This is a genomic window from Streptomyces sp. NPDC048751 (genome assembly GCF_043198595.1).
GTDB lineage: Bacteria > Actinomycetota > Actinomycetes > Streptomycetales > Streptomycetaceae > Streptomyces.
Genome location: NZ_JBICUX010000012.1, coordinates 226422 through 281606 on the forward strand (window position 1 = coordinate 226422; position 55185 = coordinate 281606).

General features: G+C 71.6%; 56 protein-coding genes, 4 tRNA genes and 1 other RNA gene (2 of these 61 running past the window's edge). 29 read left to right on the top strand and 32 right to left on the bottom strand.

The genetic code is table 11. The annotated features are described in order from the left end of the window. Together ACGFNV_RS33440 and ACGFNV_RS33445 are read right to left on the bottom strand one after the other, a co-directional pair. Window positions 1-2896, bottom strand: partial view of a PAS domain-containing protein gene (locus ACGFNV_RS33440; RefSeq protein WP_393627660.1) — the 5' portion only. The gene continues 1814 nt to the left of window position 1, outside the view; only the first 2896 of its 4710 coding nucleotides appear in the window; its start codon is at window positions 2894-2896; the stop codon falls past the left edge of the window. Window positions 2897-3207: 311 nt separating this feature from the next. Continuing rightward, a complete protein-coding gene (locus ACGFNV_RS33445) occupies window positions 3208-3717 on the bottom strand; it encodes an SSI family serine proteinase inhibitor (protein WP_393627662.1) in 510 nt (169 codons plus the stop codon). A gap of 169 nt (window positions 3718-3886) precedes the next feature. On the opposite strand from ACGFNV_RS33445, the gene ACGFNV_RS33450 reads away from it, so the two are divergent. Together ACGFNV_RS33450 and ACGFNV_RS33455 are read left to right on the top strand one after the other, a co-directional pair. Beyond that, window positions 3887-3977: transfer RNA gene (locus ACGFNV_RS33450), tRNA-Ser, on the top strand. Between the two features lie 205 nt (window positions 3978-4182). Next, window positions 4183-4255: transfer RNA gene (locus tag ACGFNV_RS33455), tRNA-Arg, on the top strand. 971 nt (window positions 4256-5226) lie between these two features. Here ACGFNV_RS33455 and ACGFNV_RS33460 read toward each other — a convergent pair. Next, window positions 5227-5586 (bottom strand): hypothetical protein, encoded by a 360-nt coding sequence (locus tag ACGFNV_RS33460; RefSeq protein WP_393627784.1) that lies wholly within the window; start codon window positions 5584-5586, stop codon window positions 5227-5229. 279 nt (window positions 5587-5865) lie between these two features. Between ACGFNV_RS33460 and ACGFNV_RS33465 the strand changes: the two genes are divergently transcribed. From ACGFNV_RS33465 to ACGFNV_RS33475, 3 genes are all read left to right on the top strand, one after another. Then, window positions 5866-6549 (top strand): ankyrin repeat domain-containing protein, encoded by a 684-nt coding sequence (locus ACGFNV_RS33465; protein WP_393627785.1) that lies wholly within the window; start codon window positions 5866-5868, stop codon window positions 6547-6549. Between the two features lie 238 nt (window positions 6550-6787). After that, window positions 6788-7435: a hypothetical protein gene (locus ACGFNV_RS33470; RefSeq protein WP_393627664.1), complete on the top strand. Its 648-nt coding sequence runs from the start codon at window positions 6788-6790 to the stop codon at window positions 7433-7435. A gap of 15 nt (window positions 7436-7450) precedes the next feature. Then, window positions 7451-7951: a hypothetical protein gene (locus ACGFNV_RS33475; protein WP_393627666.1), complete on the top strand. Its 501-nt coding sequence runs from the start codon at window positions 7451-7453 to the stop codon at window positions 7949-7951. Window positions 7952-8250: 299 nt separating this feature from the next. Here ACGFNV_RS33475 and ACGFNV_RS33480 read toward each other — a convergent pair whose 3' ends face one another. Both ACGFNV_RS33480 and ACGFNV_RS33485 read right to left on the bottom strand, forming a co-directional pair. Continuing rightward, complete coding sequence (locus tag ACGFNV_RS33480; protein WP_393627667.1) at window positions 8251-9183, bottom strand: DMT family transporter; 933 nt, start codon at window positions 9181-9183, stop codon at window positions 8251-8253. A gap of 263 nt (window positions 9184-9446) precedes the next feature. Further along, window positions 9447-9932 carry a MarR family winged helix-turn-helix transcriptional regulator gene (locus tag ACGFNV_RS33485; protein WP_393627669.1) on the bottom strand — a complete coding sequence of 162 codons (486 nt, stop codon included), beginning with the start codon at window positions 9930-9932 and terminating at the stop codon, window positions 9447-9449. Between the two features lie 80 nt (window positions 9933-10012). On the opposite strand from ACGFNV_RS33485, the gene ACGFNV_RS33490 reads away from it, so the two are divergent. The 8 genes from ACGFNV_RS33490 to ACGFNV_RS33525 all read left to right on the top strand — a co-directional run bounded on the left by ACGFNV_RS33490 (window position 10013) and on the right by ACGFNV_RS33525 (window position 20033). Then, entirely contained in the window at window positions 10013-10411 is a 399-nt protein-coding gene (locus ACGFNV_RS33490; protein ID WP_393627671.1) for an HGxxPAAW family protein, read from the top strand. Between the two features lie 48 nt (window positions 10412-10459). Next, the gene (locus ACGFNV_RS33495; RefSeq protein WP_393627673.1) at window positions 10460-11341 is read left to right on the top strand and encodes a DUF2797 domain-containing protein; all 882 of its coding nucleotides are present in this window, start codon (window positions 10460-10462) and stop codon (window positions 11339-11341) included. Window positions 11342-11491: 150 nt separating this feature from the next. Next, window positions 11492-12232, top strand: a complete 741-nt coding sequence (locus ACGFNV_RS33500; RefSeq protein ID WP_208299010.1) for a response regulator transcription factor — start codon at window positions 11492-11494, stop codon at window positions 12230-12232. Next, a complete protein-coding gene (locus tag ACGFNV_RS33505; protein ID WP_393627675.1) occupies window positions 12229-13824 on the top strand; it encodes an ATP-binding protein in 1596 nt (531 codons plus the stop codon). Before ACGFNV_RS33500 ends, ACGFNV_RS33505 begins: the two co-directional genes overlap by 4 nt. 14 nt (window positions 13825-13838) lie before the next feature. Beyond that, entirely contained in the window at window positions 13839-15344 is a 1506-nt protein-coding gene (locus tag ACGFNV_RS33510; RefSeq protein WP_393627677.1) for a glycosyltransferase, read from the top strand. Next, window positions 15341-17515: an ArnT family glycosyltransferase gene (locus ACGFNV_RS33515; protein WP_393627679.1), complete on the top strand. Its 2175-nt coding sequence runs from the start codon at window positions 15341-15343 to the stop codon at window positions 17513-17515. Before ACGFNV_RS33510 ends, ACGFNV_RS33515 begins: the two co-directional genes overlap by 4 nt. 120 nt (window positions 17516-17635) lie before the next feature. After that, complete coding sequence (locus ACGFNV_RS33520; protein ID WP_393627680.1) at window positions 17636-19144, top strand: MFS transporter; 1509 nt, start codon at window positions 17636-17638, stop codon at window positions 19142-19144. A gap of 127 nt (window positions 19145-19271) precedes the next feature. After that, window positions 19272-20033 carry a TetR/AcrR family transcriptional regulator gene (locus ACGFNV_RS33525; protein ID WP_393627681.1) on the top strand — a complete coding sequence of 254 codons (762 nt, stop codon included), beginning with the start codon at window positions 19272-19274 and terminating at the stop codon, window positions 20031-20033. A gap of 1 nt (window position 20034) precedes the next feature. Here ACGFNV_RS33525 and ACGFNV_RS33530 read toward each other — a convergent pair whose 3' ends face one another. From ACGFNV_RS33530 to ACGFNV_RS33545, 4 genes are all read right to left on the bottom strand, one after another. Next, window positions 20035-20505, bottom strand: a complete 471-nt coding sequence (locus tag ACGFNV_RS33530) for a PPOX class F420-dependent oxidoreductase (protein WP_393627683.1) — start codon at window positions 20503-20505, stop codon at window positions 20035-20037. Between the two features lie 88 nt (window positions 20506-20593). Continuing rightward, the gene (locus ACGFNV_RS33535) at window positions 20594-21451 is read right to left on the bottom strand and encodes a YceI family protein (RefSeq protein WP_393627685.1); all 858 of its coding nucleotides are present in this window, start codon (window positions 21449-21451) and stop codon (window positions 20594-20596) included. Between the two features lie 115 nt (window positions 21452-21566). After that, window positions 21567-24107: an MFS transporter gene (locus tag ACGFNV_RS33540; protein ID WP_393627687.1), complete on the bottom strand. Its 2541-nt coding sequence runs from the start codon at window positions 24105-24107 to the stop codon at window positions 21567-21569. 13 nt (window positions 24108-24120) lie between these two features. Next, window positions 24121-24663, bottom strand: a complete 543-nt coding sequence (locus ACGFNV_RS33545; protein WP_393627688.1) for a MarR family winged helix-turn-helix transcriptional regulator — start codon at window positions 24661-24663, stop codon at window positions 24121-24123. Window positions 24664-24859: 196 nt separating this feature from the next. Between ACGFNV_RS33545 and ACGFNV_RS33550 the strand changes: the two genes are divergently transcribed. Continuing rightward, window positions 24860-25051, top strand: a complete 192-nt coding sequence (locus ACGFNV_RS33550) for a hypothetical protein (protein ID WP_393627690.1) — start codon at window positions 24860-24862, stop codon at window positions 25049-25051. Between the two features lie 60 nt (window positions 25052-25111). On the opposite strand, the gene ACGFNV_RS33555 is transcribed toward ACGFNV_RS33550, so the two are convergent. The 5 genes from ACGFNV_RS33555 to ACGFNV_RS33575 form a co-directional block, all read right to left on the bottom strand. Continuing rightward, the gene (locus ACGFNV_RS33555) at window positions 25112-26029 is read right to left on the bottom strand and encodes a hypothetical protein (protein WP_393627692.1); all 918 of its coding nucleotides are present in this window, start codon (window positions 26027-26029) and stop codon (window positions 25112-25114) included. Window positions 26030-26092: 63 nt separating this feature from the next. Continuing rightward, window positions 26093-26980 carry an RNA polymerase sigma factor SigF gene (locus ACGFNV_RS33560; protein ID WP_393627694.1) on the bottom strand — a complete coding sequence of 296 codons (888 nt, stop codon included), beginning with the start codon at window positions 26978-26980 and terminating at the stop codon, window positions 26093-26095. A gap of 245 nt (window positions 26981-27225) precedes the next feature. Further along, window positions 27226-28173 (bottom strand): RNA polymerase sigma factor SigF, encoded by a 948-nt coding sequence (locus tag ACGFNV_RS33565; protein WP_393627787.1) that lies wholly within the window; start codon window positions 28171-28173, stop codon window positions 27226-27228. Window positions 28174-28362: 189 nt separating this feature from the next. Then, complete coding sequence (locus ACGFNV_RS33570) at window positions 28363-28656, bottom strand: Dabb family protein (RefSeq protein ID WP_393627695.1); 294 nt, start codon at window positions 28654-28656, stop codon at window positions 28363-28365. A 31-nt stretch (window positions 28657-28687) separates the two neighbouring features. Then, window positions 28688-28864, bottom strand: coding sequence for a hypothetical protein (locus ACGFNV_RS33575; RefSeq protein ID WP_166662320.1), 177 nt, complete (start codon window positions 28862-28864; stop codon window positions 28688-28690). Window positions 28865-29062: 198 nt separating this feature from the next. Between ACGFNV_RS33575 and ACGFNV_RS33580 the strand changes: the two genes are divergently transcribed. Beyond that, window positions 29063-29320 carry a hypothetical protein gene (locus tag ACGFNV_RS33580; RefSeq protein WP_393627696.1) on the top strand — a complete coding sequence of 86 codons (258 nt, stop codon included), beginning with the start codon at window positions 29063-29065 and terminating at the stop codon, window positions 29318-29320. Here ACGFNV_RS33580 and ACGFNV_RS33585 read toward each other — a convergent pair. The 4 genes from ACGFNV_RS33585 to ACGFNV_RS33600 all read right to left on the bottom strand — a co-directional run bounded on the left by ACGFNV_RS33585 (window position 29302) and on the right by ACGFNV_RS33600 (window position 30975). Next, window positions 29302-29386: transfer RNA gene (locus tag ACGFNV_RS33585), tRNA-Ser, on the bottom strand. The two genes, ACGFNV_RS33580 and ACGFNV_RS33585, sit on opposite strands and share 19 nt — an antisense overlap. Window positions 29387-29454: 68 nt before the next feature. Further along, complete coding sequence (gene tadA / locus ACGFNV_RS33590; protein WP_393627698.1) at window positions 29455-29886, bottom strand: tRNA adenosine(34) deaminase TadA; 432 nt, start codon at window positions 29884-29886, stop codon at window positions 29455-29457. 56 nt (window positions 29887-29942) lie between these two features. After that, on the bottom strand, window positions 29943-30476 hold the full coding sequence (locus ACGFNV_RS33595) for a hypothetical protein (RefSeq protein ID WP_393627788.1): 534 nt from the start codon (window positions 30474-30476) through the stop codon (window positions 29943-29945). A gap of 301 nt (window positions 30477-30777) precedes the next feature. Then, a complete protein-coding gene (locus tag ACGFNV_RS33600; protein WP_133927912.1) occupies window positions 30778-30975 on the bottom strand; it encodes a hypothetical protein in 198 nt (65 codons plus the stop codon). 147 nt (window positions 30976-31122) lie between these two features. On the opposite strand from ACGFNV_RS33600, the gene upp reads away from it, so the two are divergent. Then, on the top strand, window positions 31123-31758 hold the full coding sequence (upp, locus tag ACGFNV_RS33605; RefSeq protein ID WP_393627700.1) for a uracil phosphoribosyltransferase: 636 nt from the start codon (window positions 31123-31125) through the stop codon (window positions 31756-31758). A 17-nt stretch (window positions 31759-31775) separates the two neighbouring features. Here upp and ACGFNV_RS33610 read toward each other — a convergent pair whose 3' ends face one another. The 7 genes from ACGFNV_RS33610 to ACGFNV_RS33640 form a co-directional block, all read right to left on the bottom strand. Continuing rightward, complete coding sequence (locus tag ACGFNV_RS33610; protein WP_393627789.1) at window positions 31776-32402, bottom strand: LytR C-terminal domain-containing protein; 627 nt, start codon at window positions 32400-32402, stop codon at window positions 31776-31778. A 138-nt stretch (window positions 32403-32540) separates the two neighbouring features. Then, window positions 32541-32837 carry a type II toxin-antitoxin system VapB family antitoxin gene (locus ACGFNV_RS33615; protein WP_004943146.1) on the bottom strand — a complete coding sequence of 99 codons (297 nt, stop codon included), beginning with the start codon at window positions 32835-32837 and terminating at the stop codon, window positions 32541-32543. A gap of 231 nt (window positions 32838-33068) precedes the next feature. Beyond that, entirely contained in the window at window positions 33069-33197 is a 129-nt protein-coding gene (locus ACGFNV_RS33620) for a hypothetical protein (RefSeq protein WP_393627701.1), read from the bottom strand. 68 nt (window positions 33198-33265) lie between these two features. Further along, complete coding sequence (locus tag ACGFNV_RS33625; RefSeq protein WP_393627702.1) at window positions 33266-33598, bottom strand: hypothetical protein; 333 nt, start codon at window positions 33596-33598, stop codon at window positions 33266-33268. 105 nt (window positions 33599-33703) lie between these two features. Further along, entirely contained in the window at window positions 33704-34366 is a 663-nt protein-coding gene (locus tag ACGFNV_RS33630) for an HdeD family acid-resistance protein (RefSeq protein ID WP_393627703.1), read from the bottom strand. A 151-nt stretch (window positions 34367-34517) separates the two neighbouring features. After that, window positions 34518-35108 (bottom strand): HhH-GPD-type base excision DNA repair protein, encoded by a 591-nt coding sequence (locus tag ACGFNV_RS33635; RefSeq protein WP_393627704.1) that lies wholly within the window; start codon window positions 35106-35108, stop codon window positions 34518-34520. Between the two features lie 24 nt (window positions 35109-35132). Continuing rightward, a complete protein-coding gene (locus ACGFNV_RS33640; RefSeq protein WP_393627706.1) occupies window positions 35133-35852 on the bottom strand; it encodes a siderophore-interacting protein in 720 nt (239 codons plus the stop codon). 81 nt (window positions 35853-35933) lie between these two features. Here ACGFNV_RS33640 and ACGFNV_RS33645 point away from each other — a divergent pair, with 81 nt between their 5' ends. From ACGFNV_RS33645 to ACGFNV_RS33685, 9 genes are all read left to right on the top strand, one after another. Beyond that, complete coding sequence (locus ACGFNV_RS33645) at window positions 35934-38000, top strand: penicillin acylase family protein (protein WP_393627708.1); 2067 nt, start codon at window positions 35934-35936, stop codon at window positions 37998-38000. Then, on the top strand, window positions 37993-38592 hold the full coding sequence (locus ACGFNV_RS33650; protein ID WP_393627710.1) for a GNAT family N-acetyltransferase: 600 nt from the start codon (window positions 37993-37995) through the stop codon (window positions 38590-38592). The genes ACGFNV_RS33645 and ACGFNV_RS33650 overlap by 8 nt, the downstream gene beginning before the upstream one ends. Continuing rightward, window positions 38589-39062: a cupin domain-containing protein gene (locus ACGFNV_RS33655; RefSeq protein WP_393627711.1), complete on the top strand. Its 474-nt coding sequence runs from the start codon at window positions 38589-38591 to the stop codon at window positions 39060-39062. Before ACGFNV_RS33650 ends, ACGFNV_RS33655 begins: the two co-directional genes overlap by 4 nt. After that, on the top strand, window positions 39059-39211 hold the full coding sequence (locus ACGFNV_RS33660; protein ID WP_393627713.1) for a hypothetical protein: 153 nt from the start codon (window positions 39059-39061) through the stop codon (window positions 39209-39211). Before ACGFNV_RS33655 ends, ACGFNV_RS33660 begins: the two co-directional genes overlap by 4 nt. 145 nt (window positions 39212-39356) lie before the next feature. Then, the gene (locus tag ACGFNV_RS33665; RefSeq protein ID WP_393627790.1) at window positions 39357-41153 is read left to right on the top strand and encodes a copper resistance CopC/CopD family protein; all 1797 of its coding nucleotides are present in this window, start codon (window positions 39357-39359) and stop codon (window positions 41151-41153) included. Between the two features lie 190 nt (window positions 41154-41343). Next, window positions 41344-41766: a sortase-dependent protein gene (locus ACGFNV_RS33670; RefSeq protein ID WP_393627715.1), complete on the top strand. Its 423-nt coding sequence runs from the start codon at window positions 41344-41346 to the stop codon at window positions 41764-41766. Next, window positions 41763-42377, top strand: coding sequence for a class F sortase (locus ACGFNV_RS33675; RefSeq protein WP_393627716.1), 615 nt, complete (start codon window positions 41763-41765; stop codon window positions 42375-42377). Before ACGFNV_RS33670 ends, ACGFNV_RS33675 begins: the two co-directional genes overlap by 4 nt. 56 nt (window positions 42378-42433) lie before the next feature. Continuing rightward, window positions 42434-42925, top strand: coding sequence for an RNA polymerase sigma factor (locus ACGFNV_RS33680; protein ID WP_393627718.1), 492 nt, complete (start codon window positions 42434-42436; stop codon window positions 42923-42925). After that, the gene (locus tag ACGFNV_RS33685) at window positions 42909-43451 is read left to right on the top strand and encodes a hypothetical protein (RefSeq protein WP_393627720.1); all 543 of its coding nucleotides are present in this window, start codon (window positions 42909-42911) and stop codon (window positions 43449-43451) included. The genes ACGFNV_RS33680 and ACGFNV_RS33685 overlap by 17 nt, the downstream gene beginning before the upstream one ends. Window positions 43452-43602: 151 nt before the next feature. On the opposite strand, the gene ACGFNV_RS33690 is transcribed toward ACGFNV_RS33685, so the two are convergent. The 7 genes from ACGFNV_RS33690 to ACGFNV_RS33720 all read right to left on the bottom strand — a co-directional run bounded on the left by ACGFNV_RS33690 (window position 43603) and on the right by ACGFNV_RS33720 (window position 49629). Then, complete coding sequence (locus tag ACGFNV_RS33690) at window positions 43603-44130, bottom strand: Pycsar system effector family protein (protein WP_393627722.1); 528 nt, start codon at window positions 44128-44130, stop codon at window positions 43603-43605. Continuing rightward, window positions 44127-45038, bottom strand: a complete 912-nt coding sequence (locus ACGFNV_RS33695) for a hypothetical protein (protein ID WP_393627724.1) — start codon at window positions 45036-45038, stop codon at window positions 44127-44129. The genes ACGFNV_RS33690 and ACGFNV_RS33695 overlap by 4 nt, the downstream gene beginning before the upstream one ends. Beyond that, entirely contained in the window at window positions 45035-47137 is a 2103-nt protein-coding gene (locus tag ACGFNV_RS33700; protein WP_393627726.1) for a hypothetical protein, read from the bottom strand. The genes ACGFNV_RS33695 and ACGFNV_RS33700 overlap by 4 nt, the downstream gene beginning before the upstream one ends. Continuing rightward, window positions 47134-48057 carry a hypothetical protein gene (locus ACGFNV_RS33705; RefSeq protein ID WP_393627728.1) on the bottom strand — a complete coding sequence of 308 codons (924 nt, stop codon included), beginning with the start codon at window positions 48055-48057 and terminating at the stop codon, window positions 47134-47136. Before ACGFNV_RS33705 ends, ACGFNV_RS33700 begins: the two co-directional genes overlap by 4 nt. A 205-nt stretch (window positions 48058-48262) precedes the next feature. Continuing rightward, window positions 48263-48943 carry a Crp/Fnr family transcriptional regulator gene (locus ACGFNV_RS33710; RefSeq protein ID WP_393627729.1) on the bottom strand — a complete coding sequence of 227 codons (681 nt, stop codon included), beginning with the start codon at window positions 48941-48943 and terminating at the stop codon, window positions 48263-48265. Between the two features lie 190 nt (window positions 48944-49133). Further along, on the bottom strand, window positions 49134-49355 hold the full coding sequence (locus tag ACGFNV_RS33715) for a hypothetical protein (RefSeq protein WP_393627731.1): 222 nt from the start codon (window positions 49353-49355) through the stop codon (window positions 49134-49136). A 186-nt stretch (window positions 49356-49541) separates the two neighbouring features. Next, window positions 49542-49629 (bottom strand) — tRNA-Ser (locus ACGFNV_RS33720). A 72-nt stretch (window positions 49630-49701) separates the two neighbouring features. Here ACGFNV_RS33720 and ffs point away from each other — a divergent pair. The 4 genes from ffs to ACGFNV_RS33740 form a co-directional block, all read left to right on the top strand. Then, an RNA gene (ffs, locus tag ACGFNV_RS33725) (signal recognition particle sRNA small type) lies at window positions 49702-49798 on the top strand. A gap of 43 nt (window positions 49799-49841) precedes the next feature. Further along, a complete protein-coding gene (locus tag ACGFNV_RS33730) occupies window positions 49842-52340 on the top strand; it encodes a DNA polymerase III subunit gamma and tau (protein WP_393627733.1) in 2499 nt (832 codons plus the stop codon). Window positions 52341-52463: 123 nt separating this feature from the next. After that, window positions 52464-53717 carry a phosphoribosylamine--glycine ligase gene (purD, locus tag ACGFNV_RS33735; protein WP_393627735.1) on the top strand — a complete coding sequence of 418 codons (1254 nt, stop codon included), beginning with the start codon at window positions 52464-52466 and terminating at the stop codon, window positions 53715-53717. Between the two features lie 344 nt (window positions 53718-54061). Further along, window positions 54062-55185 carry the 5' portion of a hypothetical protein gene (locus ACGFNV_RS33740; RefSeq protein WP_393627737.1) on the top strand. 1243 nt of this gene lie beyond the right edge of the window, so 1124 of the gene's 2367 nt are visible here — the first part of the coding sequence; its start codon is at window positions 54062-54064; the stop codon falls past the right edge of the window.

A 55185-nucleotide genomic window follows, 5' to 3' on the forward strand; every position in this document is an offset into this window, starting at 1 on the left:
CGGGGGCCTCCTGCCCGGGCGTACCGGCGCCCTCCGCCGGCCGGGCCACGGCGCGTCGACGACGGCCCGTCGGAGCGCTCGTGGGGTGCGGCTGCGGCGGAGTGTGATCGTCGGACTGGTCATGCGGGACGGCGTCGTGCCGACCCTGGTCGGCCAGGGCGTCGGCGGGGACACCGGGAGCGGAGATCGGCATCTGCTGGGGGATCTGGACAGATGCCTGCGGTGCGACCGGCTGCGCGGCCTGTGCGGCCTGTGCGGCCTGCGGGGCAGCCTGCTGCGGAATCTGCTGCGCCATCTGCGGGGGAACCGGCTGCGGCACGGCACCCTGAGCCGGGGCCTGCGCCTGCGCGGGAACCTGCCCCGGCGCGATGGCCGTACCCGGCACACCGGCGGCACCAGGCGCACCACCCGGCGCACCTGCCGTACCGGGCGCGCCCTCCGTGCCCTCCGCGGCCTCCGCCGTCCGGTCCGCCTCCGCCGGCGGCAGGGCGAACACCGCGCGGGGCCCGGCCTGCTGTGCGGCGGCACGTTCCGTCGCCGCGGCCAGGGCACGCCGACGGCGCCCGGTCGGCTGGGGGTTCTCCCCGTTCGCGCCGTCCTCGGAGCCACCCGCGCCGGAAGCGGCGGGCAGCGCCGGCGGCAGCGCGTGCTGTTCGTCGTCGGCACGCCGGGCGCGCCGCCCGCCGGCCACGGGCACGCCCTGCGGCGGAACGGTGCCGCCCAGTCCCGTGTTCGAGGCGGCGGTACCCGCGGCATGCTCGGCGGCCGTCATGACGGCACCCTCGGAGACGCCCGGTGCGGTCCCCTGAGGCAGCGCGTGGACCAGCCCCGGAGGCAGCGCCTGGGCCGCACCCGCGGCTGCCGCGCCGGCGGCGTCCTCGGCCGGCCGTCCACGCCGCCGCCCGGTACCGCCGGAGACCTCGCCACCGTCGCCCGGCGCCGGGGTGGGCGCCTCCACCTCGGCGGCCGCACGTCGGCGCCGCCGACCGGTGGGCACGGCGACCTCGGCGCCCGAGCCACCAGAGCCGTCACCGGCGCCGTCCGCGGTGTCCGTACCGCCGCCCTCGGAGCCCTCGCCGCCCGGAACCCCGATCTCCAGGAACGCGTCCGTGGAGCCCCGCCGCCCACGCCGACGCCCACCACCGGACGTCTGCCCGGCTGCGGTGCCGCCGTCGTCGACGCCGCCCGCGGCTCCGGCCCCGAGCGCGGCCGGTGCCTGGGCCGCGACGGCCCCCGCCCCTTCCCCGAGCGGGACTTCGAGGACGTACGCGCTGCCGCTCATGCCCGGCACCTCGTGCGTCTGCAGCACGCCGCCGTGCGCCCGGACGATCCCGCGCACGATCGGCTCGTGCACCGGGTCTCCCCCGGCGTACGGCCCGCGCACCTCGATCCGTACGACCTCGCCGCGCTGCGCCGCCGCCACGACGACGGTGTTGTCCATGTAACCGCCCGCCGAGACGGGCGAGTTCCCGGTCGCGTCCACGCCGGCCACGTCCGCGACGAGATGCGCGAGCGCGGTGGCGAGGAGCCGCGAGTCGACCTGGGCCTCGATGGGCGGCGCGTGCACCGCGAACTGCACCCGCCCGGGCCCGATGAGCTCGACGGCCCCGTCGACACCGGCGGCGACGACGGAGTCGAGCATCACGTTCGTACGGGTGATCGACTGGTCGCCGGTGTCGATCAGCTGGTAGCCGAGGACGTTGTCGATCAGGGTCGTGATCCGGGAGTAGCCGGCCGACAGGTGGTGCAGCACCTGGTTGGCCTCGGGCCACAACTGCCCGGCGTCGTCCGCGGCGAGCGTGGCGAGCTCGCGGCGCAGCTCGTCCAGGGGCCCGCGCAGCGAGCGCCCCAGCAGCGTCAGCAGCTGCTCGTGCCGGGCGGCGAGGGCCTCGTACCGGTCCTTCTCGCGCTCGGCGAGGGCGGCGTACCGGTCGTCGCCGGCCGCCAGCTCCTCCTCGTGCTGCTCGCGCAGCTCCTCCACCTCGGTGACGTGCTGCTGGCGCAGCGCGGTGAGGTCGGAGGCGTGTTCCTCGGAGAGCCGCTCCAACTCGTCCTCGTGCCGCTTCTCGACGGCCGCCTTCTCCTCGGCGAGGGTGTCGTAGGGGCGCCGGTCGGTGAAGGTCATGACGGCACCGACGAGCTGGTCGCCGTCGCGCACCGGGGCGGTGGTCAGGTCGACCGAGACCTTGTCCCCGCTCTTGGACCACAGCACCTGCCCGCGCACCCGGTGCTTGCGCCCGGAGCGCAGGGTGTCGGCGAGCGGGGACTCCTCGTACGGGAAGGACGTGCCGTCGGCGCGCGAGTGCAGGACGAGGTCGTGCAGCTCCTTGCCGCCGAGATCACTGGCGCGGTAGCCCAGGATCTGCGCGGCGGCCGGATTGACGAGGACGATCCGCCCGTCGGTGTCGGTCCCGACGACTCCCTCGGACGCGGCCCGCAGGATCATCTCGGTCTGCCGCTGCGAGCGCGCCAGCTCGGCCTCGGTGTCGATGGTGCCGGACAGGTCGCGTACGACCAGCATCAGCAGTTCGTCGCCGGTGTAGCCGTAACCGTCGTAGGCCTGCTGCCCGTTCTCGAGGTTCGCGCTGGTGACCTCGACCGGGAACTCGGTGCCGTCCGTCCGCCGCGCGACCATCCGCGTCGGCTTGGTGCGGCCGCGCGGGTCCATGTGGTCGGGCCGGCGCATCGACCCCGGGATGAGCCGCGAGTCGAACTGCGGCAGCAGATCGAGCAGCCCGCGCCCGACGAGGGCGGTGCCCGGCGTCTCGAAGGCCTCCAGGGCGATGGTGTTGGCGTTGACGACGGTCCCGTTGGCGTTGACCAGCACCAACGCGTCCGGCAGCGCGTCCAGTATGGCTGCGAGGCGAGCAGCGCCTCGGGATGGCCTGCTGCTCACGAGTCGCTTCCTCCCTGTTACCGCACCTTGCCGACCGCTCGGGCCATCTTGCCAACCGGCCCGCGGCGTGTCACGCGAGGGAGTCTAAGGCTTGCGGTTGCGGTCGCGGCGCCGGATGAGAGGGAGCTCGCACCATGAAGTGACGTAGAACGTGTGACCGGTAACCCGTGACCGGCCACGACAGCGCCCCACCGGGAACTCCCCGCCGGTGTCCCGCGCCCCCACCCCCGCAGGACCTTCGCGTGACCTTTACGCATCGGTCGGCACACGCCTGCGCACGCGGCACCCGTACGTCACTCACGCGCCGCCACTCATGACCCCAGGTCGGGCAGCAGCGGCACGAACCGGTCCCAGCGCGCGATCTGACATCCGTTGCTGCGGTCGTACGTCGCGTCGACCGGCCGCCCGGCCCAGACCCCGGTGACGTGCGCGGTGGCCGGCCCGCCGTACAGCATGGTGCAGATCTCCCCCTCCGGCACGGGCGCGAAGGTCTCCTGCCCCCACCGGGTGTTCCGCTCGACCGCCCGACAGGCCCCCTCCACCTGCGGATGGCTGCCCCCGCCGGGATGGCAGCGCAGCTCGTACGTCCCGTCCTTGCCGCCGCCCGCGTGCCGGACGGTGACGGTGAGGTGATCCCCGGAGCGCGAGGCCGTGGGAGCAGCCGACGCCGGCACAGCCGAGGCGGAACCGGCGGGTACCGAGGTGACGGCGGCGAGGGAGGCGGCGGCGGTGACGACGAGCCGACGAAGCCCGCCGGAGGCACCCTGCGCGATGCCCCTCGACGCGACCTTCCGCGCGACCTGCGGCATGACCTTCGACATGCCCTGACTAACGCCCCACCCCAGAGGACGTTGCGCCCGCGCCCCACCAGGGCGAAACGCTTTGCCCTTCGCGCCACCTGCCTAGTACCGTGGATGTCGATTGGTGACAGGCCGCTCGACTGTGTCATCATCTGCACGCACCACTCGCGCTCGCGTGAGCGGTTGTGCTGGAGGCGTCGCCTAGTCCGGTCTATGGCGCCGCACTGCTAATGCGGTTTGGGTCTTAAAGCCCATCGAGGGTTCAAATCCCTCCGCCTCCGCGCGATCACCCGAAGCCCCGGTCACCCCGACCGGGGCTTCGTCGTTCCCAAGATCGCCCGCCAGGCCCCTGAACCACGTTTCCGCAGGTCACAAGGGGTGCGCCAAACGGATTTCACATGTCGACGGCAGTCATGTAATGTTCTTCCTGTCGCCGAGAGCGGGCCGCAAGGGCCGGGACCGGCGGCAAAACTAAACAAAAAACAAGCACTCGTAGCTTAACGGATAGAGCATCTGACTACGGATCAGAAGGTTGCAGGTTCGAATCCTGCCGAGTGCACAACCGACCAGAGGCCCTGTGGAGTGATCCACAGGGCCTCTGGCTTTTGCGTTGACGGCAGTGTTTTGACGGCAAGGCAACCGTCCTTGTGAGCCGATCAGATGGCTACCGGAACACCTTCCGGACCGTCGTCGTCGTCCGGATCCTTGCCGTCACCCCTCATGGTCACTCGGATCAAGGCGGCCCGCCTACGGCGGCCCGCTCGCTGGCGGCCACGGGCCGCCGCCGCTCCATGTCTCCGCCACCGCTGGCGGCCCCCAGCCACTCAGGGCGCAACATCGCCAAGGCGGACAGCCAGAGCAGGAAGCAAGCCGATCAGCACCGAGCGCCAGGACTCGGCCGATGCGAGTCAGCGGCGACCACGCCGTGTCAGCGGTTGCTGTTCCGCTTATGACTATCAAGCGTTTGGAATGGCGACACGCGCCGAACGGGTGAGCGAGGTGCGTATGTCACACGCCTCTGCGCCCCCTTTTGCCGCACGTGCGCCGTCGGCTGAACGGAGGGCACACCCAAGCAGCCTGGACCCCGCGCGTGCATGGTGCGGAAGTGATCGGTGGTCCCGCCCCCACGGAAGGACCCTGACCAGACTCAAGTGACAACACCGACGACCACCTTCGAACGAGCGCGGACGCTCTCGGGACGAAGAAGTCACTCAGTTAGGGTGCGCCCCATGACCGACGAAGCCCCGGCCTGTCCAGAGTGCCGCCGGCCTATGGAGTCTGGCGGCCTGGTGCTCTCTGAGCGAGAGGACGGCGGCCGGCGGACCTGTCGGTCGCTTTGGAGGTGTGCCGATGGGCATGTCTGGTGGAGCTGGGCAGACCGACCGGACGAACCGTTGGAGATCTGCCCGGTACCAGGGATGTTCCGCTGACATTGACATCAACGAGCACGGACGGCGGCGACAAGCGGCGGCCACGTAGGACACCAGTGCACGAGGTGAGCCCCGACCAGGCCGGGCCGGGATCGAACGACTAAAGCGGTGGCTTCCTGGCAACCAGCGGCAGCGGCCAGCCGGCGCAGGCCACTAGTGCGCTGCCGTCCTCGGTGAGGAAGAGCAGGGTGGTCCAGGTTCGATCGGCAGCATCGATAAACCCTGTGCGCACGGGCTGGCCATGTTCCCGGATGAGCTGCACTGCTCGTTCCAGCCCAAGAGGTTCGAGTCCGTGCATCCGCATGCGCTGAAGACGGTGCTTGAAGACTCCGGCATGCTGGCCTGCGGGTTGTGCCCGATCCGCCACCCAGTAGGTGGCGCCGCTGCGGAGGGTGGCCAGAGCAGTCACGGACGCCTCGTCATCACCCGCCAACAGCGATTCCAGCGCATGCCGTTCCATGGTCACCCCCCGTTTGGATCCTGCAGTACAGCAACCAGATACAGCAACCCCAGCAACCGCCCCCGGCCACCAACTCCCCTCAGACACACCCGAGCAACCGGTATGACCGTCAGCGACCGATCTCTGTAGTGCTACGGATCAGAAGGTTGCAGGTTCCAATCCTGCCGAGTGCGCACAGCGCAGACCCCGGATCACTCCGGGGCTGCTGGCATTTCGGGGCGTACCGCAGCGAAATCGAGTGCTCCCGACGGGGTCGGTTAGCGTGCAGATGTGATCACCATGAACTGGGACGGCATCACCGACCGCGAGCGTTTCAACGGCTGGTACCTGGACGAGCGGGACCGATGGGCGGACATGGCCCGGGACGCCGACTGGAACGGCCTCTTCCAGATGCTGGGCAAGAATCCGGGGTGGGTCAACCTCCCCAGGCCCGGCAACCGCAGCGGCTTCACCGCGCTGCATCAGGCGGCCTGGCACGGCGCGGACTTCTCCGTCGTCTCCCGGCTGGTGGCGCACGGCGCCTGGCGGACGCAGTGCACGCGGGACGGACGGCGCGCCGTCGACGTCGCGCGGGAGCGAGGGCACACGCATCTGCTGGAGCTGCTGGAACCGGTCGCGGTCCGGGAGCTTCCCTCTCCTTCGGACGCGCTGGAGCACCACTTCCACTCGCTGCTCCGGGAGACGACCGGACGCTGCTTCGAGGAGATCGAGCACCTGCTGCCGCCGCTGTCCCCCCTCACGGAGGGGCCGTCAGTGAAGATCTTCTTCCAGGTGATCGGCATGATGGGCGGCTTCTTCTACCACCTTGAGCACGACCACGTGCAGGTGAACGCCAGCTCGCGGATGGACTCGGACGGCGGCGAGCATTACCGGGTGACCCCTCATGGGCGTTCCAAGATCGACAACACGCGCGTGCCCCCGCCGCCCTCTCTGGGCATGGGGCCGGGTGACCGCGGGGCTTGAGCGGTTCCCTCGGGGGGACGGTCATGAAACATCGATGCCAAGTTCAAGGATCAAGTCTTGGGATTCCCTCGATTTAATAAAGAGAGTATGTAATAAGCAATGTCTTCGCGCTTGTGTGGTCCATTCATAGCAAGCTCAAGTCTCGCTCAGATTGCTCGAATTTCCTTGACGATCACTCAGGCATTCCGTGATTGTTCTGTCCATGCCGCTCCCGGAGGGGGGCGAATGGGAGGGAACCATGAATGCCACGCTTGCTCGCGCATGCACGGCCGCTGCGCTGGCCGCTTTTCTCGCTATAGGGGCCGGGGGAGCGGGCACTGCTTTTGCGGACGACGCCCCGACGGCGGTCAACGCCGACCAGGACGGGAACCCGATCCCGCAGGCGCCGGACGACGCCGATGTCGCGGTGCAGCAGCCGGGGAACTCGGCCGCTCAGGCGCCGGACGCCGCTGACGGCCCGGTGCACCCGGACGGCTGCCCGCCCGACCCGGGCTTCCGCTTCTACAACGTCAAGAGCACGTTCGTCGGCGACAAGAGCAAGACCGTCTATGGGCAGTCCGGCATCACGCTCTCGGTCTCGGTGGCCAAGGGGCACACCTGGACCGGCACCTTCACCTATGCGGCCAAGCTGAGCGAGTCGATCCTCGTCGCTTCAGCCGAGGAGACCATCAGCGGTTCCATCTCCTACGCCAAGACCACCACCGTCACCCTCAGTGGGTCGTGGAAGGTCCCGGCGAGCCAGCAGGACGGATGGCTCGCCCTCGGCTCGAAGGGATACTCCTTCAAGTGGGAACGGGGTTCGACGAACGGCGGCTGCAAGTGGATCGTCTCCAACCACGGGACCGCCAAGCTCCCGGCGCTCTCGCCCTACATCGCCCACTCCTGAGTCGAGGACGATTTGATGAAGCTGCCCCTGCTGGCCGCCGTCGGCCTGTCGGCCCTGGTGCTCGTGTCGGCCTGTTCCGGCGGCGATGACTCCCGGGCGACCGCCACCCACGGGGCGACGCCGCCTCCGGCGAGTGCGACGACGGGAACCGGCGCGGCCCCCTCTCCGGTGGGGACCCCGACGAGCCCGGACCGCCTTCCCGATCCGGTCCAGTCTCCGCTCCCCGTCGGGTCGAAGACGCTGTACAAGGGGTCGGGTCACGGTGCGGGCGGCGTCACGCTTCCCGCGTCGGCGGGGAAAGCCTCATCCATCACGGTGATGTGGACATGCGCCGGGCCCTCCAAGTTCAACATCACCGCCGCCGGAAAGCCCCTCGCCGGGTCTGAGTGCGGTGACGGGAGCGGTGTGTTCACCGCGAAGATACCGCACGCCAATATGCGCGAACTGGCGTGGAAGTTCGCGGCGGACAATTCGGTGATCTGGCGCGTCGTCGTCACCCAACCACCCGCGAACTAAAAGCGAACGCACCGACGCCTGGAATCCCCGGGGAATTCCGGCCGAGCTCGCCATGCCTACTCGAGCACCGCCATATCAGTAGGGGCGCCGTCCCGGTGAGGACGGCGCCCCGCTGTTGAGATGGCGCCCGGCGCGGCTACGCCGTCGGAAGCTCCTCGGGGATCGCGAAGGCGCAGGACGACACGCTCATTCACGCTGTGCTCTTTCCCGCTTCGTTTTCCCCGCTTCGTTCCTCACGGGGGCCGGTGTGGTGCCGTGGTCATGACCCCGTACTTGATGATCTTGCTATCACCTGGATGTCATCCGTCAACTTGGGAGTCGTCGGCTCTGGGACTCGTCTGTTGGAGGGCGATGGAGGTCAGGACCAGGGCCGCGCCCAGGGACTGGAGGGCGGTCAGAGGGTCGTGTCGGAGGAGGACCGACAAGGCCGTGGCCGTCACGGGTTCCAGTAGGACGGCGATGACTCCGGCGGTGGGGGTGGTGCGGTGGAGACCGGCGAAGTAGGTGGTGTAGGCGATGGCCGTGGGGAAGGCGGCGAGGAAGGCCAGTGCCGCCAGGGTGTCCGGGCGGGGGGTGAGGGCCATGCCGGTCGTCAGGCCCACGGGGAGCAGGAGGACGCCTCCCGTCAGGAAACCGAGGCCTGTGGTCGCGGTCCGGTCCTGGGCGGGGAGCTCGGTGCGGTGGGTCAGGGTGAGCGTGGCGAAGCCGGCCGCGGCCAGGAGGGACAGGGCTGTTCCTGTGGTGAGGTTGGCCGTGGAAGTGGCGGGAGAGTCGAGGAGCAGGGCCAGGCCGCCCACCGCGATCAGGATCGATGCCGTCGCGCGAGGGGTCGGCAGGCGGCGGTCCAGTACTGCCGAACCCGTCGTCACCAGGACCGGGACGGCGACCATGGTCGTGAGTGCCGCCAGGCCGACCGAAGTGGCCTGTACGGCTGCGAAGTAGGCCGCCTGGAAGAGGGCCAGGAGGGCGCCGGACGTGGCGATACGAGTCGCCGTGCGGCGGGTGCGGGGCAGGGAGCGCAGGCGGCCCGTGGCCACGGCGTAGGCCGTGATGAGCGCTCCGCCCGTCAACAGGCGGTACGCGGCCACGGCGGCCGGTTCGAGGTCCGCCGAGGCGGCGAGCAGTGAGCCGGCCAGGCCGCCGGTGCCCCAGAGGACTCCGGCCAGGACGAGCAGGGCGGTGCCGCCCGACCGCTGGGAGCGGGCAGGCGTGAGTGAGCTGTGCGTGAGCATACGAGGGCTCCGACTTCGACGTGGATGAAGGCAACGTCGGAGCGGGGCGCCAACAGGTGGCTCAGCGGCGGAAGGATCCTCCACGCACGCCGAACTGAGGCCGCGGCCGCGGTGATGCGGCGACCGGGCCCGTCAACACCCCGCTCAGGAGCGGGGCGGTGGGCAGATGACGCGGAGCCGGTTCGGGTGCATGGCCGACACAGTAGGCGGGCCGGGGAGCGCTGAGCAGCTCCTTTTCGGCCCGGGGCCTGCGGCCACGGGGCTCAGGGCTCACCTCTCCCGCCGCGCAGTTCCTCCAACGACTGCCGCGAGAGTGCGAGCGTGCGGGTGAACCAGTCGGTCAGGAGGGCGAGTTCCTCGGGGGAGTACTCGGCGAACAGGGCGGTCATGCGGGCGTAGTGAGGCTCGTAGAGCTCGTACACGCGGGCCACCGCGTCCGGCTCGGCGGCCACGCGGACGCGGCGCCGGTCCGTGGGGTCGGGGCGGCGGGTGACGTAACCCGCGCGTTCCAGGCGGTTGAGGATGCCGGTCACCGCGCCCGTCGTGACGTTGGCCCGTTCCGCGAGGTCGCCGGCGGTGAGGAGGTTCTCGCCCGCCTCCAGGACGAAGGCGAAGCAGGTGAGGTCGGTGACGTTCAGGCCCAACCGCTGGGCGATCTCCTGTTGGGCGATCAGGTGGGTGGCGATGAGGTGGTCCATAGCCGTCATCGCCGCTGCGGGGGTGGCGGGCGGGCGCGGCTCGGCGTGCATTGCTGTTTCCCTTAGTTCGTGAGATATTCGGCTTGCTAAATTCTTAGATGGTGAGAGGAATCGCGGAGAGGAGCGGGAGCGTGAGCGCAGAGTACGACGAGGGGCACACGATCGCGGGATGGACCGGGGTCGGCATCGCGACCGTCGGGTCCAGTGTGGCCGGGGTGGGGGTGTGCATGGTCTCCGCTCCGCTCGTGAGCGGTGGGCTGGCGATCGTGGTCCTCGCCCTCCTGGTCACCTGGGGCCTCCATCTCGCCGGGTGGGGCAAGCCGCCGGGGGTTCGGCCCAGGGAGCAGTGGGGGATGCGGGTACGGGACACCCGGGCCCGGGGCGGCCACGGGGAGTGCCTCGGATGCCGACTGGCGGGGCGGGGGCGCCGTACGGTTGATGCGGCGGTGGCTGTTCCCAGGGCCGCAGGTGCGTCGGGCCCGTCGAGCCCGTCGAGCCCCGAGGCCGCCGTCGCCGAAACGCTGCGCTGAGGCTCACGCCCGTCCCCTTGTCAGTGGCGGCCTCTACTCTCGACAGCGATGGGACAGGTGTGGAAGTGCTCGGGACTGAGGTGGGCCGCTGAGGGTCCCGTGCTGGTGTGGGACGGGGGCCGGGGCAGTCCGCTGTCCTGGGGGAAGCGGGTGGCCTTCGGGGTCGTCGAGGGGGGTGCGCGTACGTGTGTGGGTGCGCGGGGGAATCCGTGTCCGGTGCGGGCGGTGGTGCCGGGGCGGAGTACGGGGGCGCGGTGCGAGGAGTGTGCGCGGCTGGACCGGGCGCACTCCGTGGCCGCCGACACGATCGCGGACGATCCGCGGACCTACCGGGTCTACCTGGCCTGGTTCGGGCCCGGCATGGTCAAGGTCGGGATCACGGGCCAGGAGCGCGGCTCGGCGCGGCTGCTCGAACAGGGCGCCGTCTGTTTCAGCTGGCTCGGCACCGGGCCCCTGATGGCCGCCCGGCGCACCGAGGAACTGCTCCGTGCGGCGCTGCGCGTGCCGGACAGGATCCCGTACGCGGAGAAGCGGGCGGTGCGGTCCGCGTTGCCGCCGACGGAGGAAGAACGGGCCGCCGAGATCGCCGAGTTGCACGCGCGGGCGGTGGCTCTCGGAGGCTGGCCGGAATCGCTCGCCCGGGAGCCCTTCCAGGCGGTGGACCACGTGAAGGTGTTCGGGCTCGGTGAGGTGGCTCCGGCCGTGGGCGAGGTGAGTGAGCTGGTCGCCGGTGGCATGGTCAGCGGTGAACTGGTCGCGGCCGCCGGGCCCGATCTGCATCTCGGCACGCAAGCCCCCGGGGGCGGGACGGTCGTGCTCGACACGCGGTTGATGCGGGGGTGGGAGCTGGTTCCGGCCGCCGAAGGCCAAGTCGGCGTGCCGGTGAAGGAGTTCCGGGGCGCCGGGCATCTTCAGGACGGGCTGTTCTGACACCGACGGCCCACGACACGGCCCGGAAGGCGAAGATCAACGTGGTGTGAGGAGTTCCCAGGCATTCCCTGAGAGGTGCCTGTGTGTTTCTCAGGAAAATCACAGACTCCGGAAAGGGTGCTCTCAGAGGACCCCGACAAGGTGTCCACCATGACCACGACCTCGCCCCAGGGGCGCACCGAACTGCTCAGGCCGGACGGGAGCCCCGTCCGCGTGCTTGTGGTGGACGACGAGCTGTCGATCACCGAACTGCTGTCCATGGCCCTGCGCTACGAGGGATGGCAGATCCGGAGCGCGGGTGACGGGACGGGCGCGATCCAGAGCGCGCGCGAGTTCCGGCCCGACGCCGTCGTCCTGGACATGATGCTGCCCGACATGGACGGGCTGGCCGTCCTGGGGCGGCTGCGGCGCGAGCTGCCGGACGTGCCGGTGCTGTTCCTGACCGCCAAGGACGCGGTGGAGGACCGGATCGCGGGCCTGACGGCCGGCGGTGACGACTACGTCACCAAGCCGTTCTCCCTCGAAGAGGTCGTGGCCCGACTGCGCGGACTCATCCGCCGCTCCGGTGCCGCCGACCGCCGTTCCGACTCCATGCTGGTCGTCGGTGACCTCACCCTCGACGAGGACAGCCACGAGGTGTCGCGGGCCGGGGAGAACATCCACCTCACCGCCACCGAGTTCGAGCTGCTGCGCTTCCTCATGCGCAACCCGCGGCGCGTGCTCAGCAAGGCGCAGATCCTGGACCGCGTGTGGTCGTACGACTTCGGCGGGCAGGCGAACGTGGTCGAGCTCTACATCTCGTACCTGCGGCGGAAGATCGACGCGGGACGCGAGCCGATGATCCACACCCGGCGCGGCGCCGGCTACCTGATCAAGCCAGCCGTCTCATGAGCGGGCGACGACGGCCGCGCGCGCAGAGGCGAGGAGCCAAGCCGCGCACTCTGCGGTCCCGGCTCGTCGTCGCATCCGTGGTGCTGATCGCGGTGGTCTGCGCGGTGATCGGTACGGTGACGACGCTCGCGCTGCGGTCGCATCTGTACGAGCAGTTGGACGAGAAGGTCAAGGACACCGGCAAGCGTCTGTCGGGACCCATGAAACCCGGGGGCGCAAACGACTCGGGCTCGACGGACAGGATCACAGGCTTCGCCCAGGGGCCGGCGCAGCCCAAGACCATCGCCGCCGAGGTCGGCACCGACGGCACGGTCACCCGGGCGGTCATCGCCGTGGAGGACTCCACCGAGAAGGGCCCCTTCCAGCGCAACACGCCCGTCAGCCTCACCGACGCGCAGAAGGCCGCCCTCGCCAAGGTGCCGACCACGGGTCTGCACACGGTCGACATACCCGGCCTCGGCGAGTACCGCGTGCAGTACGTCCCCGGACAGGACGGAGGCACTTACTACGTCGCCCTGCCCACCGAGTCGGTCAACACCACCATCAACACCCTGATCATCGTTGAGGTGAGCGTCACCGGTGCCGGCCTGGTCGCCGCTGCCATCGCGGGCTCCGTCCTCATCGGCGTCGCCACCCGCCCCCTCCGCAAGGTCGCCGCCACCGCCACCCGCGTCTCCGAACTCCCCCTGCACACCGGCGAGGTGAACCTCAGCGAGCGGGTGCCGGAGTCCGAGACCGACCCGCACACCGAGGTGGGCCAGGTCGGTGCCGCGCTCAACCGGATGCTGGACCACGTCCACGGCGCGCTGCACGCCCGTCAGCAGAGCGAGACGCGGGTACGGCAGTTCGTCGCGGACGCCAGCCATGAGCTGCGCACGCCCCTCGCCTCCATCCGCGGGTACGCCGAGCTGACCCGGCGCGGCAGGGAACAGGTCGGGCCCGACACCCGGCACGCGCTCGGGCGCATCGAGTCCGAGGCCGGCCGGATGACCTTCCTCGTCGAGGACCTCCTGCTGCTCGCCCGGCTCGACGCCGGGCGCCCGTTGCAGTTCGAGCAGACCGACCTGGTACCGCTCGTCGTCGACACCATCAGCGACGCACGCGCGGCCGGCCGGGATCACGTATGGCGTCTCGAACTGCCCGACGAGCCCGCGCTGGTGTCCGCGGACGCGGCACGCCTGCAGCAGGTGCTCGTCAACCTGCTGGCGAACGCCCGCACGCACACGCCACCCGGTACGACCGTCACCGCGCGCGTGCAACGGCGTGGGCCATGGCTGTGTGTGGACGTCCAGGACAACGGCCAGGGCATCCCGCCCGATCTGCTCCCGCACGTCTTCGAACGGTTCGCGCGCGGCGACTCCGCACGCTCGCGCGCCACCGGCTCGACCGGCCTGGGCCTCGCGATCGTGCAGGCCGTGGCGGCCGCGCACGGCGGTGCCGTGACCGTGGACAGCGTGCCCGGGCAGACCGTGTTCACCGTGCACCTGCCCGCGCTGGGTCCCGCCGTGCCGCAGCCGTCGCCGGAAACGAACTGGCAGACGGACTCACAGGCACAGCACAGCACCACCACATGGGTGGAACAGGGCGCCTGACGAGAGTCGTTCGCATGCGAACCGACTCTTCTCCCGGCACCCTGCCGGCGCGGGAGCACCTCCCGGCCGCGGCAGCCGGTACGCCTGTCCTGGACGTAGTGATCCCCGTCTACAACGAGGAGAAGGACCTCGAGCCGTGCGTCCTCAGACTGCACGACCACCTGAAGCGGACCTTCCCGTACCCGTTCCGCATCACGGTCGCGGACAACGCGTCGACGGACACCACGCCCCAGGTGGCGGCACGGCTCGAGGCACAGCACGCGGAGGTGAGGTCCTTCCGCCTGGAGCAGAAGGGCCGCGGCCGGGCCCTGCGGACCGTCTGGTCCGCCTCGGACGCCCCGATCCTCGCCTACATGGACGTGGACCTGTCCACCGATCTCAACGCGCTGCTGCCGCTGGTGGCGCCGCTGATCTCCGGCCACTCCGACCTGGCGATCGGCTCCCGGCTCGCCCGTAGCTCGCGGGTGGTCCGCGGGCCGAAGCGGGAGTTCATCAGCCGGGCCTACAACCTGATCCTGCGCGGCTCGCTCCAGGCCCGCTTCTCGGACGCGCAGTGCGGCTTCAAGGCGATCCGCCGGGACGTCGCGCAGGTGCTGCTGCCGCTCGTCGAGGACACCGGCTGGTTCTTCGACACCGAGATGCTGGTCCTCGCCGAGCGCGCGGGGCTGCGGATCCACGAGGTGCCGGTCGACTGGGTCGACGACCCGGCCTCCACCGTGCACATCGTGAAGACGGCGACCGACGACCTCAAGGGCGTGTGGCGGGTGGGCAAGGCCCTCGCCTCCGGTTCGCTGCCGCTGGACCGGCTCACCCGCCCGTTCGGCGACGACCCCCGCGACCGGGACATCCAGGACGTGCCGAAGGGCCTCGCCCGTCAGCTCGTCGGGTTCTGTGTCGTCGGTGGCCTGTCCACCCTCTTCTACCTGCTTCTCTACAGCGTCTTCCGGCAGTTCGGCGGCTCGCAGATCGCCAACGCGCTCGCGCTGCTCGTCTCCGCCGTCGCCAACACGGCTGCCAACCGGCGCCTGACCTTCGGGGTGCGCGGTCGCGGCGGCGCCGTACGCCACCAGGCCCAGGGCCTGGTCGTCTTCGGCATCGGCCTCGCTCTGACCAGCGGCTCGCTCGCCGCCCTCAACGCGGCCACGTCCGAACCCGCGCACTCCACCGAACTCGCGGTCCTCATCGCCGCCAACCTCGCGGCGACGGTCCTGCGCTTCCTGCTCTTCCGCGCCTGGGTGTTCCCGGACCGGCGGGAGAGCGGCACCGAGTCCTCGACCGCGGCCGACGCCCACCACCTGTCGCACCCGTCCTCACCGACGTACCCCACGCTGGGCGCGGTCCCGCAGCAGGGCGGCTACGCGCCGCTGCCGCAGCGTCCGGTGACGCACACCGCGTACGGCACCACCTATGACACGACCGAGTTCCGCGCCGGTGAAGCCGCGGACGGCTCCTGGAGGGACGCCACCATGCGGTTGCAGCCGATGCGTCCCCACGACACCGACACGGGGGACTCCCGATGACCATCCACTACAACCGGACGACCGAGGTGGCGACTGTTTCACGTGAAACAGCTCCCCCGCCGGCCCCCGACTCCGGTGAGCCCCAGCAGCCCCTCGCTCGCAGACTGTGGCGGGGCCGGCCCGAGGACCCCCGCTGGGTGCGCCCCGCCTTCCTCGGCCTGCTCTTGGCGACCTGCCTGCTCTACCTCTACAACCTGAGCGCCTCCGGCTACGCCAACTCCTTCTACTCCGCGGCCGTCCAGGCCGGCAGCAAGAGCTGGAAGGCCTTCTTCTTCGGCTCGCTGGACGCGGCCAACGCCATCACCGTCGACAAGCCCCCGGCCTCGCTGTGGCCGATGGAGCTGTCGGTGAGGATCTTCGGCCTGAACTCGTGGGCGATCCTCGCCCCCGAGGTCCTCATGGGCGTCGGCGCGGTGGCCGTGGTGTACGCGTCCGTGCGGCGCCGGTTCAGCCCCGGGGCCGGTCTGATCGCGGGTGCGGTGCTCGCGCTCACCCCGGTCGCGGCGCTGATGTTCCGCTTCAACAACCCGGACGCGATGCTGGCGCTGCTGATGGCAGTCGCCTGCTGCTTCGTCGTCCGCGCCCTGGAGGACGGCCGCACGAAGTGGCTGGTGTGGGCCGGTGTCGCGATCGGTTTCGCCTTCCTCGCGAAGACGCTCCAGGCCTTCCTGATCCTGCCGCCGCTGGCGATCGTGTACGCGGTCTGCGCCCCGGTGAAGCTGAAGAAGCGCCTCGGGCAGCTGGCCCTGGCGACCGTCGCGCTGGTCGTCTCCGGCGGCTGGTGGGTCGCGATCGTCGAGCTCTGGCCCGCGTCGTCCCGTCCATACATCGGCGGCTCACAGAACAACTCCTTCCTGGAGCTGACCTTCGGCTACAACGGGCTCGGCCGGCTCAACGGCGAGGAGACCGGCAGCGTCGGCGGCGGCGGTGGCGGTGGTGGCAACACCGGGCAGTGGGGCGAGACCGGCTGGGACCGGATGTTCAACTCCGAGATCGGCGGCCAGATCTCCTGGCTGCTGCCGGCCGCACTGGTCCTGCTCGTGGCGGGCCTGGTGGCCACCCGAAAGGCCCGCCGCACGTCGGTCACCCGTGGTTCGTTCCTGGTCTGGGGCGGCTCGCTGCTGATGACCATGGTCGTCTTCAGCTACATGGCGGGCATCTTCCACCAGTACTACACGGTGGCCCTCGCCCCCTACATGGCGGCCGTGATCGGCATGGGCGCCGGGATCCTGTGGGAGAAGCGCACCGAGCTGTGGGCGTCGATCACCCTCGCGGCCTCGGTCGTGGCGGCCGTGTCCTGGAGCTACGTCCTGCTCAACCGCACCCCCGACTACCTGCCCTGGCTGAAGTGGCTGGTCCTGATCGGCGGCCTGGTCGGCGCCCTCGGCCTGATCTTCGCGGGCCGCGTGACCCGGCAACTCGCCCTCGCGGCGGCGTCCGTGAGCGTCCTGGCGGCGCTGGCGGGACCGACCACGTACACCCTCAGCACGCTGCAAGAGGGACACACCGGCTCCATCGTCACGGCCGGTCCGGCGGGCGCGAGCATGATGGGCGGCGGCCGGGGCGGTCCCGGCGGCGGTGGCGGCATGCGGGGCGGCTTCGGCGGCGGGATGCCGGGCCAGCAGGGTCAGAACCAGCAGGGCAACGGCTTCCCCGGCGGCGGCATGCCGGGCCAGAACCAGCGGAACGGCAACGGCAGCACGCAGGGGCAGGGGCAGGGCCAGAACCAGCAGGGTGGCGGCATGCCCGGCGGCGACGGTGGCGGCATGGGCGGCGGGGGCGGTGCCGGTGGCCTGCTCAACGGCGCCTCCGTCACCTCCGAGGCGAAGAAGCTGCTGGAGACCGACTCCGACCAGTACACCTGGGTCGCCGCGGCCATCGGCGCGCAGAACGCCGCGAGCTACCAACTGTCCACCGGTGACCCGGTGATGGCCATCGGCGGCTTCAACGGCACGGATCCGTCGCCGACGCTGGCCGAGTTCAAGAAGCTCGTCGAGGCAGGCAAGATCCACTACTTCATCGCGGGCGGCGGTATGGGCGGCGGTGGCATGGGCGGCGGCAACAGCACCTCCAGCACCTCCTCGCAGATCACCTCGTGGGTGGAGGAGAACTTCAAGCAGGTCACGGTCGGTTCGGCCACGTTCTACGACCTGACACAGAAGGCGAGCTGAGGCTCGACACGAGCAACGACCGGGAGAGGGCGGTGGCCGCGGCCACCGCCCTCTGTCGTACAGGCGCACGGCGAGAAACTGAATTGTACGGTGTATAGGAATTGTTCTACGGTGTACAGCATGACAACGTCCCCCCAGGCACAGGAACAGGCCCGGACGCACACCCAGGGCCACCCCCAGCGCTGGCTGATCCTCGGCGTCATCTGTCTCGCGCAGCTCACCGTGCTGCTCGACAACACGATCCTGAACGTGGCGATCCCCTCGCTCACCCGCGAGATGGACGCGTCGACCGCCGATGTCCAGTGGATGATGAACGCGTACTCACTGGTGCAGTCCGGCCTGCTGCTCACCGCGGGCAACGCCGCCGACCGCTACGGCCGCAAGCTGATGCTGATGTCCGGCCTCGCCATCTTCGGCGTCGGCTCGCTGGCGGCCGGCCTGTCCCAGAGCCCGGCCCAGCTGATCGCGGCCCGTGCGGGCATGGGCGTCGGCGGTGCGCTGCTGATGACCACGACCCTCGCCGTCGTCGTGCAGATATTCGACGACAAGGAGCGGGTGAAGGCCATCGCGCTGTGGTCGACGGTCAGTTCGCTCGGGTTCGCGGCCGGGCCGCTGATCGGCGGTGCGATGCTGAACCACTTCTGGTGGGGCGCGATCTTCCTGATCAACATCCCGGTCGCCGTGTTCGGCCTGGTCGCGGTCGCCGCGCTCGTACCGGAGTCCAAGCACAAGGCGGGCGACCGGCCCGACCTGGTCGGCGCGGTGCTGTCGACCATCGGCATGACGGCCGTCGTGTACGCGATCATCACCGGGCCCGAGCACGGCTGGACCTCCGGGCAGGTGCTGGTCTCGGCCCTGATCGGCGTGGTCGTACTCGGCCTCTTCGTGACGTGGGAGCTGCGCACCGAGCACCCGATGCTCGACATGCACTTCTTCCGCGACCAGAAGTTCGTGGGCGCCGTCGCGGGCGCGATCCTCGTGGCGTTCGGCATGACGGGATCGCTGTTCCTGCTCACCCAGCACCTGCAGTTCGTCCTCGGTTACGAGCCGCTGGACGCGGGGCTGCGGACGGCGCCGCTGGCGCTGACCGTCGTCGTCCTCAACTTCACGGGGGTCGGGGCGCGGCTGGTGCTCAAGGTGGGGACGCCGGGGGCCATCGCGCTCGGCATGACGCTGGTGTCGGCAGGGCTGGCGGCGATCGCGCTGCTCGGGGGGCACGGGTACGGCGGGATGCTGCTCGGGCTGGTCGTGATGGGTGCGGGGGTGGCGTTGTCCATGCCGGCCATGGCCAACGCGATCATGGGGGCGATTCCGCCGGAGAAGGCGGGTGTGGGTGCGGGGATCAACGGGACGCTCGCGGAGTTCGGGAACGGACTGGGTGTCGCGGTCCTCGGCGCCGTGCTCAACTCCCGGTTCGCGTCGCTCGTCGCCGTCTCCGCGTCGTCGTTGCCGGCGGCGCTCGCGGCGGCGCGGGGTGCCGAGGAGAAGGCGCGGATCGCCGACGCGTTCGCCTCCGGCCTGGAGACCAGTCAGTTGGTGGGTGCGGTGGCCGTGCTGCTGGGCGGGCTGGTGGCGGCGGTGCTGCTGCGCAGGGCGGAGCGGGGGGAGGCGTCGGCTCCGGTCGCGTGAGAGCGCGGGTTGCGAGCTGGTCGCGCGGCCGCGGGTCCTGTGTGGCTGATCGCGCCGTCCGCCGTGCCGCTTCGGGGCGTTGCCCACCTAGCATCTTGAGAAGTGACCGTATGGAGGAAGGTGCGCCATGGCGAAGGCTGCCGAGGAGGCCGCGCGGGGCAGTGTGTGGCTGGAGGACAAGGCGCGCCGACGGGGTCGTAAGGGCGGGCAGCCGTCGGGGCTCGACCGGGAGCGCATCACCGAGGTCACCGTGCGGCTGCTGGACGCGGAGGGGCTCGACAAGTTCTCCATGCGCCGGCTGGCCGGGGAGCTGAACGTGACGGCCATGTCCGTCTACTGGTACGTCGACACCAAGGACGAACTCCTGGAACTCGCCCTGGACGCGGTCTTCGGCGAGCTGAGCCTGCCGGATCCGCAGGCGCGGGACGAGGACTGGCGCGACCAGCTGCGCACGCTGGCCGCGGCCTACCGCACGCAGCTGGTCCGGCACCCCTGGGTGTCACCGCTCGCCGGGCGGTACCTCAACATCGGGCCGAACGCGCTCGCCTTCTCCCGCACGGTCCAGCGCGTCATCCGCCGCACCGGGCTCCCCGCGCACCGGGTGACGGGCGCCATCTCCGCCGTCTTCCAGTTCGTGTACGGCTACGGCACGATCGAGGGCCACTTCTTCGCCCGCGTCGAGGACGCCGGCATGACCCCGGACGACTACTTCCAGCACACCATGGCATCGGTGACCGAGGCGCCCGCGGCCGCCGAGGTCGTCGAGGAGGCCAAGGACATCATGGCGGCCCGCGGCGGCGACACGGTCGAGGAGATGCTGAACCGCGACTTCACCTTCGCCCTGGACCTGCTGATCGCGGGCATCGAGGCGATGGTCGAACGCGGCTGACCTACTCCCCTTCGACCAGCCGCGCCGGGAACCCGCCGGTGGCCACCGGTCCCCACTTCTCCGGCGTGATCCGGATGATGGACTTGCCCTGCTTGAGCATGGCGGCCCGATACTCGTCCCAGTCCGGGTGCTCGCCGGCGATGTTGCGGTAGTACTCGACGAGCGGCTCGACGGAGTCCGGTGTGTCGACGACCTCGGCGGTGCCGTCGATCTGGACCCAGGGGCCGTTCCAGTCGTCGCTCAGGATGACGACGCTGGCGCGGGGGTCGCGCTTGGCGTTGCGGGTCTTGGCGCGCTCGGGGTAGGTGGATACGACGATCCGCCCGGAGTCGTCGACGCCGCAGGTCAGCGGGGACGCCTGGGGGCTGCCGTCGGCGCGGCGGGTCAGCAGGAGGGCGCGGTGGCGAGGGCGTACGAAGTCGAGCAACTCGTCCAGGGAGACGCGCGTGTTGGTCGCGATGTTCGGTGCCATGGCGCCAGCCTAAGGGCTGTCCCGTCATCCCTGGTGGACCCCTCAGGCGCTGCGGGCGTCGCCCTGGCTGACCCTGCCGTGCGTACGCTCAGGCCTGCGGCAGTGACTCCCCCTGAACCGCCTGGACGTCCAGCTCCACCTTCAGCGTCGTACCGATCGTGGCGATGCCCGCCTGTACGACCTGGTTGTAGTTCATGGCGAAGTCCTCGCGCCGCAGCTCCGTGGTCGCCCGGAACGCGGCACGTGTCCCGCCCCAGGGGTCGGAGCCGGTGCCGAGGTAGGCGAGGTCCAGGTCGACGGGTCGTACGACGCCGTGCAGGGTCAGCTCGCCGTGCACGGTCCAGCGGTCCTGGCCCGCGGCGGTCAGGCCGGTCGAGCGGTAGGTGATCTCGGGGTACTTCTCGACGTCCAGGAAGTCCTCGGACCTCAGGTGGTTGTCGCGCATGCCGTTGCCCGTGTCGATGGAGGCGGCGCGGATGACGGCCTCCACCCGGGACTTGGTGACGTCGTCCGGGGCGATCTCGATCGCGGCGGTGAAGTCCGTGAACCGCCCGTGCACGCTGGAGATCCCCAGGTGCTGGGCGACGGCGCCGACCGTGGAGTGCGCCGGGTCGACGGTCCACGGTCCGGGCGGCGGCAGCTCGGTGCCGCCCTGCCGCGCCAGCGTGACCGTGCCGACCTCGGCCCGTCCTCCCCCACTCTCGGCTTCGCTCGAGCGGGAGGTACCCCCACCGGTGACGATCGCGCTGGAGGCGACGGGCGCGTACCCGATGGCCGTGACGATCACGGTGTACGCCCCCGGCGCGAGCTCCGTCGCATCCCGTACGACGCCGTCCGTGTCGGCCTCGGCGCGCAGCACCTGCGTGCCCGTCATGTCGGTCACGGTGACGACCGCGTGCGACACCGCCCATCCGTCACGGGTCTGAATCCTCGCGGTCAGTCCCATCTCAGCAACTCCTCACAGGGAACACGTGGAACAACAAAGGCAAGACATGGAACCGGCCCGCGGCGGGGCGCGCCCGAAGCTCGGGACGCGCCGCCCGCCACGGGCCGGGGTCGGTCTACTCGCCGGGGTGGGCGAGCTCGATGTCGTGGTCGTCGACTCCGGTGCCGTTCACCGTCAGCGCGGTGGCGACGGGCGGGTAACCGGTCGCGATGACCGTGTAGTCACCGCCGTCGAGGTCGGCGAAGGCGTACGCCCCGTCCTCCCCCGTCGTCGCCGTGCCGATCACGTTGCCCGCCGCGTCGACGAGGGTCACGCGTGCGTCGGCCAGCGGTCCGTGCGGTGCCCGTACGACGCCCTGGAGCTGGGCCCCGGCGTCCAGGTCGACCTCGACGCGGGTGACTCCGGTGCCGCCCACCTCGACGGGCAGGGCGCGCGGCCGGAACCCGGCGGCGTTGACGGCGACGGTCACGGCACCCGGCACCAGCTCGGCGAAGCCGAACTCGCCCTGCTCACCGGTGGTCCCGGTGGCCAGCAGGTCACCGCGCACATCGGTCACGATCACCATCGCGTCCTTGACCGGCAGCCCGCTCCCCGCGGCCCGCACGGTGCCGTTCAGCCCGCTGGTGCCGCTGAGCAGGATGTCGTACGCGACCGGCTCGTCACCGTTCACGACGATCGTGGACGCCTGCGGCTGGAAGCCGTCGGCGGAGGCGATCAGGACGTACGATCCCGTGCCCGGCGCGTCCAGGGTGTAGGCGCCGTCGGCCTGGGCGACCGAGCGGCCCAGCTGGCGGCCGGCGAGCGAGATCAGGGTGACGGCGGCCCGCGGGACGGGCGCGCTCTCGGCGCCGCGGACGTGACCGCGGACCGGGATGCCGCCGGGGCCGCCGGAGCCCTGGGACTCCTTCGTGGCCACCGCGACGGCGGCGGCGAGCCGCTGCGTGCCCTCGGGGCCGGTCTCGGCGGCGGTGGGGGCGTCGGTCCGGCCGGTGACCTTCTGGTCGGTCTCGGCCGTGGCCGCGACGGTGACCTCGGCGTCGGCCGGGGCCTCCTCCGCGGCGGTCTGCGCCAGCGCGCCCTTGGTCTTCAGCGGGACCTCCTTGATGAACAGCGTGATGAGGAAGGCGAGCAGCGCCAGACCCGAGGCGATCAGGAAGACGTCCGCGATGCCGTGTCCGTACGCGCTCTCCATCACCGTGCGCAGCGGCGCGGGCAGCTTGTCCATGTCCGGGATCTCGCCCGTGGAGCTCGAGCCGTTCGCCAGGGAGGCGTACTTGGGGCCGAGGTCGGCGATGCCGTCCTGGGCGTAGTCGCTGATCCGGTGGGCCATGACGGCGCCCAGCGCGGAGACGCCGACCGCACCGCCGAGGGAACGGAAGAAGGTGACCGTGGAGCTGGCGGCACCCAGGTCGGACGGGGCCACCTGGTTCTGGGTGGAGAGCACCAGGTTCTGCATCATCATGCCGATGCCGAGACCCAGCAGCGCCATGAAGACGGCCATCTTCCAGTAGTCCGTGTCGTACCGGATGGTGCCCAGCAGGCCCAGGCCGGCCGTCACCAGCACACCGCCGCTGACCAGCCAGGCCTTCCAGCGACCGGTCCGGGTGATCAACTGACCGGAGACCGTGGAGGAGACGAAGAGCCCGCCGATCATCGGGATCGTCATGACACCCGACATGGTCGGGGACTTGTCCCGCGCCAGCTGGAAGTACTGGCTGAAGAAGACGGTGCCGGTGAACATCGCGACGCCCACGAACAGCGAGGCGAGCGACGACAGGGTGATGGTGCGGTTGCGGAACAGCCGCAGCGGGATGATCGGCTCGCTGGCCTTCGACTCGACGAGCACGAACAGCAGACCGAGGACGACCGAGCCGCCGACCATGGCGTACGTCTGCCACGACAGCCAGTCGTACTTGTCACCGGCGAAGGTGACCCAGACCAGCAGCAGCGAGACCGCGGCGGAGATGAGGAACGCGCCGCCCCAGTCCACCTTCACGTCCCGCTTCACGACCGGCAGGTGCAGGGTCTTCTGCAGCACGATCAGCGCGAGGACGGCGAAGGGGACACCGACGTAGAAGCACCAGCGCCAGCCGAGCCAGCTCGTGTCGGTGATGACACCGCCGAGCAGCGGGCCGCCGACGGTGGCGACGGCGAAGGTCGCGCCGAGGTATCCGGAGTAGCGCCCGCGCTCACGCGGGGAGATCATCGCGGCCATCACGATCTGGGCGAGGGCGGAGAGGCCGCCGACGCCTATGCCCTGCACCACTCGGCAGGCGATGAGCATGCCGGGGTTCTGTGAAAGGCCCGCGGCGGCGGATCCCAGCACATAGATGACGAGGGCGATCTGGACGAGGGCCTTCTTGCTGTACAGGTCGGCGAGCTTGCCCCACAGGGGAGTGGCCGCGGTCATGGACAGCAGTGCGGCGGTGACGACCCAGGTGTAGGCGGACTGGCCGCCGCCGAGGTCGCCGATGATCTCGGGGAGGGCGTTGGTGACGATCGTGGACGACAGGATCGCCACGAACATGCCGAGCAGCAGCCCGGAGAGCGCCTCCATGATCTGCCGGTGCGTCATCTGCGCGCCGTCGGAGGCCCCGTGGGAACCTCCCCCGTGCTTGGCGTGAGCCCGCACACCGGCTGGTGTGGTCGTTGCCATGGGCTTCCTTTTCTTACGTGCTTGCGGGTGTACGGGTGGTTGTGTCGAGTACGGCGGGTGTGGTGCCCGTCGGCGGTACGGGCGGGCGGGGTGCCGGTGACCGCGGTGTGGCCGACCGGGGCGCCGAGCGGCAGTCGCCGAAGCTGGCCCGTAGCCGGGACAGGATCCGGATGAGCTGCTCGACCTCGTCGTCGGTCCAGTCGCTCAGGCGGTCGGCCAGCAGCTCGGTGCTCCGCCGGGACAGCTCGTCCAGCTGCGCGCTGCCCGCCGGGGTCAGGCGCAGGATGCGTGAGCGCTTGTCCGCGGGGTCGGGGCAGCGCTGGATCCAGCCCCGTTCCGCGACGTGCGCGACATGGCGGCTGGTGACCGACATGTCCACCGCGAGCAGCTCGGCGAGCTTGCTCATGCGCATGTCTCCGTTCCGCCCGAGCAGCGTCAGTACGGCTGCCGAGCCGGCCGGGCAGTCCGGCGGCATGATCCGCGCGAGGTCCCGCTTCACGGCCCCGACGGCGCTGAGCTGACGCGCGAGCTCCTCGTACTGCGCCTGCTCGGCCATCACACCTCCCGGTTATCGTTGCTTAGGGCAACCATAGAACCGCTTGGTTGCTACAGGCAAATAAAACCGGGGTGCTGTGGAACAAAAACTTGGCAAAGGCAAGTATTGCGAGCGTAAATACGCAGGTGAGTTGCGGTGACAGGCGTTCCTTGCCCCCACTTGGGCCACACCCCTGGATTCGCTAGTGTCTCGGGGCATGGCTAACACCCAGGGCCCCCAGGGCAACCACGACCCCGCCGGCAGCACCCAGATGTTCCGCGCCTTCGTCGACGAGGCCCCCCGGGCCCAGCAGCAGCAGACCTCTTCCGGCCCCCGCGTCGGCCTGATCATCGGTGTGATCGCCGCGGTGGCGATCGTGGCGGCGGTCGCCTGGCTGGCGCTGAAGTAGGGACGAGGCTGCTTCGACCCAGTAGGGACAAGCCTGCTTCGACCCCGCCGTCCTACGGCGTCACGTCCACCGCACGGACACGTCCCGCGTCTCCACGTGCATGCCCAACGGGACGCGCCAGGCCTCGACGCACACCGTCCAGGTCTTCTTCTTACGTGCGCCGGCGGCGATCGGGGCGGGGAGTCGCTCCGTCGACTCGATCGTCGCCCAGTCGACGCCGAGCGCGCCGATGATGTGCGTCCCGAAGGTCACCGTGCCCGACCGGACCGGCGTTCCGCCGGTGTTGTGGAAGGCGACGGTGACCTTCTCGCACCAGCGTCGGTCGGTGGGCTCGCGTTCCGGGGTGCCGGTGGTGAGGGCGGCCGGGGCGGGCGCCGGCGTGCCGCTCGAAGGCGGGCGGGGGGCCGGGTCCGTGGGCGAGGGGGTGGCGGTGCCGCCCGGGGTGGTGTTGGGACTCGGTGCGGGGCGCGGGGTGCCGGGGACGGTTTCCGGGCCCGGCGTCGGGTCTTCCGCGCTTCCTGTTCCGCCTGTGGTGCCCGCGCCTCCTACGGGTCCCGTTCCGCTCGGGCTCCCGGAGCCGTACGCACTTACCGAGCCGTCCGTGCTTCCCGAGCCCGCCGTACTGCCCGAGACCCCCGCCCGTCCCGAGGTGCCTTCTTTCTCCTGGCCACCGCCGTCCGGCCCCTCACTGCCCTCCGCCCCCTTGCCGCCCCCGGACCCGCCGCCCCTGCCCGGCGCGTCTCCTGGTCGGCCCTCCGGCCCGTCCAGCGGTACCAGCTTCACGCCGTCGGTCGGCTCCGGCGCCGTACCCGAGGCCGACGGGCCGCCCCCCGAACCGATCGCCACATAGCCGTCACCGTCACCGGCGCCGTCCGCCCCGCACGCCCCCAGGACTCCGCCCAGGCAGACGACGGCCGCCGACGCGCCGATCAAGGCGCGACGGCGGCCATGTGCCCATGTCCCTGTCGCTCGACGCATCGCGTCAGTGTGGCTGACGCTCCGTCAGGAAGGAAGCCCCGGGAACTCCTGGGGCTCCGGGACTCAGTCGGAGATGAGCCCGTCGCGCAGCTGCTGCAGCGTCCGGGTCAGGAGGCGGGAGACGTGCATCTGGGAGATGCCGACCTCCTCGCCGATCTGCGACTGGGTCATGTTGGCGAAGAAGCGCAGCATGATGATGCGGCGCTCGCGGGGCGGGAGCTTGGCGAGCAGGGGCTTGAGGGACTCGCGGTACTCGACGCCCTCCAGCGCCGTGTCCTCGTAGCCCAGGCGGTCCGCCAGGGAGCCCTCGCCGCCGTCGTCCTCGGGGGTCGGGGAGTCGAGGGAGGAGGCCGTGTACGCGTTGCCGACCGCGAGGCCGTCCACGACGTCCTCCTCCGAGACGCCCAGGACCGCGGCGAGTTCGGTGACGGTCGGGGAGCGGTCCAGCTTCTGGGAGAGCTCGTCGCTGGCCTTGGTGAGGGCCAGGCGCAGCTCCTGGAGCCGGCGCGGCACGCGCACCGACCACGAGGTGTCGCGGAAGAAGCGCTTGATCTCGCCCACGACCGTCGGCATCGCGAACGTCGGGAACTCCACGCCCCGTTCGCAGTCGAAGCGGTCGATCGCCTTGATCAGGCCGATCGTGCCGACCTGGACGATGTCCTCCATGGGCTCGTTGCGCGAGCGGAAGCGGGCCGCCGCGTAGCGCACGAGGGGGAGGTTGAGCTCGATCAGAGTGTCCCGGACGTAGGCGCGCTCGGGGCTGTTCTCGTCGAGTGCGGCGAGCCGCAGGAACAGGGAGCGGGACAGGGTGCGGGTGTTGATGGCTTCCGATGCCGTGAAGGCCGGGGCCGGAGTGGCCTCGATGGCCGTAACGTCGTGGAGCGCGGCGTCGGGCGCGGACTCGCTCTTCGTGAGCGTGAGCACCTTCGAGCTGCCCTGGTCTACGGACATGCCACCCCCTTTGGGTCGCGGGACGGTCGCGGCGAACGCTCCGATCGAGGAACGCCGACCTTCACCTGAATACCGGAGCCGAAGCCTCGGCAAACGCGCTTCCCGCAGAATGTCACATGTCGGCAACACGCTGTAGTGACATGTCGACATCTCAGTTACGAAACGGCCCTGGAAAGAGAGGGTCTGACGGGCTTTCGGCCCACACCTGTCGGGAACATCCCTGGTGAGCGATTCGCTCCTGCGAGTTACGCCTCGATCCTGTTTGCGGATCTCAGCCGCTGGAAGCTACGCGCGAGTAGCCGCGACACGTGCATCTGGGAGACACCGAGTTCCGCGCTGATCTGTGACTGGGTCAGATTGCTGTAGTAGCGGAGCAGGAGGATGCGCTGTTCCCGTTCCGGGAGTTGGACGAGGAGGTGGCGGACCAGGTCGCGGTGCTCCACGCCGTCCAGCGCCGGGTCCTCGTAGCCGAGCCGGTCCAGCAGGCCCGGCAGCCCGTCGCCCTCCTGCGCGGCCTCCAGCGAGGTGGCGTGGTACGACCGTCCGGCCTCGATGCAGGACAGCACCTCCTCCTCGGTGATGCGCAGCCTTTCGGCGATCTCGGCGGTGGTGGGGGTGCGCCCGAAGGAGGTGGTCAGGTCCTCGGTCGCGCTGTTGACCTGCACCCACAACTCGTGCAGCCGGCGCGGTACGTGGACCGTGCGGACGTTGTCGCGGAAGTACCGCTTGATCTCGCCGACGACCGTCGGCATCGCGAACGTCGGGAACTGCACGCCCCGGTCCGGGTCGAAGCGGTCGATGGCGTTGATGAGGCCGATGGTGCCGACCTGGACGACGTCCTCCATGGGCTCGTTGCGGGAGCGGAAGCGGGCGGCCGCGTAGCGCACGAGCGGGAGGTTCGCCTCGATGAGCTCCGCGCGCACGCGGTTGTGCTCCGGCGTGCCCGGCTGGAGCTCCTTGAGCTGGCCGAAGAGCACCTGGGTGAGCGCCCGGGTGTCGGCGCCGCGACGTTTCTCCGGGGCGGGCGCCTCGGCCTGTTCCGGCGCCGGTGTCTGCGCCTGAGGCGGTGTCTGCGCCTGAGGCGGAGCCTGCGCCTGAGGCGGAGCCTGCGCCTGAGGCGGAGTCTGCGCCTGGGGCCGAGCCTGAGCGGGAGTCTCTTCCTGGGGCGGCGCAGTACTGGCCGACACGGTCAACGCCACCTCTTCATCGGTCAACTCATCCGTCAAAAGCGGTCATAGCATCACAAGACATGTGCACTGTGTGCAAGCACCCCATATACCCGTGTTGGGGGGCGATAACGGTGCGTATGGAGCACAAAAGCCCTCCGCCGGTCCGGCGGAGGGCTTTTGCGGTACCCGGGTCGGAATCCGGGCGTACGCGACTCAGAACTCGTAGTCCGCGACCACCCAGGTGGCGAACTCACGCCACAGGGCGACGCCCGCCTGGTGGTCGGGGTGTTCCAGGTAGCGCTTCAGGGCGTCCGCGTCCTCGACCGCCGAGTTGATCGCGAAGTCGTAGGCGATGGGCCGGTCGCTGATGTTCCAGCCCAGCTCCCAGAAACGCAGCTCCTCGATCGTGTCGCCGAGGGCGCGGAAGGCCGCGACGCCGGCCACGACCCGGGGGTCGTCGCGCTCGACGCCCTCGTTGAGCTTGAACAGGACCAGGTGGCGGATCATGGGGCGCTCCCAGCGTGTGCGGTGGACCTGGTTACTTGGCTCCGCCTGCGATCCACGTCATGAACTCGCCGATGGCCTTGGCGGCGTCCGAAATGCCCTCGAACCCTATCTGGACGTAGTCCGCGGCCTTGGCCGGGTCCGTGATGATCACGTACAGGATGAAGACCACGAGCACGTACACGGCGATCTTCTTGGCGTTCACCGCCACCGCGGCCTCCCCTGTGACTGATGTGCCCGTAGGGGGCCCCTTTTGCCGACGACGGTGAGTGTAACTACAGGTCGCATTTAAGGATCAACAGCTCAATGTCCAAGAACGGATCGTCAGGTGCCGTGAACCGTTCGGGGGGTCTCGTCCGATGGAGCAGTGAAGGCCGCTCCGAGGCCTCTGCCGAGTGGGGAGAAGACGATGCTGGGATTGCTGACCTTGGTTCTGATCGGTGTTGCGGTCCTGCTGTGGGTGGGGGCCCTGCGTGACTTCCTTCGCACCCCTGCGGAGCAGGTCCGGTTCGTACCCAAGCTGGTGTGGCTGCTCTTCCTGATCCACGCCCCGGTCTTCGGCGCCCTCGTCTGGTCGTACCTGGGCAAGAAGCCGGCCCGGACAGCCACGAGGGGCCCGATCCATCGGATCGAGCCCCTCGTCAACAGCGGTAGCGGAGGGATTTGAACCCTCGGTGACTTGCGCCACACTCGCTTTCGAGGCGAGCTCCTTCGGCCGCTCGGACACGCTACCGAGGGAGACCTTACAGCACGGTGGGGCCTGCTTTGAAATCGGTATTCAGGGGGAGCGGAGGGCCGTGGTCAGCGGGAGCGGAAGAACTCGGTGAGGAGGCGGGCGCAGTCGTCCGCGAGGACTCCCTCGATCACCTCGGGCCGGTGGTTGAGCCGCCGGTCGCGTACGACGTCCCAGAGGGAGCCGGCCGCGCCGGTCTTGTCGTCACGGGCGCCGTAGACGACGCGGTCCACGCGGGACTGGACGAGGGCGCCCGCGCACATCGTGCAGGGCTCCAGCGTCACGACCAGCGTGCAGCCGGACAGCCGCCACTCCCCCAGCCGCGAGGCCGCCCGCCGGATCGCGAGGACCTCGGCGTGCGCGGTCGGGTCGCCGACGGCCTCCCGCTCGTTGTGCCCGGTCGCGAGCACGGTCGTGCCGTCCGCGGCGAGCACGACCGCGCCGACCGGGACGTCACCGCCCCGGACGGCCTGCCCGGCCTCGTCGAGGGCGAGCCGCATCGCGGCCCGCCACCGGTCGCGTACCGGGTCGGGCGTCCCTCCCGCGGTCGGTGCGGTCAGCGGACGGTCTCCAGGGTCTCCGAGGCGCCCAGGGCGTCGGCGATCTCCGTGACCGCGTCCGTGGACAGGGACCGCAGCTCCTTCTCGGTGACCCCGAGGTCGTCGAGGATGCCGGCGTCACCGACGGGGCCGTGCGGCACGGCCCCGTCGGCGGAGCCGCCGTCCTCGGAGTCGTCGTCCTCGTCCTCACCGTCCTCGGTGCCGTCGAGGTCGAGGGAGTCCAGGTCGGCGTCGTCGTCGCCGCCGGGCTCCCTGCCGAGCAGTTCGTCGGTGAGCAGGATCTCCCCGTAGCTGCTGCGGGCAGCGGCGGCGGCATCGGAGACGTAGATGCGGGGGTCCTCCTCGCCGTCGATGCGGACGACGCCGAACCAGGCGTCCTCCTGCTCGATCAGCACGAGCACCGTGTCCTCGTCGGGGGTCGCTTCTCTGGCCAGGTCGGCCAGATCCGACAGGGTCTCCACATCGTCGAGCTCTGTGTCGCTCGCTTCCCACCCGTCTTCGGTGCGCGCGAGCAGTGCGGCGAAGTACACCGTGACTCTCCCACTGGTCATAGGCGTGCCGGTTGGGGGTCCCCCCGGCGGAGGTTACGGGCGGAGAGAGCTGAGCTCCGAGCCCCACCCACTCGGAATCGTGGCAGAAACAAGGCGTTCAGGGGACGTCTTCTGCTCCCTGTGTCCGGTGGTTTTGATCGCACGTCCCTGAGCACGTCCGTCGGCGACTACCAGCACACTCGTTGCGGCCACCTGCGGATCGTACGCGGCTTTCCCAGGCGTCCGCGCACACCCACCCCCGCAACGCCCCGGTCGGCGTGGATCTTCCCGGTGTACGCACCTACCAGCGGAACGTCCGCATTCGCATCGCGTGTCGCAGCCGGGCGACCTTCGCGCGGCGGGGCTGGACGCGGTCGCGCAGTTCGCGGGCCTCGGCGAGATCGCGCAGGAACTGGGCGCGCCGTCGGCGGCGCTCGGCGTCCGTCTCCGGCCCCCGCGGCGGGCCTTGTTCGGATGTGCGGTCAGGCAGGTCGGGCATCGGCTCATCACCCCAGTCCGTCTCCACCACTTTCCCCCGGTCGGCGGGTTTGATGCCAACGGTTGGATGAAGGGGCGCTCAGCCGGGGGGAGAGCCTTGCGGAACGTGGGGGCGTCCGGCCCATGGGGCCCGGTTACTGTTGTGGTCATGCGTCTCCACGTCGTCGACCACCCCCTGGTCGCCCACAAGCTCACCACGCTGCGCGACCAGCGCACGGACTCCGCGACCTTCCGTCGCCTCGCCGACGAGCTGGTCACCCTGCTCGCCTACGAGGCCACGCGCGACGTGCGGACCGAGCAGGTCGACATCGTCACGCCGGTCGCCGGGACCACCGGCGTCAAGCTCTCCCACCCGCGCCCGCTGGTCGTGCCGATCCTGCGGGCCGGACTCGGGATGCTGGACGGCATGATGCGGCTGCTGCCGACGGCCGAGGTGGGCTTCCTCGGCATGATCCGCAACGAGGAGACACTGGAGGCGTCGACGTACGCCACGCGCATGCCGGAGGACCTCTCCGGGCGTCAGGTGTACGTCCTGGACCCGATGCTCGCCACCGGCGGCACCCTCGTCGCGGCGATCCGGGAGCTGATCGAGCGCGGTGCCGACGACGTGACCGCGGTGGTGCTGCTGGCCGCCCCGGAGGGCGTCGAGCTGATGGAGCGCGAGCTCGCGGGCACGCCGGTCACGGTCGTCACGGCCGCCGTCGACGACCACCTCAACGAGCACGGCTACATCGTCCCCGGCCTGGGAGACGCGGGGGACCGGCTGTACGGCGCGGCTGAGTAAGCCGCGCACCGCCCGCCTCAGCAGCTCTTCTTGGCCCCGCTCGGCGTCGGCTTCGGCGCCGACAGTGCGGCCAGGGCCTGGTCGGCGTCGGCCTGCTTGGCCAGCGTCTTGAAGCCGGTGCCGATGATGAGGTCGACGGCGTCGCCCTTGCGGGCGGCGTCGGTGCGGCGCTCGGCGCCGGTGAGCTGGGTGGCGAGGACGGGCAGCGAGGTGTTCAGGGAGGAGGCGGGGCCGAGCAGCAGGCCGGTCCCGTCGACCTTCTTGTCGTACTGCTTGCTGGCGTTGCCCACTTCGCCGATGTGGAAGCCGCGCTTCTTCAGCTCGTCGGCGGTCTTCTTGGCGAGCCCGCTGCGGGGCGTGGCGTTGAAGACGTTGACGGTGATCCGGCCCGGCCCCGGAACGGCCGTGGCCGCGGGTGTCGCGCTCGCCGAGGGAGTCGCCCTGGTGGCGCAGTCCGCCTTGGTGCCGGCCGCAGAGGCCGTTCCCCCGCCCCCGGTGAAGACGTCGATGAGCTGCAGGGTTCCCCAGCCCGCGACTCCGAGCGCGGTGGCGCAGGCGACCGTCAGTACGACGAGCCTGGAGCGCCGCCGGTGGGGGCGCATTCGGGGGTACTTGTTCCCCGTGATCCGGTATTTGCCGCCCATGCCCCGGGGAGTCAGCATGCTCATGAGCGCAGCGTAGTGCGCCTGGGCGGCCATGCCTACTAGATGATCATTCGACTGCCGCAGGAGAACCCGAAAGGGCCAACCCGCAACCGGCGGACGTCAGTCCAGCCGTCGACGTCAGTCCAGCTCGAGCACGCGCGCGTGCAGCACCTGGCGCTGCTGGAGCGCGGCTCGCACCGCGCGGTGCAGGCCGTCCTCCAGGTAGAGGTCGCCCTGCCACTTCACGACATGCGCGAAGAGGTCGCCGTAGAACGTCGAGTCCTCGGCGAGGAGCGTTTCCAGGTCGAGCTGCTGCTTGGTCGTCACCAGCTGATCGAGGCGGACCGGGCGCGGCGCGACGTCCGCCCACTGCCGGGTGCTTTCCCGGCCGTGGTCGGGGTACGGCCGGCCGTTTCCGATGCGCTTGAAGATCACACGGAAAGCCTACCGGCCCAGACCTTCCGGGCGCAGCCATGGCGACGGAGTGTGAGGGCGGAAAGGTGCCGCGAAAGGGGGCGAACCGGAAAGGGCGCGCCGGGTCTGTGATCCGGGTGCACCCAGCGTGCGTTCCCTTCCCCGGGAGCTTCAGCTGATTCCTCCCCACAAACAGGTGTGTTCCTCGTCACGCGGGCGTGGCGGAGGCGGTCGGCCCGCCTCCGCCGTGGTTCAGCGGCCCCGTTCCTCCGGTGGCCGCTGCTGTTGCGGCCGGGCTTCCTTCGGTCGCGGCTTCGGGGCGCTGCGGGCGGCCTCCGCGCGCAGCAGGGCGCGCAGGACGGCGTACGGGTCTGAGGGCATGGCTGTGTTCCTTGGTCCTTGTCGCAGGTGCTGGGAGTTGTGCCGACCGACTGGGGGAGGCGGGCACGTCAGCAGCGCAGGACCACGGAGCGCAGGGGGTGCGGGGTGAGGGGGGCGTACGGCGGGCCGGGCGGTGCCGGGGGCGGCGGGACCGGTGGGACGCCGGGCGGCAGGGCTTGGAGGGGCGCGGGGCGCAGGGGTGCGGCGGGGCGGTGGGTGGCGGTGCGGGCCGGGGGGCGTAGCGGCGTGTCGAGGACGTCGTACTCGACGCTCTCGCCGACGGCGGCCTCTACGGGCGCCGTGTGCGCCTCGGCGTGCGCGCCCAGTACCAGCACGGCGAGCAGCAGCGCGAGCACCCGCAGCCAGGCGCGGCTGCGCGGAAGGCTTCGCGTGGCGCTCACAGGGGTCATGTCCCCGCCGGCCCCGGGTGGTTCATCCCACGGGCCGCGAGATCCGCTCGCACGGCGTACGGGGCGTGAGGGGAGCGTGGGGCGTATGTGGGGCCGTCACACCGTGTGCGGGAGCTGACGGGCCCGCCTCCGGATGGTGAGCGCGACGACGATCTCGACGACTCCGACCGCGACCAGCCAGATGCCGCCGACGAGGGTGAGCACGGCGACCGACTCGAAGGGGGAGTCGATCAGCACGATGCCGCCCACCACGGTGAGGGCCCCGAGGAAGATCTGCCAGCCGCGAGCGGGCATGGACGGGTCGGAGGCGGCGGCGAGGGTGTGGGTGATCCCGCGGATCAGCCAGCCGATGCCGATCCACAGGGCGAGCAGCAGGATCGACTGCATGGGGCCGCGGAAGCAGAACAGGCCCAGCAGGATCGACAGGGCGCCGCTGATGAAGGCCAGGACGCGCAGCGAGGTGGTCTTGTGCGTACCGAAGGCGGAGACGAGCTGGAGGGCGCCGCTGATCACGAGGTACAGGCCGAAGAGGATGCCGGCCGCGAACAGGGAGGCGCCCGGCCAGACCAGCACCAGCACGCCCATGACCAGAGAGGCGACGCCGGTGCCCAGGACGACCTGCCATGCGGCCCGGGACAGGGCGTGCAGCGGACCCTCGAAGGGCGGCTCCGGCTCGCGAGCGGTCGCGGGGTGCCGGGCGTGCACCCTCCGGTCGTCGTACTCCGGGCCCCTGGGGGAACCGGTCGGTGGCTCGGTCATGACCCATCCTGAAACCGACCCCGACCACCCCGCCATCCGAAACGGTCCGCCCGACTGACGGACCCTCCACGCGGCTGCTGTTGCCGGTGCGGGCAGCCGGCCGTCGGCTGCCCGCGCGGCTCCGCCGGTGTTACAAGCCCCCCGCACACAACTACTTGGCGGGCTTCGCCGCCTTCGCCGCGGCCTTCATCTCCTGCTTGTGGGCGCGGACCTTCGAGAGGGACTCGGGGCCCGTGATGTCGGCGACGGAGCGGAAGGAGTTCGGTTCGCCGTAGGCGCCGGCGGCCTCGCGCCAGCCCGGCGGGGCCACGCCGAGCTGTTTGCCGAGCAGGGCCAGGAAGATCTGTGCCTTCTGCTTGCCGAAGCCGGGGAGGGCCTCGAGGCGTTTCAGCAGTTCGCGCCCGTCGTCGACGCCCTGCCAGACGGCCTCGGCGTCACCGTCGTAGTGCTCGACGAGGTACTGGCACAGCTGCTGGACGCGCTTGGCCATGGAGCCGGGGTAGCGGTGCACGGCCGGCTTCTCGGAGAGCAGGGCGGCGAAGGCCTCGGGGCTCCGGGCGGCGATCTCGTGCGCGTCGAGGTCGGAGGAGCCGAGGCGGTCGGCGATCGTGCGGGGCCCCTTGAACGCCCACTCCATCGGCACCTGCTGGTCGAGCAGCATGCCGACCAGCGCGGCGAGCGGGGAGCGTCCGAGGAGTTCGTCGGCCTCGGGGTCCTGGGCGAGGTGCAGGGTGACGTCCATGCGTCGATGATCCCGCGTACGGGATCAGGTCGCGCGCCAGTACCCCAGCGCGTGTGTGCGCTGCTTGGGAACGCCGAGATCCTTTCGGACGTACGCCGACAGGGCACGGGTCGTCGCCGTGTCGCATGCGATCCAGACGTACGGCTCCGGGGTGGCCCTGAGCAGGTCCGGGAGGTCGGCCCGTACGCGTGAGACGAGGTGGGCCCCGGCCTCGCGGCGGGGCACCGGGCGCAGGTCGTGGCGGGCGGGGTCGGTGCGCAGGGGCAGGCCGTCGGGGGTGCCCTCGAACCAGACGGTCGCCGGGGCCTCGAACTCGGCGAGGAGGGAGTTGAGGGCGGGCAGCGAGGCCGGGTCGCCGATCGCGAAGACGTGCGAGGGCTCGGGGACGGGCCGGTCGAAGCCCGTTCCCTGGACCGTCGCCTCGATGGTGTCCCCGGGCCCGGCCGCCCGGGCCCAGTCGCTGGCGCACCCCTCGTGGAGCGCGAACTCCAGGGCGAAGGTGCCGGTGGCCGGGTCGGGGTCCACCAGCGTGTACGCGCGCTGGTGGGGCTTGCCCGCGTTGTCGAACCAGAGCCGTACCCACATGGTGGGGTGGACGCCGGTCGCGGCGAGCATGCCGCCGTCGGTGAGACGCAGGCGCCGGTAGTGCGGTGTGACGTCCTCCGCGTCCGTCACGGTGAACTCGAAGTCCTTGGCGCGCATCAGCCTGAGGACCGCGCCCTCCCATCCCCGCCCCTGCGCCATCGCGCCTCCACCCCTCGCGTACGATTCCGCCACCGACAAAAACTTAGGGAAGGCTAACCTAAAGCCTGGAGGGGGCACAGGGTGACCACCGAGATCCGCAGAGACGCCTGGGGCGTCCCGCACCTGCGCGCGGACAGCCCCCTCGCGCTGGCCCGCGCCCAGGGCCGCGTCACCGCCCGCGACCGCGCCTGGCAGCTGGAGGTCGAGCGGCACCGCGCCCAGGGCACCTCGGCGTCCTTCCTCGGCGCCGAGGCCGTGCCCTGGGACGTGTTCGCCCGCCGCGCCCGCCTCGACGACACCGCCCGCCGCTGCTGGTCAGCGCTGGAGGGGTCGGACCCGGAGACGGCGGAGTGGGTGCGCTCGTACGTCGACGGCGTCAATGAAGGTCTGCGGGTCACCCGGGAGTTCGATCGCCTCGGCCTCGCCCCCGGCCGCTGGGAACCCTGGACCCCGCTCGGCGTCTGGCTGGCCACCCACATCCTCTTCGCCGGGTTCCCCGCCAAGCTGTGGCGGGAGGAGGCCGTACGCCACCTGGGCCCCGAGGCGGTCGGGCTGTTCGCCACCGACGGCCCCGGCACCTCCGGCAGCAACGGCTGGCTGGTGAGCGGGGAACGCACGCTCACCGGACGGGCCGTCATCGCGGGCGACCCGCACCGCTTCATCGAGGACCCCGGCGTCTACCAGCAGATCCACCTCGCCTGCCCCGAGTTCGACGTCATCGGCCTCGCCGTCCCCGGCGTCCCGGGCATCGCCCACTTCGGGCACACCGGCACGGTCGCCTGGGCCATCACCAACGCCATGGCCGACTACCAGGACCTCTACCGGGAGCGGCTGCGACGCACCGGCGCCGGCGTCGAGGCCCTCGCCCCGGACGGGGTGTGGCGGCGCGCCGCCCGGCACACGGAGCTGGTCCAGGTGGCGGGCGAGGGGACCGTCGAGGTCGAGGTGATCGAGACCGGTCGGGGACCGGTGATCGCCGGTGGCCCGGAAGGACTCGACGACGGCACCCCGGTCGCCCTGAGCCTGCGCTACCCGCCCCGTGTCACCGCCGACCTCGGCTTCGGCGCCCTGCTCCCGCTGCTGCGGGCCCGCCGGGTCGCCGACGTCGACCGCGCCTTCGACGCCTGGGCCGAGCCGGTCAACGTCGTCCAGGCCGCCGACACCGAGGGCGGCCTGCTGCACCGGGTCGCCGGCCGGGTGCCGGTGCGCGCCGAGGCCAACGGCACCGGCCTGGTGCCCGCGTGGGAGCCCGGGCACGAGTGGACCGGCTGGCACGAGATGCCCCGCGCCGGTCTGACCGACGGCATCGCGGTCATGGCCAACCAGCGCGGCCCGGCCGCCCCGCTGGGCGTCGAGTTCGCCCCGCCGCACCGCGCCGACCGCATCCGCGCCCTCCTCGACGAGCGCCGCCAGTGGTCGGCGGCGGACATGCCCGCGATCCACACCGACACCCACCTCGGCTCCGCCGGGCCCCTCCTCGACCACCTCGCCGCCCTCCACGACCTGTCCGACGAGGCCGCCGCCCTGCGCGACCGCCTCCTGCGCTGGGACCGCCGCATGGACGCGGACAGCCGGGACGCGGCCGCCTACGCGGCGGTGCGCGGCGCGGTCGTACGTCGCCTCGCCGCCCACCCGGCCTTCGCCGCGCTGACCACCCCGCCGGCCTACCCGGAGGTCCTCCTCCCCTGGCTGGCCCTCGTCCCGCGCATCGGCTTCGCCCTGGAGCACCTCCTGCGGGCGGAGGACTTGTACGGCGTCGACCGTCCCGCCACCGTCCGCGCGGCCGTCGAGGAGGTCGCCGGGCTGCCGCCCGCCCGCTGGGGCGACACCCACCGCCTCGCCCCCTGGCGCGCGCTGCCCGACCCCTCGTACGAGGGCCCGGTGCTCTCCGGCGACCACGACTGTGTGCTGTGCACCTCGGCCGTGCCGGGCTGGACCGACCTCGCCGCGCGCGGTCCGGCCGCCCGCTACGTGTGGGACCTGGCCCGGCGCGAGGACAGCCGCTGGGTGGTGCCGTTCGGGGCGTCCGGCGACCCCGGCGACCCGCACCACCACGACCAGCTCCCGCTGTGGCTGAAGGGGGAGCTCATCCCTGTGTGCACGGACTGGGACCGTCTGACGAAGGAGACCGAGGAGACCGATGTCTGACCAGCGCACCCCCGTCCACGAGCAGGTCCTCGACGGCTTCGGCACCGTCCGCGTCCTGCCTCTCGACCCGAAGGCCGACGCGGAGGTGATCCATCGCTGGGCCGCCGGGGAACGGGCCGCCTTCTGGGGCATGAACGGCCTGACGAGGGACCAGGTCGCCGAGATCTACGCCCACATGGACACCCTCGACACCCACCACGCCTACCTGGTCGTGAAGGACGGCGAGCCCGCCGCGCTCCTCCAGACGTACGAACCGGAGGCCGACCGGGTCAGCGAGTGCTACCCCGTCGAGCCCGGCGACATCGGCGTCCACCTGCTGCTCGCCCCCGCCGGACCCGACGGCGCGCGTGCGGGCTGGACCGCGGCGCTGGTGTCGGCCATCGCCTCGTACGTCCTGCTGGGACTGGACCGGCGCCGGGTGGTGGTGGACCCGGACGTGGCCAACGAGAAGGCGGTGTCCCGCTTCCTGCGGCAGGGCTTCGAGGCGGGACCGGTCGTGACGCTGCCGGAGATCGACCTGCCGGACGTGTACCTGCCGGAGAAGCGCGCCCAACTGGCTTTCCTCAGGCGGGAGGTAGCCTTCCCCGGGTGACTCCCGAGGAACTCGTCGCCCATTACGGACTGGAGCCGATCCCGCGCGAGGGCGGCCTGTTCCGCCAGACCTGGGCGGGACCCGAGCGGCCCGACGGCCGCCCGGAGGGCACCGCCATCGTCGCGCTGCTGACCGCGGACGACTTCTCCGCCCTGCACCGCCTGCCCACCGACGAGGTCTGGCACTTCTACCTCGGCGACCCGCTGGAACTGCTGCTCCTGGCCCCCGACGGCACCTCCCGCACCGCCGTCCTCGGCCCGGACGTCCTCGCAGGCCAGCACCTCCAGTTCACGGTGCCCGCGGGCACCTGGATGGGCGGCCGGGTGACGGCCGGCGGCGCGTGGACGTTCTTCGGCTGCACGATGGCGCCGGGGTTCACGTTCGCGGGGTACGAGCACGGGGACGCGGCCGACCTGACGGCGCGTTATCCGGCGCTGACGTCCCGGATCCTGGAACTGTGCCGACCATGACCACGGGGGCCACGGGGAGTAGGGGGACCACGGGGAGCACGGGGAATACGGGCCTGCTCGCGGGCCTGACCGCGCTCGTCACCCGTGCGGGCGGCGGCATCGGCCCGGGTGTGGTCGATGGCGGGGTGTCGGCGCGGCCGACCTGGTGAGACGTGTCACCTCGGGCCCGTAGTGAGCGCGGGCGGGCTTTCATCCGTACGTATCCCCGAGCGGCGAGTCCGAAGACGGAGTAGTGACGTGGACGAAGGGCGCCATGGCGGGCGACGAGACGGAACACGGCGGCTTCAAGGGCTGGTGCTGCTGGGCGCCATGCTGGTCCTGCTCGTCCTCGGCGGCGCGGGACCGGCGTCGGCCCACGCCGCCCTCCGTGACACCGACCCCGCCGACGGAGCCGTCCTCAAGACCGCGCCCCGCTCCCTCACCCTGACCTTCACCGAGTCCGTAGGCCTGCTCGACGACTCCCTGCGCGTCCTCGACCCCGACAACCGCCGGGTCGACGAGGGCGAGGCCCGGCACGCCTCGGGCAGGTCGGACACCGTGCAGGTCAGCCTGCCCGCGAAGGCGACCGAGGGGACGTACGTCGTGGCCTGGCGGGTGGTGTCCGCGGACAGCCACCCGGTCTCCGGCGCCTTCACCTACTCCGTCGGCAAGCCCTCCCCGACCCCCGCCGTGATCAGCACGGGCCCCGTCGAGGACCCGGCCACCGGCAGCCTCTACGACCTCGCGCGCTACCTCGCGTACGGCGCGGCGGCGCTGCTCGTCGGCACGGCCGTCTTCCTCGCCGTCTGCCGCCCGCCCGAGCCGGGCCGGCTGCGCAGGACGCTCGTGATCGGCTGGTGGACGCTGCTGGTGTCCACCGTGGCACTCCTCCTGCTGCGCGCGCCCTACGAGTCCGGCACCGGCCCCGCGGCCGTGTTCGACCCGTCCGCCCTGAGCCGCACCCTGACGACCCGTCCGGGCCAGGCCCTGCTGGCCCGCCTGCTGCTGTTGCTGTGCGCGGCCGTACTGCTGCTGCGCGCCCGCAAGCAGGAACGGCCCACCCGGGTGACCCTGGGCGAGGGCGCCGTCGTCGCCGTCGGCCTGGCGCTGACCTGGGCGTCGGCGGAGCACGCGTCGGCCGGGATCCAGGTCCCGGTGGCCATGACGTCCTCCGTGCTTCACCTGCTGGCGACGGCGGCCTGGCTGGGCGGTCTCACGGCGCTGCTCACCCTGCTCCACCGCGGCCCGCTCCCCGCGCTCACCGTCGCCCGCTTCTCCCGGCTGGCCTTCGCCTCCGTGATCGTCCTGGCGGTCACCGGCGTCTACCAGTCCTGGCGCGGCCTCGGCTCCTGGAACGCGCTGACGGGGACGCCGTACGGCCGCATCCTGCTCGTCAAGCTGGCGGCGGTGACGCTGCTGCTGGCGGCGGCGGGCTATTCACGGCGCTGGACGGCTCGGCTGGTGACGGCGGAGACGGAGAAGGTGAAGGAGGCCGAGGTGGTGGTGAAGGAGGCCGAGGTGGCGGTGAAGGAGCGGGTGCCCGCGCAGGTGGGGGGACCGGCGGAGCCCGAGGGCAGGGAGGACGCCCCCGGCGCCGCCAAGTCCCTCGAGGCGTCCGGCCCGGAGGACGCGCACCGCAAGGCGCTGCGCCGCTCGGTGCTGGTCGAGGTCGCCATCTCGGTCGTGGTGCTGATGATCACGACCGTACTGACGAACACCCTCCCGGGCCGCGCGGCGGCCGAGGCGTCCACGTCGTCGGGCTCCAGCGCGGTGACCGCCGCCTCCGTCAACGACGTCCCCTTCGAGGTCGGCTCGGCGCGCGGTCGCGTCCAGGTCACCCTCCAGTCCAACCGGGCCGGGGACAACAAGGTGGAGGCCCTCGTCTTCGGCCTCGACGGAAGCGTGGCCATCGTCCCCGAACTGCGCGTCACCTTCACCCTCCCCAGCCAGAAGATCGGCCCCCTCGACACCCGCGTCACCGACCGGGGCGGCTACTGGGTCGCGGACTCCTTCAACCTGCCCATCGCCGGCACCTGGGACATGAAGGTGACGGTGCGGGTGTCGGACGTGGACCAGGTGAGCGAGACCAAGAAGGTCCGCATCGAGGGGTGACGCCGGGGCGGGCCGACACCTTCCTGCCCTCCCCGACACCACTCGCTGACGTCCGCGGGGCGGCCGGCACCGCCTCCGGCGACTTTGCCATCTCTTTACAACTGACCCCGCTGCCCCCTCGTCTCTCCTCTCGACTCGCAACCCAGCCCCCGGGCGACCGGCCGGGCTGACCGACCAAGGAGAGCGACTGATGCGCCGAACCATCCTCAGTGCCGTGGCACTCGCGTGCACCGCCGTACTGGCGAGCACCGCGCCCGCGCTGGCGGACGAGCCGTCCCCGGTCCCGTCGGCCCCGGCCACCGTGGTCCCGAGCGCCGAACCCACGCTCCCGCCGAGTGAGGCCGCGACGCCCGTACCGTCGGCCCCGGCGAGCGACGCCCCGACCAGCGAGCCCTCCAAGGTCCCGGACGGCGCCGAGCCGACCGTCGCGCCGTCCGAGGGCAGCCAGGTCAGCGTCGTACCGAGCGGCGCGCCCGACACCGGCGTCGTGGCGGCGAACTCCGGAGGCGACGGCGGCCAGGGCGGTGTGATCGGCGGGGGCGCCGCCGCGGTCCTCCTCGTCGGCGGCGCGACCGTCTTCGTCGTACGGCGCCGGCGGGCGACCGGAGCATGACCCCGCTCTCCAGGCGCGCCTGTCTCACCGCGGCGATGGCCACGCTGCTCGCGGGCTGCGGCACCGGCGAGTCGGACCGGTCCGGCCGGGCCTCGGCCGGCCCGCGCACCGGCACCGGTACGCCACCCCCTGCGCGGCCCTCCCCGAACGCGGCCCACGCCCTCGCGCGTTCGGTCCCGGTCCGGCTGCGGATCCCCGCCATCGGGGTCGACACCCCGGTCATGCGGCTGGGCCTCGCCCCGGACGGCAGCGTGCAGGTGCCCCCGATCACGGCGCACGACCAGGCCGGCTGGTACGGGCACTCACCGACACCGGGCCAGGTCGGCCCGTCGGTGATCCTCGGCCACGCCACCGTCGGCGCCTACGGGGACGGCGTCTTCCACGACCTCGCCCGACTGCGGCGGGGCGACCGGATCGCGGCGCGCCTGGGGAACGGCACGACGGCGCAGTTCACCGTCCACACCGTACGGACCGTCGCCAAGGCCGCCTTCCCCACCCAGGAGGTCTACGGGGACGTGAACCGACCGGAGCTGCGGCTCATCACCTGTGGTGGGCCCCGTACCGGTGACGGCTACCGCGACAACGTGATCGTCTTCGCGGCCCTGAGCTAGCTCCGCCACCTCCCTACCCCACCCCCGGCACGGGTGCCCCACGACCCTGGAGAGCGTTGAAACGGACTCGCGAGAGGGCAGCGTCCGAGCTGTTCGCCGCCCTCTACCCACGCCTCGCCGGCTGGTGCCGCCGTCTCGTCGACGACGACGAGACGGCCCACGAGATCGCCTCCGAGGCGTTCACCCGGCTCTGGGCCCGCTGGACGTCCGTGGCGGAGCCCCGCGGTTTCCTCTACGTCACCGCGGCCAACCTCGTCCGGGACCACTGGCGCAAGCTGGAGCGCGAACGCAGGGCCGTGCACCGCGCCACCGCCGAAGCCGCCGTACAGCCGCAACCGGAACAGGCGGATCCGTCGGTGCGCCTCCTCGTGCAGTCACTGCCGGAACGACTGCGCGTGCCGATCCTGCTGCACTACTACGCTGACATGCCGATCCGGGAGGTGTCCGTGCTGACCGGGCGCAAGGAAGGGACCGTCAAGGCCGACCTTCACACGGCTCGCGAACTGCTCCGCGCCCACCTGAGGAGAAGTCTTGATCACACACCCTGACGACGGTCCGGACTTCGACCCCGACGACCCCCTCGCCGTCATCCTGCGACCGCCCTCGTCCGCCTACCTCGGGCCACCGCCCGGTCACTACGAGGCGATCCGCCGCGGCGCGTTCCGGCGCCGGCTCCTGCGCACCGCGGCCGGAGCGGGCCTGGTCTGCGCGGCAGCGGCCCTGGTCGTGCTGCCGCTGCGCCTGACGGCCCCCGAGAAGCACACGACGCCCACGGTCCCCATGGCCCCGCCGTCCCCGTCGAGCCCCACCCCGTCGGCGGTCGCATCCGACACCCCGGCCCCCACTCCCAGCCCCTCGACCGGCACGTCCGCCCCGTCCGTCGCGCCTTCACCGGTGCCCACGGAACCATCCGAACCAGCCGAACCTTCCGGACCCGCCAAGTCTTCGTCGGCCCCCACCAGCCCGGCCTCCCCACCGGCCGTGACGCCGTCAGTGGACCCGGACGACTCCGCCGTCCCGACGGCCCCACCCGACGCGACGCGGGGGACCCGGACCGAGGCGCCGACCTCGTAGGACGGACACTCTTCGGCCGGACCGGGTGACCCGCGCCGAGGCGGCGAGTTCTACCACGCCCTGGCGGCCTGGGCCCCCGCCTCCCCAGCGGCCACGGCGGCCCCCGCCCACCGGCTGCCGCCGGCCCGGACTCCGAATCAGGGCTCGCGCGTCATGAACCACTGAGCAACGCCGCGCTCACGGCTGTGACCGCGGGCAGCAGCATCACCACGGCGGCCTGTACGCATCTGTTCTTGGTCCGGGCGATACGGCTCGTTCCGGTCAGCGCGCGGGACAGACGGGTGTGCGGGTCCGTACTGCCCCGCAGAAGCCCGGACCGCAGTTCCGCTCGCTTGTCGGCCCGGACCACGTCCTCGTAGTAGGCCAGAACGCGGGAGCTCTCCCTGATTCCGCGCCCATGGCGGGGAAGTAGCGCCGCCAGGAGGAACAGCAGGGCCACGGTCGTGGTGACCATAGCAGTCCCCCACAGCGGGTGCGGCCAGGCGGCGCCGGGCGGGCGGCGGACCAGGAGGAGCCCGAGCAGCGATGCTCCGGTGGCGAGCAGGACGGCCGCCTTGCCGTCCGCCCGGCCTATCTCGAGATGGTTCTGAGCGACCAGCTCGCGCAACAGAGCCACCTCGTCCTCCGGTTCGGCCTCGTCGGGTGGGCGGCGGGGGCCGAAGGACAGGCGGGGGATCACTGGTACATCCCGTACGGGCCGTCGCCGTCGTCCCCTGCCGCGTCGATGTCGCCGATCCGGCGCAGAACCTCGTCGCCCTGGGGGACCCCCACGTCGCTGAGCACCCGCGCGAGGTTGACGCCGACGAAGCTCCGGTCCTCCGGTGTCAGTGACTGAAGCGTCGCTGCGAGAGTGCGTTCCCAGCCGTCCCGGTCGGAGAGCAGGTCGCGGTGTGCCACCGTCCAGTCGAGCACGTCCCTCGCTTGATCCGGCTGGTGCAGGAGCCAGAGGGCTGCCAGGCCGACGGGGCCGCCCGCGACGACCTCCCGATAGAAGCGGTACGCCTCGCGATGGGCTTCGCCGAAGCCTGAGGGAAGCATGGGATCGGCACCGGTTCGGGATGTGGGCTGGAGTGCGGCCGGCGGGTCCAGGAACCAGTACGTGAGTCCGCAGCCGTCGATCACCTGTGGCCGGCCGGGTGGTTCCACCTCGGCCGTGGCGAAGTGGGGTGGCGGTGTTCGCAACGGGTCGGCTGCGCCGGGCAGGGCGGCGTTCTCGCTGATGTGACCGACCACCAGATCCCGGGCCCGTTCCTCGGTGATCCGGTGCCGTGCCACGACGACCGGGTTGCTGACCTTCCAGACGACCCGGTACCGGGCAGGTGCTTTCGGCGGGCGGCGCGGGATGTCGACCGAGATCTCCCGCTCCGCGAGCGAGACCCACACGACGTCGAAGAACTCCCCCTGACGAACCGCGCGCACCGTCGGTCGCGGATAGCCCCAGTAGTCGCCGCCGCGCGGCGGCACCATCCCGTCGGCTCCGGTGTGCGCGAGGAACACCAGGGCTCGGTCCGCGGGAGGGCTGAGGCGAAGGCGGAACAACTGCCAGATCGGAGAGGAGCTCAGAGGCGTGATGAGCGGATCGGTCATGAGGGGAACCCTTCTCCTGAGGCGGCGGCACGGGCGCGATGACGGTGCAGGAAGAACCGCCGGACACCGTGGTGGCTTCGGGCCGTGGCGGCGAGCTCGACGAGGAAGTGCGTCAGGGCGGCCCGGTGGCGCGGGTCCGGGTCGTTCTCGATCAGGGACAGGCCGGCCGCCACCGGCGTGTGGACGGCAGGGTCGTCCAGGGCTGTGACGACGAGGTCGAGAGCCTGCTCGAAGTGGTCCTGGATCAGGTCGGCGAGCCGCAGACGCCGTACGCCCGGCGCGGCGGGCGCGCGCGGCGCGGGGAAGGCCGTCAGGCTCATCGAGGTGACGGCATGCGCCGCCAAGGCGTGGCGCTGTGTGCCCGGCTCGGCCAGCTGCCACTCCCGTAGACGGTCCAGGACGAGGTCGTGATTTGCGCTCTCGGAGAGCAGCGCGCTGAGCGCGAAGGACACGGCCGTACGCAGCCTGACCTCCAGCTCCTTGTCCGGTTTGTCGAGTACGGCGTCCAGGAGCTTCAGCGCGGCCTCGGGGCGGGCCAGACCGTAACTGCCCGCGCAGGTCTCGGCCACGGTGCAGCGCAGGGGGACGGACGCGGCACGACTCCACAGCCGTAGCTGATCCCGTACCGCGCGGGTGAGGGCGGAGTGCTGGACCATCTCCCCGAGCGCATAGGCCACGAGGCGGCGCTGCCAGCGTTTCTGGGATTCGGCGAAGGACTGCAGCTGTCGCAGCGTGTTCGGGCCGGTCGCATGGGCCAGTACCTTCCCGATCGTCTGGCCAGCCGACAGTTCCATGCGGGGGTGGTGAGGGAGGTCTTCCAGGGTCCTCCACAGCAGGGCTGCCATGCCCTCGTAGTCCAGCCACAGGCATCGCAGCAGGACGTCCGACCGGTGTCGGCCGGAGAACACGACCGGCTGCACCGGGTACCGCTGCGCGGCCTCGAATCGGGGCGGCAGCAAGAGGGCGTCGACGGCTTTCAACCGGTCCTCGAAGGCCGGCCCGAGAATGTCACGGCGTTGCTGTGGCTGCTCCCCGGCCGTTCCGAGGCCATGAGGGTGCTCAGGTGGGCCGGCCATGACCGGCGCGGGGCCGCCGCGCTCGTCGAGGCGGGGGCGCAGCATCGCGCTGAACTCCTCGACGACCGTACGGTCCTGTTCGCTGAGCAGGGCGATCGCCGCCATCAGGGAAACACTGTCGGCTCGGTCGCACACTTCTGCCAGCGCCTGCCGGGCCGCCGCCGGACTGCCGGTGTGCAGGTCGGCGAGGACGGTCGCGGCGGACTTTCCCGACAGGACGAAATCACGCAGTCCCTCCGCCACCTCGACACCGTCCCCGGGCAACGGGTGGGCGTGCAGGTAGCCGGAGAAGTCCGCGGACGCGAGGTGCCTCAACGCGACGGCGCACTGCTCGGGCCTGAGTTCCCTCGCGTTGACCATGGTGTTGAGCCGCCTTGTGGCGACGGCGGCCGACGACGGCGGACGGTGGACGACCTGCCAGGGCACCGTGTCGGCGGGAAGTGCCGTCTCGGCCCGTACGGTGATGACCAGGTGAGCACCCGATCGACGCAGCACCCCGGCCAGCGCGGTGAGCACCACTTCGCCGAGCGAGGCGGCGGCCGCCGGGGACAGTCCTTGGATGAGATAGCCCCGTCCGTCCCTGGGGCGCCAGCGCCCGAGGTCGTCGGGCGAGTCGAGACCGGTGATGCCGTCCGCCCCGTACCGCTCTGCCAGCAGTGCGAACGCGGTGGTGCTCGCGCCTGTGCCACCGCCGGCCCTCAGTAACAGAATGTGGCTGTCCAGGGCCTTTCGGCACTGCGCGTACGTCGGTGGTTCGACGAACCCGTCCAGGCGGGCATGGACGTCGTCCGCGGGGTACGGGCCCTCGCGCAGGCGGGGTTGGAGGATCTCGTTCGTGGCGGCCTCATCGAGGGAGGCGCCGTTGAGCACGGTGATGTCGCCGGTGACTGGGCCCATGACCGCCAGGCCCTGGTCCAGTTGCTGCCGGTTGTCACGGTAGGAGGCCTCCGAGGCAGTCCCACCGTCGGCGTCCGGGTCGTCCGGGTGGAGTGGGCCGGGAGAGCCGTCCGTGCCGCCGCTCACCTGTGCCCCTCGTCCCCGGCTCCGCCGACCCGCTTGCCGCCCGCGACGTTGTCGCCGCTGCCCCAGTGCTGGTTGGTGCCGTGGTACGAGGTCGCACCCCCGGTGTACGAGATGTCTCCTCCGACGTCCCCCATGACGGCGGCACCCTGGCCCACGTGCTGGGTGTTGCCCTGGTAGCGAGGGCCGGGTCGCGTCTTCGCAGCGCGGTCCCGGTCTGCGGGATCCGCGGATGCGCCGGTCCGGTCCGCGGGGTCCTCGCGCGGTCGCACACCGGCCTCTACGAGGTTTCCGGACGGCGACGGAACGTACAGCCAGGCGCGCTGGGAGAAGTTCTTCCCCTCCACGGTGGCCGGCACCTCCACGCAGCGGTCGGGGTGCAGTCCGCTGTACCCGCCGAGCACGACGTCCTCGTAGACGCGCTGCGAGATGACGGCGGCCAGGTGGGTGACCTGTTCGCTCGCGGCGGCCAGGATGGCCTTGACCGGACGGGAGTCCAGCAGCCGGTGCGTGTCGTTGCGGGCGGTGCCGTTGCCGTCGCCGGGACCGTCCCCGTCCGGCAGTGGTCCGACGTGGACGCTGGCCCGAAGACGGATGCGGGGACCCACGTACTGCTGGTTGTACGCCCCGAGGAGGTCGTCCAGTACGCCGAGGAACGGCCAGAGGACGAAGGGCAGCGACGCCGGATCGAACCCGAACACCACTCCGTCCCCGGTGTTGGCCGGAAACCGTTTGGCGTCGCGCAGCTCACGCAGCCCGGCTCGCTCCAGCGCCTGGTCGACGAGCTCGGGGACCAACTGGCTCACCGGACCGTGCTGTACAGCGGGGAGCCCCGTGAAGTCCTTCGCATCGACGGCGAACAGGGCACGGTAGGGCGGAAGCGGCCGGCTTTCGGCGTACGGAGCGGGAACGGGCACGGACATACGTGATCTCCTCCTGGGCCGTGGGGCGGTCATGAAGCCGGAGACCGGCTGCTTCGAGGTTCTGCCGGTTCCATCCGTCCCACTGCACAGCGCAGGGCACTTCGAGCGTGGCCCATGTCACGTGTCAGACGTGTTCGGGCGACGCAGCCCGCTCTCGGCGCAGGTGCGTGCGTCACCCGGCGGACTCACCCGAAACAGGCGGGTTTCATCCGATGGAGGAGGAGGCGCGACGCGAGCGTGGCTCAGGGGAGGCCGTCGCCCAGGCCCGCAGCGCCTGCATGTCCTTGATGACGATCATTCTGCGAGCTGTTTCGATCGTGCCGGACTCCCGCAGCCGTTGCAGTCCGGCGATGACCGCGTTGCGGGTCACTCCGGTGGCCTGGGCGATCTCCTCCTGGCTGAGGCCGGTCAGTTGTACGGCATCCCATTCGCTCCGCGGCGCGTTCAGTTCGGCGAGGCGCAGGAGCGCGCGTGCCAGCCGGACGACCAGCGGCAGGGTCAGCAGTTCGGCGCGGTGTGTGTCGGACTCCTGCAACCGGGACAGGGCCTGGCGCATCAGGTCCATCACGAGCCCGCGCTGCTCGATGTAGCGGCGGAACCGTTCCGCCTCCAGCACGACAGCCTCGCAGGGAGTGAGGGCGACGACCTCCGCTGTGCGCGGGCTGCCGCTGAAGACGGAGACCTCACCCAGCAGGTCGCCCGGCCCCCGGAAGGCCAGCCAGGTCACGACTCCGTCCGGTTCCCTGCGGACGACCTTGGCGAGGCCCTCGGTCAGAGCGAGCAGGTACGTTCCGGCGGACCCCTGTCTCAGCAGCACGCTGCGTTCGCGGAACCTCCGGGTCGTCCCCTGGTGCCTCAGCTCACGCCACGCCTCGTCCGACAGCACTCGTCGCCTTCCCCGTTCCGCCGTGTGCGACCTCTCCGGCCTCAGCCGTCCTCTTGAGTTCTACGCCGGTCCGCCTGCTCCCACCGCCGGTCGGCCGACCTTGGCTCAGAACAGCTCCCGGCGCGCAGGACGGAACAGTGAAGGTGCCCTTCCGGAGCGGTCTGCTGTGCCGGGAGCGGGCGCAGCGGTCCTACAGCTTGGTCATCTTGGAGTACGGGCTGGTGATCCGCATGCGCGCCGAGCCGAAATCCACGAGCACGGCGATTCCGTCCTCGATGTCGATCACCCGGCCGAGGCCGTACATGTCATGCGTGACCTGGTCGCCCACGGCGAAGTGCCGGGGAGCCGGTGCGGGCGGGGGCTTGAAGGGGCTGGTGGACAGATGACGCTTCGGTGCCGCAGGCCTTGTCATTCCACCGAGTATGCGTCGTTTGGGTCTCCGCATGTGTCGCCGTTCGGTATCGGAGTCATCTCGAGAACGCCGACGGCAGCGTGCATCGCGACGGACCGTGACGGACACGGACACCATCAGACGGACAAAGTCGAAGGGCCCCACCGCGAACGGTGGGGCCCTTCGACATCGTGCCCGGTGAGGCACTGGCGGAGGATACGAGATTCGAACTCGTGAGGGGTTGCCCCCAACACGCTTTCCAAGCGTGCGCCCTAGGCCTCTAGGCGAATCCTCCGCCGCAAACAATACAAGACGTTGAGGAGTGCTCGCGAACTCGTTCCCGCCCCCTGCCATCGGGTACTGTTTGGGCAGCCCCTCACGCGGCGCTATCTGACTGAACTCCCCCAGGGCCGGAAGGCAGCAAGGGTAGGTTGGCTCTGGCGGGTGCGTGGGGGGCGTTTGCGTGCGCGGTCCGCTTTGTCAGTGGGCGCCTATAACCTCGTAGGCGTGTCGTCTCTCGCGCTGTACCGCCGCTATCGCCCGGAGTCGTTCGCCGAGGTCATCGGGCAGGAGCATGTAACTGACCCGCTGCAGCAGGCGCTGCGGAACAACCGGGTCAACCACGCGTACCTGTTCAGCGGTCCGCGCGGATGTGGCAAGACGACCAGCGCGCGCATCCTGGCCCGCTGTCTGAACTGTGAGCAGGGTCCCACGCCGACGCCGTGCGGTGAGTGCGAGTCGTGCAAGGACCTCGCGCGCAACGGGCCCGGGTCCATCGACGTCATCGAGATCGACGCCGCCTCGCACGGTGGTGTGGACGACGCCCGTGACCTGCGCGAAAAGGCCTTCTTCGGGCCCGCTCGCAGCCGGTACAAGATCTACATCATCGACGAGGCCCACATGGTCACGTCGGCCGGCTTCAACGCGCTGCTCAAGGTCGTCGAGGAGCCGCCGGAGCATCTCAAGTTCATCTTCGCCACGACCGAGCCGGAGAAGGTCATCGGGACCATCCGGTCGCGGACCCATCACTATCCGTTCCGGCTCGTGCCGCCCGGGACCCTGCGGGACTACCTCGGCGAGGTGTGCGGGAAGGAGGACATCCCCGTCGAGGAGGGTGTGCTCCCGCTCGTCGTGCGGGCCGGTGCCGGATCCGTGCGTGACTCCATGTCCGTCATGGACCAGCTCCTCGCCGGCGCGGGCGCGGACGGTGTGACGTACGCCATGGCCACCTCCCTCCTCGGCTACACGGACGGCTCGCTGCTCGACTCCGTGGTCGAGGCCTTCGCCACCGGTGACGGGTCCGCCGCCTTCGAGGTCGTGGACCGGGTGATCGAGGGCGGCAACGACCCTCGGCGGTTCGTCGCCGACCTGCTGGAGCGGCTGCGGGATCTGGTGATCATCGCCGCCGTCCCGGACGCGGTGGAGAAGGGGCTCATCGACGCCCCCGCCGACGTACTGGAGCGGATGCAGGCCCAGGCGGGCGTCTTCGGCGCCGCCGAGCTCAGCCGCGCCGCCGACCTCGTCAACGAGGGACTGACCGAGATGCGGGGGGCCACCTCGCCCCGCCTCCAGCTCGAGCTGATCTGCGCGCGCGTCATGCTGCCCGCCGCCTACGGCGACGAACGGTCCGTCATGGCCCGCCTCGACCGGCTGGAGCGAGGCGTGAACTTCTCCGCGGGCGGCGCGGGTGGTGCGATGCCCGCCATGGGGTACGTGCCGGGGCCCGAAGCGCATGGGCACGGGGGAGCGGTACAGGGGGGCGTGCCGCAGGGGGGTGCGCCGGGCGCCGGTGCGCAGATCCCGCCGGGGGGCGGCGCGGCCGCTGCTCGGGCCGCGGTGCGTGCTTCGGGTCCGTCTTCTGCCGGTGTGCCGGGGCCGGCGGGTCAGCCCTCGGCTCCCGCTGACGCTCCCGCTCCGGCTCCTCCAGGTCCCGGCCCGGCTCCTGCTCCGGCTGCCGACCCGGCCCCCGCTCCAGCTCCCTCTCCCGGTCCCGTACAGACGCCCGGCCCCGCCCCGGCCTCCGCCGGGATGGACACCGCCGCCTCCGCGCCGGCGGATCAGGGCGGCCCGGGCGCAGGTTCCGGACCGTCCCAGTCCGCACCCGCGTCCGCCCCCGGCGCCTGGCCCACCGCCGCCGGTGCCGGCAGCGGTCGGCGGCCCGGTGGCTGGCCCACGGCGGCGCCCGTGGGCGGTGGCCGACCCGCCGCCACTCCCGCCCCCGCCTCGCCCGCCCCGGCCGCGCCCTCGGCAGCCCCGCAGGCGGCGCCCGCTCCGGCCGCTGCCGCCTCGTACGCGCCCCCTGCCGGCGGCCTCGACCCGCGCATGCTGTGGCCGAACATCCTGGAGGCGGTGAAGAACCGCCGCCGGTTCACCTGGATCCTGCTCAGCCAGAACGCCCAGGTCGCAGGCTTCGACGGCACCACCCTCCAGCTCGGCTTCGTCAACGCCGGCGCCCGTGACAACTTCGCGGGCAGCGGCAGCGAGGACGTACTGCGGCAGGCGCTGGCCGAGCAGTTCAACGTGCACTGGAAGATCGAGGCGATCGTCGACCCGTCGGGCGGCTCCGCACCCCCGTCGACCGGCGGCTACGGCGGAGGCGGCGCCCCCGGCGGCTACGGCACCCAGGGCGGCCAGGGCGGCTCGGGCGGCGGCCAGGGTGGTTATGGCGGCCAGGGCGCCTCGGGCAGCTACGGCGGCTCCGCCGGTGGCTACGGCGGTTCGTCGGGCGGCGGTGGTACGGCCGCCCCGGGCCCGGCGTCGGCCCAGTCCCCGTCCGCCTCCTCCACCTCATCGGCCTCAGCGCCGCGTCCCGCCCCCGGCCACACCTCCAACCCCGCTCCGGCGCCCCGCCCGTCCGCCGCGCCCGAGCCGCCGCCCTCGGTCTCCATCGAGGACGACATCCCCGAGGACGACGATCCCGACCTGAACGAGTCGGCCCTCTCCGGGTACGACCTGATCGTGCGGGAACTGGGCGCGACGGTGGTCGAGGAGTTCACGAACGAATAGACGACGTAGGGGCGACGAACAGGCGAGGGGAAGCCCCTTTGGAGGAACCCACAATCCCGCCATCCCCGCCACTTCAGTGGCCCGTACGAACCCATCTCCCTCCCTGCCGTTAGGCTGACCCCCGTGAAGGTCCTCGTCATCGGCAGCGGCGCCCGCGAACACGCCCTGTGCCGCTCCCTGTCCCTCGACCCCGCCGTCACCGCGCTGTACTGCGCTCCCGGCAACGCCGGCATCGCCGAGGTCGCCGAGCTGCACCAGGTCGACGCGCTCGACGGCAAGGCCGTGTCCGAGCTCGCCAAGGAGCTCGGCGCCGAGCTCGTGGTCGTGGGCCCGGAGGCACCTCTCGTCGCCGGGGTCGCCGACGCCGTGCGCGAGGCGGGCATCCCGGTCTTCGGTCCGTCCGGCCGGGCCGCGCAGCTCGAGGGCTCCAAGGCGTTCGCCAAGGACGTGATGGCCGCGGCCTCCGTGCCCACCGCCCGCTCCTACGTCTGTACGACCCCGGAGGAGGTCGCCGAGGCCCTCGACGCCTTCGGCGCCCCGTACGTCGTGAAGGACGACGGTCTCGCCGCCGGCAAGGGTGTCGTCGTGACCGACGACCTCGACGCCGCCGCCGCGCATGCCGCCGCCTGCGAGCGCGTCGTCATCGAGGAGTTCCTCGACGGCCCGGAGGTCTCCCTCTTCGCGGTCACCGACGGCGAGACGGTCGTCCCGCTCCAGCCCGCCCAGGACTTCAAGCGCGCCCTCGACGGCGACGAGGGCCCGAACACGGGCGGCATGGGCGCGTACTCGCCGCTGCCCTGGGCCGACCCCAAGCTGGTCGACGAGGTCCTGGAGACCGTCCTGCAGCCGACCGTCGACGAGATGCGCCGCCGCGGCACGCCCTTCTCCGGCCTGCTCTACGCCGGCCTCGCGATCACCAGCCGGGGCGTCCGCGTCATCGAGTTCAACGCCCGCTTCGGCGACCCGGAGACCCAGGTCGTCCTGGCCCGCCTCCGGACCCCGCTCGCCGGTCTCCTGATGGCGGCCGCCAGCGGCAACCTCGCCCACCTGGAGCCCCTGCGCTGGAGCGACGACGCGGCCGTCACCGTCGTCGTCGCCTCGCACAACTACCCCGGCACCCCGCGCACGGGCGACCCGATCACCGGCCTCGACGAGGTGGCCGCCGAGGACGCCCCGCACGCGTACGTCCTGCACGCCGGGACCAAGCGCGACGGTGACGCCGTCGTCAGCGCCGGTGGCCGCGTCCTCTCCGTCACCGCGACCGGCGAGAACCTCACGCAGGCTCGGGAACGGGCGTACCGCGCGGTCGAGCGCATCCAGCTGGACGGCTCCCAGCACCGCACGGACATCGCGGCGAAGGCGGCGGCCGCGCAGTAGGACCGGGGGGCACGTGACCGGCGTCGCGGGCCCGTACCGAGAGCCCGTGTGCGCCGAACGCGAGCGCTCACCCGATGAACCCGACAGGCCCCGGATCCGTCTACGGATTCGGGGCCTGATCCTTGCCCAACGTCATCCAGCTCTCCCCAAAGCCATTCCATCGAGTGACCGCTGGCCCATACGGCTGACGTGGGTCGAAGCCCCAACTAGGGTGCGGCGCAAGCATTCCGGCACTTGGCCCACCGGCATTGCGATGTCAGCCGTGGGTGCCACAGTGGGGGAGTGAGCAACGCCAGGAAAGCGCAGGGGAAAGCGCCAGGACGGCAGGGGGGTGAGGTCGGGTCGTGACCGGCATCGGGATGGAAGCGGGAGCTCAGGCGGCGCGTGTCCGGGCCCTCGCCGTGCTGCGGATCCGCAGCCGCGCGCTGGCCGTCGCGCTGCTGCCCGCGGCCGCCGCCGTGATCCTGCTCGCCGGCGGTTCCACGGGTCACCTGGTGGGCCCGGGCTGGGACGCGGCCCGCTGGGCGGTGTCCGTGGTGGCGGTCGTCGTGCTGGTCGCGGCCGGCGTCATCGCCCTGGTCGTCGCCCGCTCGCGCCCCGCCGTGAGTCCCACGGTGCCGATCTCGGAAGAGGCGGCCCCGGATCTGTACCGGCTGGTGCGCGACCTGGCCGACCGCCTCGACGTGCCCGCCCCCTCGGCCGTGGCGCTCACCCCGGACTGCGACAGCTGGCTCGAGGACCGCACCCACCGCGCCCATGGCCCACCCCCGCCCGAGGGCCGCGACGAGGTGGCGGCGGGGCGCCACCCCCACCGGCGTACGCCGGCCGCGCCCGTCCTCGTCATCGGCTCACCGTTCCTGTGGTGGATGCGCGTCGGCGAACTGCGCGCCGTCCTCGCCCCCGTCGTCGCGGGTACGGGACCCTCGGCGCACCCGGACATAGCCGCCGCCCGCCGCTTCGTACGGGGCCTGGACGCGGCGGTGGCCGTGGCCTCGACGCAGGGCCGCTGCCCCCTGTTCCGCTCGGGGTGCGCGGGGATCGGCTGGGTGGCCCGCCTGTTGCTGCGCAGCTGTCGGGGGCACGCGGCCGAGATGGAGCGTGGTGTGGCCGCCGCGGCCGCCGAGCGTGCACAGGCTGTGGATTACGGGCTGCGGATCGTCGCCCAGGAGCAGGTGGGCCTGGCGTACGCGGGCTGGGACCGGCTGCTCACGCGTGTCGCGCTGCCCGCCTGGCGGATGGGCCGCTGGCCCTCCCGGCTGGACGCGGGCGTCGTGGCCGCGCTGACCGAGCTGTCCCGTCGCGACCGGCTGGCCGAGGGGTTCGCCTCCCGGCTGGGCGAGCGTCCCGCCTGCGATCTGCTCGAAGAGCCCGGCGCGATCGACGAGGCCGCCTCGCTCCTGGCCGCCCGCCTCTTCCACGGCGGGCCCGCCGAGACCGGCCCCGACTGGTCCCCAGTCGACTGGCAGGA

Coding starts and splice junctions, on each gene's coding strand:
- ACGFNV_RS33445 (WP_393627662.1), bottom strand. CDS start 3,717: ATGTCGAAGGTCATGCCGCAGGTCGCGCGGAAGGTCGCGTCGAGGGGC.
- ACGFNV_RS33460 (WP_393627784.1), bottom strand. CDS start 5,586: ATGGAACGGCATGCGCTGGAATCGCTGTTGGCGGGTGATGACGAGGCG.
- ACGFNV_RS33465 (WP_393627785.1), top strand. CDS start 5,866: ATGAACTGGGACGGCATCACCGACCGCGAGCGTTTCAACGGCTGGTAC.
- ACGFNV_RS33470 (WP_393627664.1), top strand. CDS start 6,788: ATGAATGCCACGCTTGCTCGCGCATGCACGGCCGCTGCGCTGGCCGCT.
- ACGFNV_RS33475 (WP_393627666.1), top strand. CDS start 7,451: ATGAAGCTGCCCCTGCTGGCCGCCGTCGGCCTGTCGGCCCTGGTGCTC.
- ACGFNV_RS33480 (WP_393627667.1), bottom strand. CDS start 9,183: ATGCTCACGCACAGCTCACTCACGCCTGCCCGCTCCCAGCGGTCGGGC.
- ACGFNV_RS33485 (WP_393627669.1), bottom strand. CDS start 9,932: ATGCACGCCGAGCCGCGCCCGCCCGCCACCCCCGCAGCGGCGATGACG.
- ACGFNV_RS33495 (WP_393627673.1), top strand. CDS start 10,460: ATGGGACAGGTGTGGAAGTGCTCGGGACTGAGGTGGGCCGCTGAGGGT.
- ACGFNV_RS33500 (WP_208299010.1), top strand. CDS start 11,492: ATGACCACGACCTCGCCCCAGGGGCGCACCGAACTGCTCAGGCCGGAC.
- ACGFNV_RS33505 (WP_393627675.1), top strand. CDS start 12,229: ATGAGCGGGCGACGACGGCCGCGCGCGCAGAGGCGAGGAGCCAAGCCG.
- ACGFNV_RS33510 (WP_393627677.1), top strand. CDS start 13,839: ATGCGAACCGACTCTTCTCCCGGCACCCTGCCGGCGCGGGAGCACCTC.
- ACGFNV_RS33515 (WP_393627679.1), top strand. CDS start 15,341: ATGACCATCCACTACAACCGGACGACCGAGGTGGCGACTGTTTCACGT.
- ACGFNV_RS33520 (WP_393627680.1), top strand. CDS start 17,636: ATGACAACGTCCCCCCAGGCACAGGAACAGGCCCGGACGCACACCCAG.
- ACGFNV_RS33525 (WP_393627681.1), top strand. CDS start 19,272: ATGGCGAAGGCTGCCGAGGAGGCCGCGCGGGGCAGTGTGTGGCTGGAG.
- ACGFNV_RS33530 (WP_393627683.1), bottom strand. CDS start 20,505: ATGGCACCGAACATCGCGACCAACACGCGCGTCTCCCTGGACGAGTTG.
- ACGFNV_RS33535 (WP_393627685.1), bottom strand. CDS start 21,451: ATGGGACTGACCGCGAGGATTCAGACCCGTGACGGATGGGCGGTGTCG.
- ACGFNV_RS33540 (WP_393627687.1), bottom strand. CDS start 24,107: ATGGCAACGACCACACCAGCCGGTGTGCGGGCTCACGCCAAGCACGGG.
- ACGFNV_RS33545 (WP_393627688.1), bottom strand. CDS start 24,663: ATGGCCGAGCAGGCGCAGTACGAGGAGCTCGCGCGTCAGCTCAGCGCC.
- ACGFNV_RS33550 (WP_393627690.1), top strand. CDS start 24,860: ATGGCTAACACCCAGGGCCCCCAGGGCAACCACGACCCCGCCGGCAGC.
- ACGFNV_RS33555 (WP_393627692.1), bottom strand. CDS start 26,029: ATGCGTCGAGCGACAGGGACATGGGCACATGGCCGCCGTCGCGCCTTG.
- ACGFNV_RS33560 (WP_393627694.1), bottom strand. CDS start 26,980: ATGTCCGTAGACCAGGGCAGCTCGAAGGTGCTCACGCTCACGAAGAGC.
- ACGFNV_RS33570 (WP_393627695.1), bottom strand. CDS start 28,656: ATGATCCGCCACCTGGTCCTGTTCAAGCTCAACGAGGGCGTCGAGCGC.
- ACGFNV_RS33580 (WP_393627696.1), top strand. CDS start 29,063: ATGCTGGGATTGCTGACCTTGGTTCTGATCGGTGTTGCGGTCCTGCTG.
- tadA (WP_393627698.1), bottom strand. CDS start 29,886: ATGCGGCTCGCCCTCGACGAGGCCGGGCAGGCCGTCCGGGGCGGTGAC.
- ACGFNV_RS33600 (WP_133927912.1), bottom strand. CDS start 30,975: ATGCCCGACCTGCCTGACCGCACATCCGAACAAGGCCCGCCGCGGGGG.
- upp (WP_393627700.1), top strand. CDS start 31,123: ATGCGTCTCCACGTCGTCGACCACCCCCTGGTCGCCCACAAGCTCACC.
- ACGFNV_RS33610 (WP_393627789.1), bottom strand. CDS start 32,402: ATGGGCGGCAAATACCGGATCACGGGGAACAAGTACCCCCGAATGCGC.
- ACGFNV_RS33620 (WP_393627701.1), bottom strand. CDS start 33,197: ATGCCCTCAGACCCGTACGCCGTCCTGCGCGCCCTGCTGCGCGCGGAG.
- ACGFNV_RS33630 (WP_393627703.1), bottom strand. CDS start 34,366: ATGACCGAGCCACCGACCGGTTCCCCCAGGGGCCCGGAGTACGACGAC.
- ACGFNV_RS33635 (WP_393627704.1), bottom strand. CDS start 35,108: ATGGACGTCACCCTGCACCTCGCCCAGGACCCCGAGGCCGACGAACTC.
- ACGFNV_RS33640 (WP_393627706.1), bottom strand. CDS start 35,852: ATGGCGCAGGGGCGGGGATGGGAGGGCGCGGTCCTCAGGCTGATGCGC.
- ACGFNV_RS33650 (WP_393627710.1), top strand. CDS start 37,993: ATGTCTGACCAGCGCACCCCCGTCCACGAGCAGGTCCTCGACGGCTTC.
- ACGFNV_RS33660 (WP_393627713.1), top strand. CDS start 39,059: ATGACCACGGGGGCCACGGGGAGTAGGGGGACCACGGGGAGCACGGGG.
- ACGFNV_RS33670 (WP_393627715.1), top strand. CDS start 41,344: ATGCGCCGAACCATCCTCAGTGCCGTGGCACTCGCGTGCACCGCCGTA.
- ACGFNV_RS33675 (WP_393627716.1), top strand. CDS start 41,763: ATGACCCCGCTCTCCAGGCGCGCCTGTCTCACCGCGGCGATGGCCACG.
- ACGFNV_RS33695 (WP_393627724.1), bottom strand. CDS start 45,038: ATGACCGATCCGCTCATCACGCCTCTGAGCTCCTCTCCGATCTGGCAG.
- ACGFNV_RS33705 (WP_393627728.1), bottom strand. CDS start 48,057: ATGTCCGTGCCCGTTCCCGCTCCGTACGCCGAAAGCCGGCCGCTTCCG.
- ACGFNV_RS33715 (WP_393627731.1), bottom strand. CDS start 49,355: ATGACAAGGCCTGCGGCACCGAAGCGTCATCTGTCCACCAGCCCCTTC.